Source organism: Criblamydia sequanensis CRIB-18, from assembly GCF_000750955.1.
GTDB classification, from domain to species: domain Bacteria; phylum Chlamydiota; class Chlamydiia; order Chlamydiales; family Criblamydiaceae; genus Criblamydia; species Criblamydia sequanensis.
The window spans coordinates 1-57,671 of sequence record NZ_CCEJ010000004.1; the positions used below are offsets into that span (position 1 = coordinate 1).

Genomic DNA, 57,671 nt, shown 5'->3' on the forward strand with positions numbered 1-57,671 from the left:
CTTTTGATCACTGTCAAACATCTATCTGAAGCTCAGGGCTTTCAGTGTTTTTTCGCTTTTCAGTTTACTTGTTTTTTTCAACCGTCGTTCGAAAGAAGTTATTAATCTACATGAGACACTCGTTTTTTCGCAAGAGCCTTTTTCCCTTTTTTTATTTTTTTTCTAACAGCTTGATTACATGGCAATTACGCACTGGGGCGTCTCTTCTGACAGAATCGCTTTGAGTTCGCTAAAAGCGGGATTTGAAACATTTGCCCTTTGAAATTCCTTATGTTATAACCGGAATTGAAGACCGGTTTGGAATTTTAAGAACCTTTATCTTCTCCGATTTGATTTTTGATAACTGATAAAGAGCTTTTCCCGGCATGGATTCTTTCAAGTCTCATTCCTAAGATGAAAGAATAGACTCAAGCATCCAAAGGTCTTAAGATATTTAAGAGATATAACGAAATCTCTTTAGAAAGACTGGGGCTAAAACCCTCAGTCTATAAAAAGATCGTTTTGGATAAGCTTGGGTTTTAATAGACTTCTTCCGAAACTCGCTTTGATTGGAAGAATGGGCTGGTTTTATGTAAATTTAGGATAAAAGATGCCAAACCAACTATTTTAACAATTGAATGGAGTTTCGAAAGAAGTCTAATGAACACCCCGAGATGAATCTTTTTACTTTGGCGAGATCTTTGCTTTGATTTATGATTCTCAACTCAATGATTCGCTTAAAATACAAAAGATCTGACGGAAATTGAAAGATTTATAACTTAAACTTAGGAGACACTATGAAGAATCACCTATTAACCTTAATTTTTGGCTTTGGCGCCTTGATGAATACCCATTTGAATGCTGAAGACACAATTCTTGACAAAACAACAGGAAAAGCTTTTCCAGCTTCCGTTTCATTTACGAATGAAGGCACTAACTATAACTTGGAAGCGACCGGCGTTTCAACGAGAACGAAATTTTTTGTAAAAGTTTATAGTGTGGCTCACTATTTGCAAAATTTAGGCGATGTAAATAGTAAAAATATCTTCAATCAAATTTTTAACGACGATAAAGCCAAGCAATTGACTTTGATCTGGGTTCGAGATGTAGATTCAAGAACTATAAAAGATGGCTACATGGATACCTTTAAGAAGGTATTTAGCCATGAGCAGCAAAAAGAGCTTAGCGGGCAAATCGATCAATTCCTTGGTTTTTTTAATGAAAACGCCAAAATTAACGATAAACAGGTGATACGCTGGATTCCCGGCGGCATCATTGAAGTCGAAATCAACGGTGTAAAAAAAGGTCAAGTCAAAAGCGTTGATTTTGCAAAAGCCGTTTGGGGCATTTGGCTTGGAGCAAAGAGCGTTGTTCCAAGAAATCAGTTAGTTTCCCGAGTGAAATAAGACCTTTCTATTATCTCAGGCCATCCACTATGATGGCTTGAGATAATAGAGTATTTCAACAATATGAAAACCGCAATTGTCTCAAATCCTATAATGCTCGGCCATTTTACGGGCCGAGATCACCCTGAGTCTCCTCATAGATTATCTGCCATCCTTACAGCCCTTGAAAGTCAAAATCTTTTGACTGAAAAGAACTTTTTCATAGGAGAGCCAGCCCCTAGGGATTCCCTATTGTACTGCCACAATAAAACCTACGTAGATTTGGCCGAGAAAGAGTCTTCGGAAGCCCCTTTATATGATCCTGTTTTATTATCAACTGGAGACGTAGCGCTGACTTTAAATTCTTTTCAGGCGGCTTTAACGGCGGTCGGGTGCTCTCTTTTAGCGGCCGATCTTGTTCTTTCAAAAAAATTCCCTACCTCCTTTGCGGTCGTTAGACCTCCCGGCCATCATGCGACAGCTACAAAGGGAATGGGCTTTTGTCTTTTTAATAATGCCGGCATTACGGCTAGGCATCTGCAAAAAAAACACGGACTTAAACGAATTTTAATTCTTGATTGGGATGTGCATCACGGAAACGGCACTCAAGATATTTTTTATGAAGACGGGGATATTTTTTACTTTAGCACTCACCAAGAAGATATATACCCTTTCACAGGTTTTTCTGATGAAAAAGGAAAAAACAAAGGTTATTTAGCCAATCTTAATTTCCCTATTTCCCCTGATTTGAACACCAATGAGACGTTCCTTTATGCTTATCAAGATCTTTTAGTGAACGAGATGCGACGTTTTAAACCGGAGTGCATCCTTATTTCCTGCGGGTTTGACGCTCATATTCTTGATCCTTTAGGAGGTCTTAGAATCCGGACAGAAACGTATGAAAAAGCAAGCCGCGCGATTCTAGAAATAGCAAGAGAGCATGCGGAGGGTAGAGTGATTTCTATCTTGGAAGGCGGCTATAATCCTAAGGCTATAGCCGAATGCTCTCTTGCTCATGTAAAAGCTTTATCGAATTAACTGCTCAGTTTTTTCCTAGCCCAAATTTTCATTTTCGGGATGATGTGCTTTCTTTCAAATTCATAAAACTTTCTTTCCATATCTACTTGCAGCCTTGCTTTTGGCGAGCTTTGTAAAAGAGCTAAAGCCTCTTCTGATGGCTCCCAATTCGGAAGATAGCACCCTTCAAAGCCTTCTTTAAACTGATAGGAGGTCTTTTCTACAAACTCGGCTATGCCCTCATCAAACTCAGCGGTTCCTTTATCAAAGTGAAAAGGAGTAGATGGCTTATAAATTTGCTCCCCTCTCGCAAATCCATGCCTAAGATGGCCTCGCTCCATATTTTTAAACTTACCATAAGTTAAATTGGCTAAGTCTCTATATCGTGTATAAACTTCGACGCGTTCACTATGAGGTGAAGTTCCAATAACCCCGGGATCATCGGTATTAAGTGTGAAACCAATCCCTTTTTGGGCAAGTTTTAGTATCGGATGATTATCCTTTTTCCCAAACATTTTATCATTACTTCGCAAGCAGATCTCAACGCCAATTTTATCCCTTATCTCTTCAACGGTTTCCTCCCAATTATCTTCATATTCCAGGCAAAGGAGATGGCCTAAGCGATTGGGTTTAGCTAATGATATGCAATCTTTAATAGCGTTATACATATATTCGGAGGCTGTTACGTTTGCTGTAAGTTCGCCTGCATGAAGGCTTAAAGGAACTATGTCTTTATAAACAGACCGGTTTCTTAGAAAATCCAAAGCCATAAATTGTTTATCCCTATAGCGAAGGGCATTACTTGAATCCTCAGGTCCGGAAACAACCACTCCTACAACTCGGGAGAGTCCTTTTTCAAACTCAAGTTTGATCAATTGAAATGCTACTAAAACATCCGCTAAAAACAGGAGAAGATGCTGGGCTCGATTGATATCAACGTTAATATATCGGCTTCTTGTCGGCTCTAAATGATACTTATAAACACTTTTACTATCATTTTTTTGCGGTTGTAAAAGAGGGTCTATAGAATTAAGATATTCTTCATAAAAAAGCACGGATCTTTTGACAGCAGGCTCTAAAAGAGTGATCCATTTTTCCATAAATTTTGTGAGTTTTATTGGATCTGAAAAAATAGCATCTAAAGTTTCGTCATATTCAAGGTCTAAACTTTCGTCATCTGAGGAACAAGATGAAGACTTGGGGTCATCAAAAGTTTTTATGCTGTCTAAATCCGAACTCACTTCTTCTTCTTCTGCTATGTCTTCTTCTGAGGAGGAAGTATTGCATTGGGATTTCATTTTTGGAAATTGATCTAACAACTTTTCTTTTTCATTTTCTTCAAAAATCGCTTCAAACCCTTTGCTCGTCTCTACGTAGAATAGTTTCTCAATTCTTGCGTATCTTGAAAGGACTTCATAGAATGATTGAGCTGGTATATAGTTAGCGATTCTCTCAAAAACCCCGAACGTTTTAAAAAATTTGCTATGGCATTTCTTCTCTTCAGCGCGAATGGTCACTTTAGCTTTAAACTCTCCTTCAAGAGAGCTATCTTCAGTCAGCATTGAAGCCGGGAAAAACTTCTTTTTCTCTAATTTCTTAAGCTTTTTTTTGACTTCTTCCAGCTGACTTCTATCGTTTTGGCTAAAGCTTGTTTCATTCGTATGGCTATAGTCTTTCGATCCTCTTTTTCTATCGGTGAGCTCTTTTCGTTGGGCCTTTAACTCTTTTAGTTTCGCGTCAAAAGCTTCTTTTTCTTTTGTAGAAATACATTTGAAAGTGTCTTTTTCAAACCAAAGATTCGCATCTTGAGCCCACTTGATCCAAGTTTCGACATTCGGTAAACCGGTCAAATGCAAATGAGTTTCACCCTTGGGCATATGCCGAAAAACTTGTGATAGTTCAAAAGCATCATTGCCTAATTCCTGGAAATAATAATTGATATCTTCAACTGTTGTCTCTCCAGTTTCCAACCTTGTAAGAATACCCTTTAAAAGCTCTTTCTCCAAATCTAACGTGTTGAGACCCAAGCTTACAAGGGTTGTGTCCGTTGGTCCTTGAAAGAGTCTATGATCCCAGCAATTAGGAACAAACTGAAAAGGTAAAGGTGTTGGCGCAAAAGGTGAAGATGTTTGCGCAGAAAAATCAGAAACTTTTCGAAATTGCAAAGGTTGCTTTTGCGCTTCCTCCGGATTATCAAGATAATCCATTATCGCAACAAATTGACCGGAAAGAATATCAGACGTTGGAGAATTGCTTTTTCCATTTATCTCTCGTCCCGCTCTTGACGGCACAGGAACCGGCAGAGTTACTGCTCTTCCATTAAGAGAAGCGGTTGGAACCCCTTCAAATTGATTAAAGAAGGAAGGTATCTGCCTTGGGGATCCATCCCCAGAACTAACTGTAGAGTCATTCATAACAACCTAATTTGTTCATTAGCAAAAAAAATTTTTTTTGACTTTCCGAATAAAACAAACAAACAAAAAATTTTTAATTAATTATTACATTCTTTTTTAAATAAGAAAAAGCTAATAATCAATTTGAGTGTTTTAAAAAGTAGCATGTGCCGGTATTAATAAAAATAATAAATATTTTTGTTAAAGAGCGTATTTTTTTTTATTCTAATTTTTTTCTAAATATGCCGAAAAATATATCTGAATCAATATTTAATTAAAATTAAATTATAGAAATCTTCTTACACACGGTTATAATTTTGATAATTTCTAATTTATATTATTCAATTTAAAATTTTATTGTTAAAAAGGTAGATGCGTCACCATGTCTTGAGAAGTCTTTAAAACACTAACTTCTTATAAAGCTACTATACAAAATTCTAAAGGATAACTGGAAAGAATTTTATGATACACTTGTCCGTACGAGACAATACTCTTCATCAGAATAGGCTTTTTGAGTAATCATGTCACAACAATTTGCTAAATCTTGATATAAACCTGTTAACACTGAATAACTTTAAGTTAAAAAAGAGTTCTTGAAGTCATAACCGAGGGAACAAAATTCCCTCGGTTAAGTTTAGATTGCAAAGAAAAGGTTTTGCTTTCCAAGTTGGGTTAGCGCGCCATCCATGCTGCTAAGCCTGCTAAGAGCAGTAAAGCAACAATGTTTGTTATCTTTATCATCGGGTTGATAGCAGGCCCCGCAGTATCTTTATAGGGATCGCCGACAGTATCGCCCGTCACAGCTGCTTTATGAGCCTCTGAGCCTTTACCGCCGTAGTTCCCTTCTTCAATCAGTTTTTTTGCATTGTCCCATGCACCACCGCCCGAAGTCATGGAAAGGCCGACAAAAAGACCTGTAACCACAACACCAAGCAACATAGCGCCAAGAGTTGCAAAGGCTTCAGACTGTCCTGCATAGGCGCTTACAACAAAATAAACGGCAATGGGAGCTAAAACCGGCAATAAGGAAGGTATTACCATTTCTTTAATGGCTGAACGTGTGAGAAGATCGACCGCGCGACTGTAATCAGGTTTTGCGGTTCCTTCCATAAGTCCTTTAATTTCACGAAATTGCCTTCTAACCTCTACCACAACAGATCCTGCGGCTCTGCCAACTGCTTTCAGGCAGAGAGCGCCGAATAAATAAGGCAAGAGAGCTCCAATGAAAAGTCCTACTACAACGTAAGGGTCTTGGAGTTCAAAGTTCGGAACAATATCCGGAAAATAATGTTTCAAGTCCTCAAGAAAAGCTGCAAAAAGCACTATCGCCGCAAGTCCGGCAGATCCTATGGCGTATCCTTTAGTCACAGCTTTTGTTGTATTTCCAACAGCATCTAAAGCATCTGTTGTCACTCTAATCTCTTTTGGCAAGCCTGACATTTCAGCAATTCCGCCGGCATTGTCTGTTACAGGGCCATAAGCGTCAAGCGCGACAATCATACCGGCAAGAGCAAGCATGGTAGTTGCGGCTACTGCAATGCCATATAAGTTTCCATTATTATATGAAAATAAAATGGCTGCGCAAACAACAATGACTGGGAGAGCTGTAGCTTCCATAGAAACTGCAAGTCCTTGGATAATGTTAGTGCCATGGCCTGTTGTTGAAGCCTCGGCAATGCTCTTAACCGGACGATACTTGCCAAGTGTATAGTACTCCGTGATTTTCATTAAGAGGCCAGTTACTGCAAGACCTGCAAGGGCACAATAAAACAAGTTCAAACCTGTGTAGGCTTTTCCTTCCATGACATACTGGGTGTCAAAACCAATTAGATAATGAGTAACAGCTGCGATTCCAATACCTGAAAAAATAGCCGTTGCGAGCGAGCCTTGGTAAAGGGCTGCCATAATATCTTTTGACTTGCCAAGCTTTACAAAAAAAGTTCCTAAGATGGAAGCTAAAATACATACTGCTCCAATTGCGAGGGGATAAAATAGCATCGTATCCAAGAGATAAGAGAGCCCTCCTGTGAATAAAACGCCTGCAAGAAGCATGGTTCCGACAATTGTTACCACATAAGTCTCAAATAAGTCTGCCGCCATTCCAGCGCAGTCGCCTACGTTGTCACCAACGTTATCCGCAATCACCGCAGCATTACGCGGGTCATCTTCCGGAATTCCGGCCTCAACTTTTCCAACAAGGTCCGCACCGACATCCGCACCTTTTGTAAATATGCCCCCGCCAAGACGAGCAAAAATTGAAATAAGCGACGCTCCAAAACCGAGAGCTACAAGAGGCTCTAAAAGAGCTCTTCCGGTATATCCCATTTCCCTTAAAGTGAAATAATAAAGACTTACACCCAAAAGACCAAGACCGACCACTAGCATCCCGGTGACAGCCCCAGACTTAAAAGCGACATCGAGAGCTTTTTCTAAGCCATGTTTTGCAGCTTCAGCAGTTCTAACATTAGCGCGGACGGATATATTCATCCCCACATATCCTGCAAGCCCTGACAAAAAAGCGCCAATTGCAAACCCAATTCCAACAGCCCAGCCCAAGATCCAAACTAGTACTGCAAAAATAATAAGTCCTACAATAGTAATGATCTGATACTGCCGGTTAAGGTAAGCGCGAGCTCCTTCTTGGATGGCAGTGGCAATAGCTTGCATTTGCTCATTGCCGGCGCTAAGCGACAGGATGCTTCGGATCATATAAATACCGTATGCGAGCGCAAGAAGCCCACATCCTGCCACAAAAGCATATGACAAGTACATAAATTCCTCTTTTTTTTAATTGAACTATCGATTTTTGTTAGAACCCGATTTAAATTTCGAAATTCACATTTCGAAAAATAAAAATGGGGTTCAAATTTTTATGAACACTTCACAAAATACATTTTTAAGCTAAAATCACTTTCTAAATTGATAAATCGACTTTCCTAACGTTTGAAAAAGCATCGCTCTCAAACAAATCTTTTACAAATTAAGTGATAAAAAGCCCGAGACTAAATCCTAGAGCATGCCATAAATCTTGATAATCTTAAAAGTAAAACTTTCTCTTCCGAGAAAGTCTTAATCAATAAGAAAAGCTTTAAGGGTTTCTCTGGTAATAAAGGGGGGAATTTCTTCATTAAAATATTTTGAATAAGGCTCTAGTTTTTCTTTTACTTCGTCTAAAGCTTTAGCGATAGCCGGGTTTAAAAAAAGCAAATCAAAAAATAATTTATTGTTTTGAGTCTCATTTTTATATTTATGGGCGGCTACTGTTTCAACATCTTTTTTTATTTGAAAGGGGTAAGCTTTTTTGATGTTTTGAATATTTTGAAACTTCTTAAGCCATTCTTGCACTTTTACAAGCTCTAACTGTTGTTTTTCAATTTGTTCACTAACATGCTTGAGATCTTTTTTGAAAGCTATACTGCTTGACGAATAGGGATTGATTAAATCAAAATTCTTTTTACAAGCTTGAAGAAAGCTTTCTCTTTTTAATTTTAATTGCTGAAGCTTCCTAGGACACCAATTCGGTTCCAAGACACGTGCGGCCTGACTTGCAACTTTTAAGAATAAAGATAGCTCGGCGTCCGGACTTGATTTTTTTTTAGGTTGAGTTTCCACAATCGAAATGATTTCATCTAAAGCATCCTCTGAAACCTCTAGCGATGGCTCAAAGGTTTCGGCTTGCTCTTTTAATACTTCTTTAACGGCCTCTTTTTCAAGGGGCTTTACTTCAATCACCTCAAAGCGGCCTAAAAAGGCAGTATCCCCCAAATTTTCAGATTTCTTTGCGTTTTTTTCAGCATCCTCTACCAGCCCTGGCTCTCCGCCCCTGGTTTCCACTTTTGTAAGATACTCTTTAAATTCATCTCCTGCTATATACTTTTTGAACTCTTTGTCGGTCGTCGCTGCTATGCAAAGAAAGTCTTCCTTATCGAAGATTAGCTTTAAAAAATTGGACAGGTTAGAGTCATTTTTAAAGGCTGCATGAATCTCATCAAAGAAAAAGATAACCTTATTTAGATCGCCGGCCCTGTTTAAAAGGTATTTAGTCTGATCCGCATAACCATAGTAGGTGCTTTGAAGTAAACTTGCTGTGCTGACCTGAAATATTTTTTTTCCTTTTAAGGGGCCGTTATAATGAGGAGATTCTATTCTTTCGGTCAAACCTTGAACAAGCTTTGTCTTGCCAACGCCTGTTTCTCCGACAAGCAAAATATGCTTTTTAAGCCTTTTTTGAGAACCGGAGAGCTGATTTAGCATTCTTTCAATTTCATCGCTTCTTCCGGCAATCCGCCTTATTTTTCCCTCCCTCACATCTTTTGTAAAATTAGCTTCGCAATGAGGCAGCTGATCAGGACAAGGTCTTAAATATTTAACATAAAGGACTAAAAAAGTGACAATCGCAAGAAGGGACCCTGACGTTAATAAAACGGCTGGCCAGGTAACGGTTGGAAATATTACTTTAAAAACTAGAAAAACAAGAGTAGGCAGCATAAAAAATTTATAATAGATGTCCAGCATTGCAGACGCTTCCCAAGCCGACTGAGGGTCTTTTCCTATATCATACAGGGTAAAAGCGATTAAAAAAGTATCTATGATGTTTCGAAGAAAACTTAAAACAAATTTGAACATTTGCTCCAGTTTTGATGGTATTTTTGATTTTGTTTCCGCTTCTAAAACACACTCAAGACTTTGTAAAGCTCCGGATAGTTCTTTTGCGACCGCTTCAATATCAAAAGAGTGCCCTTTATGAGTTAAAAGCTGTTCCATTTTGTTTTTTGGAATTAACTCTAAAACCACTTCCAACCTATTGGAAGAATCTGTTTTTATAATTTCGTAAGAAAGTTCGGAAAGCAGCGCATCGAGTGCTTCCATTGAAAGATTATTTATTTCTTCTTTAACTTTTTGAAGCTCACTTCCGGTTGCCGTATTTTCTTTTACTTTGATAAGCAGCAAAAAAAGCGCCTCAATATTCAAAGTTTTTTTTTCGCTATTGGAAGAGGCTAAGCCTTGAAAGGGAAAACTCCCATCTAGAGTAAGATTTTGCATCATTGTAATTATTTTTTAGTATATGAGTAAAAAAAAGCCGTTTTAAAAAGGGTATCATTCGGTAAAAGATTTTTTGAAATTCGCACTTACTTGATAAAATGAGCCATTTAATAATCGAATGGTGATTTCGAAAAATCCAAAGCTTGAAAATATTAACAATCAAAAGTGTAATTGTAAACCAATCTTATTATCTTTAGGAAAGTTGCCTTTATGAAAATGCGTCAGGAAAAAGATAGTCTTGGAATCGTAGAAGTTCCTAAAGACAGCTATTATGGAGCCCAGACAGCTCGATCAATGAAATATTTTGATATTGGATCTGAAGTGATGCCTTTCGAATTGATTCAAAGCTTTGCCCTTTTAAAAGCTTCCGCTGCAAAAGTTAATTTTCAGTTAAAGCTCCTCTCTAAAGAAAAAGCAGATCTTATCATCCAAGCATCAAGAGAAATTATCGAGGGTAAGTTAAATGACTTTTTTCCACTTAAAGTTTGGCAAACAGGAAGCGGAACCCAAACCAACATGAATGTGAATGAAGTCATTTCCAACCGAGCCAATGAACTTGCGGGAGAAAAAAAAGGCGGTAAGTATCCTGTCCATCCAAACGATGATGTCAATCTATCACAATCTTCAAACGATACTTTTCCAACTGCCATGCATATTGCGGCTGCTACTAGAATTCATAATGAGCTTCTCCCCTCGCTTGATAAGCTCATCCTTTCTTTTAAGAAAAAGATGAAGGAATTTTCCTCCATTATAAAAATTGGCAGGACTCACTTAATGGATGCCGTTCCTTTAACTTTAGGGCAAGAATTTTCCGGATACGTCAGCCAACTTGAAATGGCAAGAGAGGCCATTTTAGAAAGCGCTAAGGGTTTTTACCCTTTAGCAATAGGGGGAACAGCTGTCGGGACAGGCCTAAATGCCCACCCCTTATTTGGAAAAAAGGTAGCCGCACTTGTTTCAAAAGAAACAAAGCTTCCTTTTAGAGCCGATAACAATAAATTTTCAGCGCTTGCCGGTCACGAAGCTTTTGTTTTCGCAAGCGGCAGCTTAAAAACACTCGCTGCCGCCCTCATAAAGGTTGCGAATGACATCCGTTGGATGGGATCCGGTCCAAGATGCGGGTTATCCGAGCTTATTCTTCCCGAAAATGAGCCCGGCTCTTCCATAATGCCCGGAAAAGTGAATCCCACCCAATGCGAGGCCATGACTATGGTCGGCATTCAAGTTTTTGGTGATGACGCCGCCATTAGCTTTGGAGCCTCGCAAGGAAATTTTGAACTCAATGTGTTTAAACCGCTCATCATTTATAATTTTCTACAGTCTGCCACCCTTCTTGGCGATGCCATGAATTGCTTCCGTAAATACCTTGTCGATGGACTTAAAGCTAACCAAAAAACGATTAGCACCCACAAGGAAAGATCCTTAATGCTTGTCACTGCCCTTCAACCCCTTATCGGTTATGATAAGTGCGCTGAAATCGCAAGGCTTGCACATGAAAAACACCTCACCTTAAAGGAAGCTGCTTTAAAATTAAAATACGTCACGGAAAAAGAGTTTGATGAGGTTGTAAAAGCCGAGAATATGCTCGGCTTATAATAGCTTCGGAAGCTCCTCACTTAACGTGTCCTCACTTTTAGTGGAGGGCGGCTCTATCTCTTTTTCCTTTTCTTCCTTAACCTTCTCGGTTTTCTTAGCTCTTAGCGGAAGTTCCTGGAATGATAGGGGTGATCTGACAAGCGGCCTTGGCCTAGTTCTACTACTAAAAACTAGTTTAGAACGGGAAGGCTTGGCGGTATTTTTTTTGCATTTCTTTTTTTCTTTTAGTTTTGGTAGCGCTTCTTGGCGTTTGTCTTCTATTGCGGTATTTTCTTCACTTGATTCCTCTTCTAGGATCGTAAGAATACTCCCCTTTTTGGATGAACCAATTTTTTCCTCTTTAATTTCAGTTAAACTTCTGCCTCTACGGGGGGTAATTGAAATTTCTACTTTGATTTCACGGAAACTTTTCGGAGTTTCTGTAGAAAGAGACGCTTCAATTTCATTAATCCTTTTTTCCACTTCATCAAGTTTCGGTCTTTTAGTACTGTGAGGGTTCATCATATCGGCAAGTAATTTAATAATTGGAATTTCACTATCTTTGTATTTTTGAAAAAAATTCTTAATATATAAGACAGGTGCTGCCGTAGAAACGAATGCCGCATTATGCCATGGAACCGAGGTTTCCAAGATCAATAAATATAATATGCAAGCCAGACCCCAATTATCAGGGGCTTTTGGATCTTTAACCCTTCTTTGGCTGTACCTTTCAAATGGCAAATAAGATCGCGAACCGCAAAAAGTTCCGGTTTCTTTTCTTTTCTCGTCAACAGTTCCGGTATACCCAAAGTCTGTTAAGCAAGGGTTATCTTCAAAATCTAAAAGAACGTTTTCTGGTTTAACATCACCATGAATATGATTTTGAGCATGCATCAATTGGACGGCTTTTAGAATTTGTAAGAATAAACGTAATTTAAATTTATCGTCCTGAAAAGGAGAAGAAGTAAGAGAGAATCGGCCCTTTTCGTGCAATGCCCTCATCCTTTTTTCCAAATCCGTCGCATACCTTTCCATAACAATAATTTGCTTTTCGGCTGTCTTGTCTATGTTTAAATAGGAAATGGCATGAAGCGTAGGGAAATTTTCTTTACCATTATAAAGTATTAGATATTTCTCAGAGTTTAATTGAGCTTGTTTAGAATTTTCTATGGCTTCTTCAAGTCTATAACCCTCTGTAGATAATTTTGAAACTCCATAAGCATATAGTTTGGTTACAGTCCCAAGCCAGCTCCATGCTAGAAGCCAATCGGTTGAAGCGCCTGAGGTGTCTAACCATTTCTCTTTATTTTTTGTATTTAGAAAATGAATGAGAAACCTTCCATTTTTTTCAACATGGAGATCAAAGCTTTGTGAATAATTGCAGAGCATATGAACAAGAAGAGGGTATTGCAAGTCAGATTCAAGCAGTTTCTTTCTATTTAATTCGATGAAATCAAGAAGCGCTTCTATTTGACTTCGTCTCATTGGAAGGGAAAGATTAAGTAATCCATCTAAGATGGCTTCTTTATTGGAAAACAAATCTTCCGGAGACAAAGGGGCTGCGTATTCAGCGCCGGCAAAAACCGCCCTTGTTGCCGGATAAATCTGGTTCATGACAAAAGTATAGCCTTTAGGGCTCTGAACTGAGTCGCTTCTTGGAGATAAGTGTAATGGGTTGCAAGGGTTAAGCTCGGTCAGGGAAAAGCTTTTTTTAGTTTGGCTTAAAGGGGGGACTATTTTTTTATTTACAGAGCCTGCATCTAAGGATTTCTTTTTTAGAGACTCCACACGACTTATATTTAACTGTGGAATCGGTTTATTATTATCGTCTTGTTCTAGAGATTCTGAATCTGATACTTGAGCCGATGGAGTTTCGTTCTTATCACATTCCTCAATAATTGTAGGGATCTTAGATCGATAAGAATGTAAAGCGTCCATTTTACCTCCTGGTATTTTTATAAGGTTACAAAACGCATCATTTGTTTGATCAAAGTCTAAAATTTTGAAATTGGCTTTTTTAATAAAAAAAACAATTAAAATCAATATAACTTTTATGAAAAAAAATTAATTATATTTTTGAGAAAAAAAGAACTATATTCTTTAAATATTGTGAAAAGAAAAATTTTTAGAAAAAAACACAAACAATTAATTTAACATCTGTAATTCTTTTTAAGAAAAGATCAGAAAACTACCAATCAAGTCAATAACCTTTAAATAGTGTATTCATAATTAAAAACAAATTAAATTGTTAATTAGGCTGACGTAATAGAATTAATAAAGCTGTTAAATATAGCTAAAACAAGAGCGAAAGCCAAAGCCCACCAAAAACCTCTGACCTCAAAACCTGGAACTATGGAACTTACGAGCAAAACCATAAGTGCCATAATCACAAAAGTAAATAAACCAAGAGTTAAAATATTAATGGGTATGGTTAAAAGAAAAATAATAGGTCTTAAAAAAGAATTGACGGCTCCAAGAACGATGGCAACTACAATTGCGGTAGTCCACCCCTCAAGCCGAACTCCGGGTAGGATATAGGCCGCTGCAAATACAGCTATTGTGTTTAAAATCAAAGTGATAAGAATGCCCATAAGACTCCTTTAATTTAAATAAGTTTAAGTTTACCTTCTTCAGATATTATAAGCTAGTCGAGGGATTATCTCCTTGGAAAAAGTTCTTTTTTCTTATTTTTAGATAAGCGGCCCTAATTTTTATTTGACCTTAGAGCGGCTTGCTCGTTAAAGTGGTTTTAGACAGGGGGAATTCATGAATCTACAACAAGTTTTCATTCTTATCTTGATTGCTCTCACAGTGCTCATGACTTGGTACTTAATAGGATCCCAAGTTAAAAAAGAATCCCGAATCCCCTTAAAAGAAAGGCTTGAGCCTCTTAATGAGAAAATTCCAGGTGGCAAGATTGCCTTAAATGAAAGGGAATGGAAAAAACACCTTTCTGAGTCGCATTTTAATGCTTTAAGGAAAGGGATTACAGAAAAAGCCTTTTCCGGAAACTTATGGGATGAAAAGCGTCCCGGAATGTATTACTGCCGTGCTTGCCACCTTCCTTTATTTACATCTAAAGATAAGCTTCACACAAATTCAGGATGGCCCGAATTTGAAAAACCTTTTAATGAAAATTATGTGGCTCTAAGAGATGACTACAAGCTTTTTATTAAACGAAAAGAGGTTGTCTGCAATAGATGTGAATCCCATCTTGGACAAGTTTGCGATGAAGGCTATTGCATTAACTCCTCTTGCTTAAAATTTGAAGAAGAAGAGGCAAAGGACTAGCTAATTTTTTCCAAAGTAAAGCTGCAGCAACGTTATGATAACCGTAAGAATTGCCAATAAAATGGCAAAAAATCTTATTTTGCGATGAAGGATCTCATAAGAATTGCTATCTTTCATAAGTACTTAGCCATTTTTTTTGCTTTATAGACATACTTTAAGACCCGCTTTCTTCCAATATAGTTCATCAATGCAAAAGTCAACAAAAGCATTAATACTATAATTACGACTATTAAATTAAAAAAACGAAATTATTTGATTTATATTAATATAAACGATATCACCGGTGTAACTTATTTTTCGATAAGGTATTTATATGTTAAAGATTCAAGCCAGCCCGGAATTGCAAACTAAAACGTTATGCTATCTAGAAGATTATAATACTCCTCAAAAAGATCCTGATAAAAATGAGACTCCTGATCCAATTGTCGAATCATGCCCTTCTAACATGCCTCTTGCAATGGAAAAATACTATCAAAATCAACAGAATGTCGGCTTGCAATTTCTCCTGTTCCCGGACCCTCAAAGAGGGTCGCAGGATGTTCTCACAAAATTAGCAAGTCAGCTATCCGCTTTGATCGAACGTTTGGAAAATGAAAACTTAGAGCTTAAGAAAAATATTCAAGAAATCCATGAAGATAAACGCCATCTAGAAAATTTGGTGACAAACGCCATCAAAGAAGTTACTTATTCCTTAGAAGGACGGTTTGAAGAAATCTATAAAAAAATGTCTGAGGATCTAAAAAATCTTATTAGAGAAAAAAACGTCTCTCATCTGACACTTGAAGATTTATTAGCCAAATTAAAAGCCCTTCAAAAAGAAGAAGATACGATTTATGAGAATTGGCATGAACTTTCTGAGACGCCCCTATCAGATTTTTCCAAAATGGAAAACCGCGATGAATGGGAAGTTGTAGACCCGAAAAACAGTTACTATTCTCTTACTCATCTTGAGATAGATAAAGACCCCAAAAAGAAATCAGAAATAGAGAAACTTATTATCGAGCTTGAAACGGTCACAAAACTTGCTGAAGCTCATAAACAAATACAATTTGTATTGCCGGCTGATAGAAGCTCTCTTCTTGAAGCTTTAAATGTTATTTTAAAAGTGATTAGTGTGACAGGCAGCGGCACGAAACTTACTTTTTGGACGATCGCTTTTCTCTATAAAGAAAGCGTAAGGATCGCAACTTTATTTGGTGTGGCGTGTGTGGTGATTCAAAGCCCTTGGACACCTTTAACTAATATGATAGCGTCTTTTGCTTTCTCTGTTTTGAAAAAAGTATTACTTAAATAACAAAAGAAGTCCGATGGCAAAAGCCATCGGATAAATCTACTTTAAAATTTCGGTGATGTAAGTCCAACAAGCTTTTCTAAAATTTTGAGACTCAACAAATTTACTTCTAAGGCTTTGATTGTCTGAAGAGATTTCAGGGTCAAGCTCATCATACTCAAGGTGGACAAAACTTAAGACAATTTTACCTTGGCTTGCTTTGAGTGAAATGATAGCAGCTTTTCCATCTTCATAACTTGCCAATACCTCTGCTGTATCAGGATAGGGTCGTTTAAAATACCCGCCGCCATTGATAAAAACAAACCCTGTTTCTTTCGTTTGCTCCCATAAAATCGGTACAATTCTACCATTTTCGACATCATGCCGGCTTTTTTCAGGAAAATAGGGTCCTTTTACTTTGCCAGTATATAGCTTTAAGTCTCTCTTCTTTTTAAAAACAGCATACTCTGTCTTAAAACAACTTTTCGAGGAGGCAAAATAAGCCCCGGCACAGATAAAAAGTCCTGATGACCCATCCTCAATAGCCTTGCGTATTTTTGAGAGCATTTCCGAATTAAAAAAGGGGTCCCATTCGCTGCAAACGCCCCCTGGAAAGACAATCAACTGGCGCTTACTTTCGTATTTATTTTCGCAAGCTTTCGAAAGCGCGTCGGCATCCAAATATTCGATTTCGGAATCAGGCAAAATTGAGCGTAATTTTGAGCTTACATTATGCAAGCTATCAAAGGAGATCCCTTTAAATCCGGGACCTCCGGCATAGGCGCGAATCGGAGTCATTACTTAAATAGGCTCTTAAATCGATAAAGTGAAGCTCCATAGGAAGCGGCTGCCAGGATTTTTAAGGTAGCCCCAAACAAAAAAGGTTGAATAGCCATTGCAAAGACATTTTTCAAACCAAAGAAGAGGGATAGGAAAAGAGAACCTGATCCTAGAATGATCATCTCACCCAGGCAAAGGCATAGAATAGTATGAATGAAACTCTCTTTTTTTGATCTTTCATAGACCCAGCCGGCAATGACAGCGCAAAGAAAAAAGCCAACTAGATACCCTGCGGTTGGTCCGACAAACCATAAAGGGTTGGAAAGCCCTCCCTTTAATACAGGAAAGCCGCAGGACGCTTCAAATAGATAAGCTAGGATTGCATTTGCAGATCTTTTCTGACCTAGAGTAATAATTAAACAGTAAATCCCGAATGTCTGCAAAGTTACAGGGACGGGATTAAAAGGGATTGGAAAAGATACTTGCGAAAGAAGGGCTAGGAAAAGGCTGCCGGAAAGAGCAATAAGTGATTCACAAGCTATTGTTTTTAAGAAGGTTGGGATGGTCAGATCAAGAGATAAATTTAGGTATCTAGTTTTCATAATGGATAAACCCTTAAAAATTTATAAAGTTAAGAATCACAAACTATAAATTTTCTCTAAAAAATTGACAATCATTTGCTTTCTCATGGAGAATAGAGATGGGAGCAAAAATTTAATTTTGTGATCAGATGGACAAATTTTTAAGAGAATTGGAAAGTCAAGATATCCACACTCGAGACCGCTGGCAATTTGAGCTAAAGTCTGATATTGAGCCAAAGTCAACTTCTTCAACCTACCATACCCTTCAAGAATTTTATATTTTTATTCCGGATGCTCTCCAAATTAACCCTAACACCTATCCGCAAGAACAGTTTTATGCCGATCAAACCAATTTTATCCGCTATAAAACACCGGTTTTTACCTTCGATGAGTTAAATAATAAGAACTACACTGCCTCTCCGTTTTATATTTTGGAAAAAATTCATAAGAATGAGGAAGTCTCAAAGCTTGAGCTTGAGCTCAAGCTTTTGGCTAATATCTATAGAAGCACTTTAAGAGAACAAGCTCTAAATTGTTATAGAGGGTTAGACAAGCCCTCTTTACTCAAAAAAAAGGCTAATGAAACACTCTTTGAGCTTTTAGGGAATGTCCATAAATTTAATCAGTGTTTTGATGAACTCAAACAAACTTTCGAAAAAGAACCCGTTTTTAAATCGCTAACGTTGACTTTTGACTATATTGAAGAGTTTATTTATGACACTACAGAGTTTTATTTAGCTGGCCTTCTTCAAAAACTGGAACAGATAAACGACCCTGAATTTATTCCCATTAGAAGCGAGCTGCAGCTTTGCATCATTAAGGCTGTTAAAAAAATCTCACATTTCTTTAATAAAGAAATTAATGAAACTAAACGTTCTCTTTCGCCGGAAGAAAAATCAGAATATATTCTCTATCGGAAGAGTTTGCTAAATAAATTTGTCTTAGATGCCCTTCTCCTTTCAACGTTTCGGTTTTCACCGCAAAGGTTTCAACACCTTATAGGAGGCTTTGCAGCCGGCATTGCCATGCTTTTCTTTTTTGTATTATTTGTTTGGCAGGGCAAGATCTTTGGGATCAATACTATGGAATTTATCTTAACTACTGTAGTTCTCTATATCCTAAAAGATAGGATCAAAGAAATTATCAAAGGCATCTCCTACAAGATGACAGTCTTTTTTTTGGCTGACTACTCAACCAAAATCAATTCTAAAGAAGGAGCTAAAATTGGAAACATCAAGGAGTCTTTTAAATATTTAAACTTACATGAGCTTCCTGACGAAATCAAAAAATTGAGAAATCAGGATTTTCATGATATTTTAAGTAATTTTCAAAGGCCGGAACGTGTGATCTTATACAGAAATTCTATAAAGATAAATTCATTTCAGGAAATTTTTTCCAAGCCGATTGGTTTAAACAATATCTTTCGCTTGAATATAAATGAGTTTATTGAAAAAGCAGGAGACCCTGAGCAAGTCTATTGGACTGTGAACGATAAAAATCAAAAATTAGAAAAAATTATTTTTCCAAAAGTCTATCACATCAATATTGTTTTAAGAAGACTTTCAAAAAAAGACAATAAACAATCTGTCGATATAAAAAAATACCGCCTAGTTGTTACCAAAGACGGTATTAAACGGATTGAGTCTTTAAACCCCTATTTGCGCGGAGATTCCTTAACTCCTTAAGCAAGAGAATAAAAAAGTGACATTCATCTTTTGGATGAGTGACTTTGGATTCCCGGACTTTCTGAGTTTGGCTTTTCTTCCAAGATTTCTACGTAAAAAAAATTAGTCCCTTCTACTTTTCCAGCTTCTTCAGAAATTCCGCTAATTTCTTACCCATTTTTTTTGCGCTTTCCTGCTTTTTTGGATCCTTAAAGGAACCATCTTCAAGAAAAGCTTCTCCAGCATTCGGTATAGCTAGCTGTTCCGGTAAAACAATCACATTGATATTTCCTAAAAGTGACCTTAAGTGGACAAGTCCCCTTAAACCTCCTAGATTGCCGGGAGAGGCGCTCATGATAACTGCCACCTTGTCTATAAAGGGTTCAAGATAAACTTTGTCGCTAGGATGCGGTCTTGAAATCCAGTCGATTGTATTTTTTAAAACGCCTGAAATAGAGCTGTTATATTCAGGAGAGGCAATAAGTAAACCCTGATGCTCTTTCATCAAATTTTTTAGGGTCAGGGCGTTTTCAGGAAGGCCATTTTTATCCTCATCTTCTTGATTATAAATCGGCAACGGGTAATCTTCTAAATCAATGACTGTAATATCCGCACCTTCTTCTTTGGCCCCAAGAGCTGCATTACGAAGTAGTTTCTTATTGAAAGAATCCTTTCTTAAACTTCCTGCAAAACATAAAATTTTCGGTTTTTTCATTTTCTTACACCTATTTTTAAGCTATTAAACAAAGTTTAAAAAGTTAACGTCAAGGGTAAAATACTATTTTTATATTTATTTTATTTCTTTAGCTTTGACGGTATATTTGAGAGAACTTTTAAGGAATAAACATGCAACCTGTAATTTTTCATATTTTATTATTAAGTTTAGTATTCTTTTTTCAAGACGTTTACCCAGAACACCCTCTTCTTGAAAGAGTAGAATCAAATATTGCTATCAGTTCTACTGAAAAAAAGGCTTGCCTTCCCTTCTTAATGAGAGACAACCATCCTATAAAACCTATTCTGGATAAATTATTCCAGGATCGTGTCGTCTTTAATTTGGAAACTTTTCTAAAGGCTGGTTTTAAAATTATCTCGGACCTTCCGCAAAAAAAAATTATCGTCGCGACCCACCCTGAACTTGGTGGGTTTGTCGTCAAAGTTTTCTTGGATTCTGTTCCTGTAAATAAAAATGGAGACCCTAATTGGAAATGGCTTTATAGACGCGCTTTTCTAGCTTCTCAAATCCGTAAGTTCATAAAAAAAAATAACATTAATCGATTTAGGGGGGTTCATAAATGGCTTTACCCCCTGCCTAATAACCAAAAAGAAGGCATCGATAATCATTGGGTACTGGTTGCTGAAAAAATGCCCTTGCGCTCCCCTCTTGATTGTTTGGAATTTTGGAAGACAAAGGTAAAAGTACAAGACTTAAAAGAACTTTACAAAATTATGAAGCATTGCGGCGGTCAAAGTTATAGGCCGGATAATATTCCGATAACTATCGATGGCAGATTTGTTTTTATCGATACTGAGTATCCTCACTTACCCCCTATATACAAAGAAATACTTCCCTATATTTCTGATGAAATGGGTTCATTTTGGAAACTACATGTTCTTTCGCATGAGCTAAGTCAAAGCTCATCAATAGATAGTCTTGCTCGAAAAAGGAAAAAAATCTAAAACTCAATTCATCTAAAGACTCAAAGAAGGATATCTATGGGAAAGGGATTACTTTATTTTCTAGCGGGAGTTTTTGGAGCTCTTGTAACAGATGTATTTATACTGATTTTTGGCACTCTTCCTGTAAAAAGCATTTTGGGAGTTGAGTTCGCACCTGAAATCGATTTAATTGCGCTCTCAGTAGATCTTTTCTCAGGCGGGCTATTCGGACTCTTATTTTTCCTCCCCTTTCTAAATTCAAACCCTATTGTAAAAGGAGCCTGTATTAGCGTTATCCCCTTTCTTTTTCACTTATTTATTAAAAACAGGCTCCTGGGAGACTTTTCAGCTTTTACCCCGGACACCAACCTCACGGTTATAGGATTGATGTTTGCCTTTGACCTGTTTTGGGGATTAATGAGTGGTAGCTTCTTAGCTTTTGTAGAAGACTCGAAGAAGCTGCCTTTAAAATAAAAGTTCAGCTCAAGAATTATTTTTTAAATAGTAAGAAAGCGAATCGAGGGTTTTCATATCATAAATATACTGCTTTTCTTCGACGGAGCATTTTCCGCAGGAAAGGGACTCTTTTGACACGAAAAAACCGTCAATTGAGAAAGCAACTAAGATGCAGACTAATAAACTTAAAGAAAATAGGACGCGAAGCTTTGCAAAATTAAACATTTCAAACCTCCTTTCACTAGATCGCTCGGCAGGAGTTTTGAGACCATAAGGGGCGGATGTTCTGAGAAAACAACAAAATTTATGCTTTTTTGAATCTAAATTAATTATATCCAAAAACATGCGTCATCATTTCAAAAAAAATGATTAAAACGCTCTTTTTTCCTATATTGTCAATCGGCCAATTTTTCGCGAGAAAAAATTAATATCTCAACTTCCCTTTATCTATTAAAATTATATTAAAACATAGAGCCTTAATGATTTAAGATGATCGTAATGTTTTAAGAATTTCTTGAAAGGCTTACTCTCCAATTAAATAAAAGTACACTTGTTGCTTGTGATACGTTTAGAGAATCTATTTTCCCAAACATTTTTATATACAATTTTTTATCGGCTTGTTCGCTTAATAAAGTTCTAACCCCTTCTCCTTCCGAACCAAGAATAAGCAAAGTTTTCTTATTAAATGTAAAAGTATCCAAGGGGACTGCCTCTTTTGAAATTTCAGCAGTTATTACCTCAAAGCCCTCCTCTTTAAATTTTTTTACAGCCTCAACAAGATTTGAAACTTTTAATAAAGGCATTAAAAGAGAGGCCCCAACGCTTGCCTTGCTAACCGCAGCTGTCAAGTCAACCCCCCTATTTTTGGAATAAATCACCCCCGAAACTCCAAAACACTCTGAAGCTCTTAGAATGGCTCCAAAATTATGCGGGTCGTAGATGGAATCTAGAGCCACATACAACTGGCTTTCGTCAGCATTTTTAGTCGTTTTTTCAATAAATTCCAGAGGGTCATGATAGAAAAAAGGTTTAACCTTGGCCGCATACCCTTGATGAGAGTCTGATTGCAGCTGTTCTGTTAAATAATCTTTTGAAACCCAATTAATGTGAATCCCTTCTTTTTCAGCAGCGCGAACAATCGGGTCGTCCCTTTGATGCGATTTTGCTATAAAAATTTCTTTAATAGAGCGGGAGCTATACTTTAAAGCTTCTTCAATAGAGTGTTTTCCCATAACCCAATCAGAGGACGAGGATTGTTTTTTTTCACTTTGCGGTTTTTTTTTAAAGAAGCGAGTCATAGTATCCAAGAGTAAAGTTGTAAATTACATCTAATAGAATAAAGAAATCTAGCTTACATAACACTAAAATTATCAAGCAAAAGACTTGATAGCAAACGAGCGGTGGGATAGTTTTTTATGTTAAAAGTTGGCCTCCACGAAATATTTGAACAGATGAGTTACTGTCCCGGAGAGACGGAAGTTACGCTAAAAGAAAATAAAGAAGGCGGTTTTTCAATCGCCCTTCATAGAAAGCCAAGATCTTTATCCCCAACTTACATCCCTTTTCACTCATGCAAATTAATCAATCTAAACCCTGTCGGAGATGAAAATAGGACGACCCTTGAAATTTTTAAAAGGATGGTTCTGTCTTTAAGCGGGGACTCTAGCGTTTTGAATGACCTCAAAATCTTCAATAAACTTGAAAAGAAGATCCAATTTGAAAAACCTTTAAAAGCAAGGTTCATAAGAAAATGCTATCAGACAATTATAGGGTTAAAACTGGCTAGCTATAAAAAAGTCGCTGCTTTTTGCAAAGAAACAGATATCCTTATTTTTAAGGATAAGTCTTTTGAAGCGGCTTCTCAAGGCCTATTATCCAAAGAAAAAGAAGTTCATAAAGAGGCCTGGGTAGCCTTAAAGAAAGAATTAGTTTTAGAATGGGGAAAAGAACGTGTAAAAAGAGTCACTCAAAAATATAAAATTTCCTTTAAGGAAAATATTAAAAAAGAAACTCCATTAAGAAGAAAACATATAAAACTCCTTTTAATCGGGCTTTCAGACTATCAAAGAAGCGATCTTGAAGCTTCATTTAAACGTTTAATAAAAGTAGCGAAAAACAAGTTAGCTATTGAAAGGCTGCCCTCTCTTGAATTAAAAAAATTACAAGCTAAATATCCGAACTTTAAAGACCCAGACCTTCAAAAAAAAATCAGGGAGCTCTTTTTATCAAACCTTGCTGATTCTTTTTTAGATTTGCCCTTGGAGCTTCAATCTTTCATCCAAGAGCTTGCTTTTTTAAGCTCTGATGAACTCGAATCTTCTTTTCTTGGAACAAGAAAAGAAGGGATTGTAAATGGCTCTCAATCCAATTTAAGGGCTCAATTAATATATAATCCCTCCTCTCTTGACGAAGAGCGGCTTTATCTTTATCAAACAATTTGGGATGCTCCTTTTCGAATTTCTGAAGAAAGATTCGAATTATTTTTTTTAGAATTAATGACAAAATGCCTATCAAAAAAAGAACTTTTTGAAGGCTGTTTTATCCCTTATCCTGATAAAGAGGCTTCTCTTTTTTATTATGTAGACATGAGACTTGCAAACGGAAAGTCAAAATTGGGATACTACCTTCGGTCTGTTTTTGAAGAGCTGAAGGACCTTTTTGTTTTCAGAGGGACCTCTCTTGACCCCTCAATGACCGGAGCTTTAGGAAGTTTACTCTCCGATCTCTACCCTCTTAAACCTCCCGGTTCTCTTTGGCAAAAAGCAAGCAGGCATGAGGAAAACCGGATTTTTTCTTCTTCGAATAAAACTATTTTAGTTTCAGGGCATAGCTTAGGAGGATGTCTCTCTATGTTTGCTTCCCTAGAATTCTTTTTAACCCAAAATAGTCGTTCCCTAAATCGAAAATTTAAAATCAGAACCTTTGATACCCCGAAAATTGATGAAGAATCCACGGAAAAATTTGCAAGTTGGTGTCAAACAAATCAGATATCGATTAAGCACTATATTAATCGTAAAGATTTGTTTCCGAAATTTGGCGGCAACTCCCTTCTTGGAAAAAATGCGCGTGGGATTAAAGGTTTAGTGGTCCTCCTATCGCCAAGAGAGTCGAAAAGCCCTTTAGCGCTTAAGTCGACCCATACCCATCTTTTTTTTAAAAATAATAACTTCGAGTCTGAAACTATGGCTATAGAAGAATATTTAAAGGAAAGCTCCCATCTTGAAAAAGTTCGTGTTTTTGGAGGCTTCTTTCTTTTTCCTATGATTTTTGCTTTTTTTATTCTTAAACGATTTTTCTGGGGTTGGAGCGGATCTCCGGCAATCTGCAAATTGTTATTTTTAAAATCAATCCAATACTTAGCTAAAGTTCAGGAAAAGTAGCTTTTTCCCTTCTTAGAATTCTTGCTTCGGATTGTAAGAACAAGGTATGCTTTCAGCCTGAAAGTTTTAATTATTAAATCAACCAAAACCTTAGTTTTAGTTTAAAATTAAAATATGTTCTTTCATATTTATAATTCCTTAATAATCTTATTATACACTTAGTTTGCTTATTATATTTTATATTAAGATTTTTCACTTTTGAAAGAGATTGTTCATGGTCACAAATATAAATCCTATCCCTTCCTTTGTTTTACCTATTCCCCTATCTAACGATCTTAAAACACCTCCCCTTAATGTGGCTCTCCCTAAAGCTCCGCAAGAACCCTCATTTTTCAAAAAATTAGGTCGCTTGGTTGTAGACATTGTTTTCCTTTGCACGCTGATTCCTTTTGTTATACGTCTTATCGTTAGGCGAATCAGCATGGAAAATCATAACAAATTACTTTATGAACTCCAGGAATTAAAATGGAGAGGCCTTATTCCGTCCGACTACGGAAATGCATTAATGATTTTACATGCCGACAGCAACGAATTAAAAAGAATTACAGAAGAGCTTCTCTCATCTTTACCTGAAAGCAAAACAAAAGGCCTAAATCAGCCGGAGCTTCTTGAATTAATTCAAAAGTCACCCCATCTCGGCTTTAAAAAATTAAAAGAACATCTTCAAATTGCAAGTTTTTACGAATTACAACATGTGACTCTTCTACAGGATTCCCCTATTTTAAAAGGACAAGCGTCCAGAATTCAGAAGATTTTCTCTGATTTTAGTGAAGGGGTGCTAACTCCCGAAAACAAGAAAAAAGAACTCTATCAATCTATTTTAAAAGAACGCTCCATCACTTTGATCTCAAACTGGATTGAGAAGAAAAGAGTTAATGGAGAAATCTCAAGCTTGGAAGCAAAAAGCCTAAGGAAGGGTTTAAGTGATCCTCAAAATTTCTTATCACGAATGAAAGAATTGGCGGCTCAAAAAGTAGATGAAAATGGCGAAAAAATCGGTAAGTACTTTTGGAAAGAGCTTTTAGAAACCTTAGATCAAATAGATGGCAAGAAAAGCACTGAAGAGATTGGGAAGCTATTAAATTCCATTTATTTTTATGAAGACACACTCAGTTTTTTAACTCGAGTTCAAGAGTCCGTTTTAAGGACGGGTCAAATAACAGAAAACGATAAAAGGGAATTATTTGCCCTAGAAGCTAGATTTATAGATGCAGCCGTAATTGACCTCGCCTACAACCCCAAGCTAGAGTATAGCTTTAGACAGGTTTTAGGCCAAATCCGAGGCAGACTAAGAAATATCAGCGACACTCTCAACTCAGAAGAAATTGATCATGAAGTGGTTTCAAAACAAGATGAAAAAGATCATGAACACTCTCTTTGCGGCTGTCACTTCTCTTTTGCCGATAGAAAAATTAAGCAGATCGATCTGCCAAAACAAGATATCATTCAAAGGCAAATAGTCGATATCTCAAGAAGCAGGCTTAACCTTTTAGCGAATATAAAAAAGCAGCAAGATGAAAAAGCAGAACTTAAACTCGAACGCGGCCGTGTCACTGATTTAACTCGCCTAGGTGAAATAGAATTAAAGATAGCGGCTTTAAAAGCTAAAGTTTCAGAGCTTAAAGCCAAAGCTAAGGACTTGGAAGACTCAGAGAAGGGACAAAAAGAGATTATCCAAGGTGTGGCAAAGCCTGCGATTTTAGGCTTTACCTGCAGTTTTGGCGCAGGCCATAATATGGCATGCCAAGGGGTCGCTAAACTTCTTGGAAATAGAAACATTCATTTTGGATGCGCTGATTTGACAACAGATGTCTTACTCCCGGCTTCTTTTATTCAAAATCTTGGAAAAAAGTTCGGTCAGGATTGGAGAATGACAGACGCCTTAAATTACATTGCCAGAAAGCAATTGTTCATCTTGCCGCGCATATTCAAATGGTTTGAAAGCTTCTTAGGTTCAATTTTTTCAATTTTTAAAAGCAATAGGGCAGAAGCCCCTGTCGATTCCTACGAGAAAGAGCTTTTAAGAAAGCGTATTTTACTGGAAAATCCGGATCAAATTTTTGCTTTTTACCATATGGATTTAAAAGCGGTTCTGGAAGTGGCGGAAGAAATGGGGCTGCCCGTAACTTATATCGCGACCGACCTTAACACTAAGATGGAAGAGCTTTTTGGCGATATTCCGCCTTCACATCCGAATTTTACAGTGGTGACAGCTTCTAATTTGCCAATTTCTTTAAAAACAGCAAGTCCAATCCATAAATCCAAAGTCAAAGTATCTTCCGGGGCTGCAAGACCTCTTATTTATAAGAAAACGGAAGAGGCAGAGATTGAAAAAATGAGGAAAGAGAGAAACCTTGGTAAAGATGACCCTGTGGTTATGTTTATGGCGGGCGGCAATGGAGGCCATTTTCCTTTCCCTGAGGCATTATGCTTTAGCAAAACTTGGGATAAACGAATCCACCTATCTTTGATTCTCGGAGCCTCAACAGAATTTGGAACGAGGTTTGATAGGCTCGTGAAAGAAGGTATCCTCAAAAAGGAAGGGGCTTATTATAAGGGCTCAAATCCTCTTGTAACCATTGAGCTTGTTAAAGATCCGGCTGCCGGAACCCTCGCTTGCCCCTACTTTGTTGGCGAAGGCGAGCTTAGCAAAATGTATGATCTTTGCGATGTTGTTTTCTCAAAGCCGGGCGGATCCACAATTGTTGAAACACAAATTAAAAATAAAGTTCTCCTCATCGACCATAGACAACCTCTATTACCATGGGAGAATGACAACTTAGATGAAATGTTAAAATCAGGAAGAGGGCTTGAGCTCAAAAAAGAGACCGATTTTGAAAGCGAATTAAAGGCGTCTCTTACAAGAGTTCAGGAAAGAAAACTTGTCCGTGAGGAGCAAGCTCCCCCCCTTGCCGAGGTGTTAGAAGATTTAATAAAAAATAAAAACAGGTAAATATGAATATTAGCCTTCATAATCAATATCAGCCAAACCTTAATGGCCTCAATTTTGATCAAGAAAAGATAACAGATGGGCCCGCACGAGAAAAAGATTGGCAAACAGTTGAAAGGTCTGTCCAGTATCTTAAAGACATTGATACAGTTATGGGCTCCCAGGATTTTGATCCGGATAACAATTTTATCGCTCAGAATGAAGAGGCTTATGACCTAACTTATAAAGCGCAGCAAACCATCCGAAAATTACGCCAATCTAAAGATTTAACACCTGCTTTAAAAGCTGCAGCTGAGCGTATTGAAAGAGTGGTTCTATCCTTAAGATTAGGTCTTGGTATAAGCGCTGATGATTTAGAAGCCTTTCCAGGCTATGAAGCTTTCATAAAAGCCAACCATTGGCATTATAAAGCGACTCGTTATAATCAAGTCTTTACGATGACAGATGAGGGCCATCCAAGTGTTCTTTTTAATGACAGGATGATTCCTTTTAGAAAGCTTTTAAAGAAAAAACATACAGAAGGGACTTTTAAAGGTCTTCCTGTTGTAAATCCAAGAACCATGAGATTAAATGGGGCTAGCATTATTCAAAAAGGCGTTATCTTAAAACCGCAAAAAAATGCGACACACCTTTTTTCCCATGAAACGGTAGATCCTTCCGAGTATGACAATGAATACGTTTTTCAAATCAACACTTCGTTAAAAGATTTAGAGGAAGCTAAGCAAGTTAAAGGAGAAGAGGGGCAAGTAAAACCTCGTTTTACAGGCGACCATTGCTGGATAGAACTTAAAAAACCAAACGGTAAAGTTTACTCCTGGGGTGTTGTTAGACCCGCCATAACGCCATTTCAAGGGGTCTTGCAGGGCAGCAAAATGATGCTTAATGGAGCCGCTGTCGTCCCGGATGAATACACTTCTTTAGAGAAAAAAGAAAATAATGTGCTTTCAACTGAATTTAAAATATCAAAAGAGCAGCACAAGGCCATAAAAGGTCAAATTAATAAAATGAATAAGGAAGGCATTCCTTTCTGCGCCATAACAGGTCTTACCTGCCAAGGACATGCGGTACACTTTGCTTCAAAGCTTGGAATAAAAGCCGAGGGCGAAATGACAGTGGCAACTTTTGTTGGCAAAAACTTGTTTAGTAAATCGATTATCCGTTTTTATCAAAAATTTGTTCCGGGCTTTATAAGAGCTGCTTTTACCTACATCGCCGACTTCTTCTTAGGAGTTGTTTTAAGGCTTTTTGGACAGATTCATGCTAAAGAATCTAAAGTCTCTCAACTTTTTGGCACTGAGTATGACGGTTTCCTCCCAAGCTTTTGGAATATCTTCCAGCCGGTCGTGGTTCAACACCCGGTAAGCATGAGAGAGTGGCAAAGAAAAGTCGAAGCTTATCGAGCAAGCGAAGATGGTCAAAAAGCAGGCCGTTTCGCTCTTCCCCCTCAATTTCAACTGCCGGCAACGATCTAATTCAATCAATCGCCAAGGGTCTTTCCTTGGCGATTTTCGTCCTTTTACAAGCACACCTTTCTAAATCCAGCCATTCCTTGGGCTCTAAGGATTGCTCGAAAGTTAGGCAAGACCTCTTTTCCTCGAATAGAGGGAACTTTATCGCCCGGCAGGATAGACTTGAATTTTTAGGAAATAAGTCATCCGGGACCTTTAATTTAGAGGACGAAAAACGAAAAACTTCAAGGCTTTAAAAGTTTTATCTCCACAACAAACATTACCTGCTTCTTGTTAGACTTTTTATTTTAATATTAAGTTTACTTAAATTTATTAATTAAATATAATATTAGTACTTAATCATATATTAATAATAACAACCAGGAAAAAGTAATGTCCAGTGATACGAAACAAGGAGAATTTTCCACCCTCCGAGCTATTTTTTTTCCCATTTATAGACATGAAATAAAGAAATTCTTGCCAATGGCACTTATGATGCTCTTTATTTTATTTAACTATACCATCCTTCGAAACGTAAAAGACTCACTTGTTGTGAACGCTAAAGGTTCAGACGAGGGGATCATTTCCTTCTTAAAATTATACGGCACAACTCCCTCTGCGATTATCTTCATGCTTATTTATTCAAAGATGGCGAACATTTTTAGCAGGGAAAAAATATTTTATCTCTGTATCACACCCTTTCTTGTCTTTTTTGGACTTTTTGCCTTTGTCATCTACCCTAACATTGAATCCTTACACCCCTATCCGGAAACTGTTTTTAATCTCCAATCTAACTTCCCTTACCTAAAGTGGTTCATCTCTATGTGGGGAAACTGGAGTTATTGTCTTTTTTACATTCTCTCTGAACTTTGGGGAAGCGTGATGGTTTCTCTTCTTTTCTGGCAGTTTGCCAATGAAATCATCAGATCCGAAGAAGCAAAAAGGTTTTATCCTCTTTTCGGCTTTATTGGAAACATCGGCCTTGTTATGGCAGGTTTTACAGTCAGCTACTTCTGCAACACTTCTATCTTAAATACAACAGATGGAACAGACCCTTGGCAGACAAGCCTTTACGCTTTAATGTCTATGATCATCCTCTCCGGGGCTGCCATCATGGGACTTTATCTCTATACAAGCCGAAAAATCGTTCCAACTTTAGAGCCGAAAGAAGCCAAAGTAAAAAAATCAAAGCCTAAACTGTCCATGTTAGAAAGCTTTAAGTATATTTTTACATCTCCTCACCTTCTTTGCATCGCGGTTCTCGTTTTATGCTACGGCGTAACGATTAACTTCATCGACGTTCTTTGGAAAGGACAGGTAAAAATTTACGCTCAAGGAGATAACAACCTTTTCGCAGCTTACATGGGTGAATTTTCAACAACGACAGGGATTATCTCTCTTGTCTTGATGATTGTTGGCGGTAACATTTTACGCCGTTTTAGCTGGAAGGTTTCAGCATGCGTCGTACCGGTTGTCATGATCTTGACAAGCATTGTTTTCTTCTCAGCGATTATTTATGGAAATGGCATGCCGATTTCTCAGCCGATGTTTACAGCTTTCGGAGTATCGTTTACAGCGGTCGCTCTTGCTACGCAAATCGGTTTTTGGCAAGGGGCTGTTTCTAAAGCATCGAAATATTCTTTATTTGACTCAACAAAAGAGATGGCCTACATCCCGCTCGACAACGAATTAAAAACTAAAGGAAAAGCGGCAGTGGATGTAGCCGGCGGTCGTATTGGTAAATCAGGCGGAGCTTTAACCTTCTCTATCCTGCAAACCATCTTCCCGGCAGCCACAACGCCCTCTCTTGCACCTTATCTTGCTGTCGTCGCTTTTGCAATGTTTATTGCTTGGTTCTTCGCCATCGGCAAACTAAGCACAAGCCTTGAAAAGAAAGAAGAGGATTCAAAAGAAGAATCTTTAAAACAAGTCACAGCTTAATCTCTCTTTTAATAAGCGGAAAACATTCTAGTTTTCCGCTTATTTTTTTCTATTTTATTTTTCCCAAAATCAGTTGACTTCCTAGATCTCTTGTTTTAAAAATAAGCTTATGTTTATAACAGTAAGCTTTCAAATTTTTTAAGAGATGGGTCCTTTGAAAAAAAAATACATTCTCACAGCTTTACTCTTACTTTCTTTTACAAATACCTCTCTTCATGCTGATTTTGAGGATTCCATCGTCAGCCAAGAGGAAATTGAAACCCCGGAACATCAAGGCCCCTTCAGGGGAGAGTTTGCTTTCGATGCCGTGGGATCCGCTAACATCGATAAACCCGGGTTTACAGGTCAAGAAGTTGATTTTTCATGCTTCGCCGGACGTGTCGGCTCAGTCATCTGCTATAGCAAACTCAAACGCGAAGCTTTTATGCTGGCTATCGGTGGGGCGAGAGCTAAAATTGACTGGGAAGAAAACCCCTACTTCAGCCAAACCGTATTTCCAACAGCTACATTGGCTTTAAGATTTTTTAGCAATAGGCTTGAGGATTGGATTTGGCAAGCTCAATTTGCGATGAATATCGACACCGAGCATTGGGATTTTAACCATTATCTTAATTTTGATATTTTGCTTTGGGGAAGACACGACTGGCGCCCAAATATTGGCCTTCATGCAGGTTTTATTGTGCAAACAGGAATGCAAATCGATCGCATTTACCCAATTATCGGCTTTGATTGGAAAATTAATGACTTATGGAAATTAAATCTAGTTTTTCCGGTAAACCTTAGCATCGAACGCACTCTTAACGATTGTTGGAAAGCAGCTCTTGCTGTTCGATTTTTTGATGTGAGGGAGCGCGCCGATGAAGATGAGCCTTTGCCTATGGCTCTTGTCTGCTATAGAAATACAGGCCTTGAATTAGCCTTCAAATACGATTGGGCAAATATTATTGAAGCTAACATACACGCAGGCTATACCGTTGGCGGGGAGCTTCGCATATCGAATCGCCATAATGATCATCCCAAACATTTTGATCTAGGATCAGCCGGCTACATAGGCAGCGAGCTTGTCGTTAAATACTAAAATACTTCAAAGGATAGGATGAATTGGCAAAAGCGCTGGTTTAATGAAGATTATCTTCTTCTTTATTCGTCACGAAATGCCGAAGAAGCCTTAGCCCAAGTCGATTTTATATCAAAAGTTTTAAGCTTAAGTCCCTGTGAAAGACTTATTGATATCGGCTGCGGCAGCGGCAGACACGATTTCCTATTGGCTAAAATGGGATTAATTGTCGTCGGTGTCGATCAATCTAAAACCTTAATAAATGAAGCGAAAAAACGCCTTGATCAAGAAAACCTTCCAAACCTTTCCTTTTTTGAAAGCTCAATTGAATCTTTCAAATCTAACGAGCCCTTTGATGTTGCCTTAAGCCTTTTTACCTCGTTTGGGTATTTTCAAGAAAACTCTGAAAACATAAATATTCTAAAAGCCATCCGTAGTCAGCTAAGGATAGGCTCGCGCTTTTTTTTCGATTATTTGAATCCATGTTTTGTTAAAAAGCATTTAATTAGCGAGGAAGTAAAGGTCATTGCAGGAAAAACAGCCCATATCAAAAGATGGGTCGATCACGATACCGTCATCAAGGAGATCCGCATTTCCAATAAATGCTACCGGGAAGAAGTTAAACTCTATGGCAAGAATCAGCTTTTAAATTTTCTTCAAAATACGGGCTTTGAGATTCAAAAAACCTATGGCTCTTATGAAGGAGAAAAATTAACAGAATCAAGTGAAAGGCAAATATTTTTTTCTATCGCTCGATAAAAGGGTTGCCATGGAAATCTAATTTGTTTAATAAGCATGTCCTTAAACCACCCCTGATTGGATAAAGCACATGAAAAACCGAATCTATGCTGCCCTATATTTTGTTCTATTTTTCCAGCAGTGCTTGTTTTCAACAAGTGATGCTTCCAATGAAGACAGCCTTCACAAATACAGTCAAAATATTTATTCCCAAAGAGGGGAAGATGGGATCTTGCAAGAGATTTTATCACGTTTAAATATAGAAAACGGATTTTTTGTCGAGTTTGGAGCATGGGATGGAATGTGGCTGTCAAATTCAAGAAACTTAGTTGAAAAGGGATGGTCGGGGGTTTATATTGAAGCTGATAAAAGAGGGTATGAAGCTCTTATTTCCAACTACAGAAATGAAAACAATGTCCTTTGTTTAAATGAATTTGTAGCCTATGAGGGGCAAGTACAAGGAAAAACAATCGATGCCATAGCAGATGAGTATTTTCCTCATCAAGAAATTGATTTTATGTCGATTGATATAGATGGAGCCGATCATCTAATCCTGGAGTGTCTAAAACGTAAGCCAAAAATTCTCTGCGTCGAAGGCGGTTTTTCCTGGAATCCCAACTTTACAAGGAGAGTACCCGACGCAATCGCTTTTCAGAATCTTCAACAGCCTTTAGCTGTCATGATTGACATCGGGAAAAAACAAGGCTATGAACCTGTTTGCTTTACCCAAAATACCTTTTTTATCCGCAGCGATTTGTATGAGCCTTTTAAAGAAATAAAAAATGATCCCCTGACCTTATGGCAAGAAGGCTTTAAAAATCTTCCTGCTGAAACCAGAAACTGGCTTATTAACTTCAGAAAAAATCATAGTATTATCCGCTCCGTCGAAGGCAAAGAATATTTAAATTTGCCTCTTGCTTCTATCTCCAAAACTTGGGACGAAGAAAAGTTGCAAGCGCGATAAGAATTCCTATGACAAGAAGATCTCCCGCCCAGTTTAGATGCATAAAAGCTGAAGACAATATAAAAGCAATTAACCCGCATAAAGGGAAGGTCAAAAGCCAAGCATAAATAATTCTTGTCACAACATTCCATCTCACTTCGTTGACACGCCTTGCCATCCCTGTTCCAATAATGGCTGTGCTAATAGTGTGAGTTGTGCTTAAAGGTATTCCAAAGGTCGACGCAAAAAGAATGGTAAGAGAGGCGGCAGATTCTGCTGCAAATCCTTGATAAGTTTCTAAATGAATGATTTTAATGCCTAGCGTTTTTATGATTCTCATCCCTCCAATTGAGGTCGAAATTCCCATTACCAGCGCACATAGAAGAATGACCCAAAAAGGAATTTTAAATTCGGGAAGCAAGTTTCCAAGAAAGAGCGTTAAGCTAAAGACGCCTATGAATTTTTGACCATCGTTTGATCCATGGCTAAAAGCCATAAATGCAGCTGACAAAACTTGCAAGTGTTTAAAAGCTTTTTTTGTTTTAGCAGGATTCGCATCATGAAATTTAAAGATGATAGCTTTTGTGATCAAATAGCCAATCAGGGTGCCTAAGAAAGTGGAAAAAAAAAGACCGATGGCCACTTTAACCCAACCCTCAAAAAGAAGAACGTCTAATCCGCCAATCGCAAGAGAGGCGCCGGCAAGACCTGCAACAAGGGCATGCGATTCACTTGTCGGCAAGCCAAAACGCCAGGCGAAAAGACTCCATAAGATAAGAGCCAAAAGACTTGCGCCTAAGCTCACTAAATTTATGGCTTCAGGCTTTACAATTCCGGATCCTATAGTCTCGGCAACTTTTGTACCATAAAAGGCCCCCAAAATATTAAAGATGGTCGCCATTAAAATAGCGGCTCTTGGGGTTAAGGTCCTTGTAGAAATAACTGTTGCGATGGCATTAGGAGCGTCCGTCCAACCATTGACTACTTCAGCGCCAAGGACAAGCGCTAAAACAATAAAAAGTAGAACCGATTCATCCATCTTTTATGAATATTTTAGGATTATTTGTTCAACCACATTAGCAAAGTCGACTCCCCGATCGGTGACGATTTCAAGCCTTCTATAGATATCGCTCCAAGCTAAGTAATCGGCAAGAGAAATTTGATCATGTTTCAACTTTATAAATAAATTCTGAAGAGCATCTCTTGCAATCGTATCGGCATCATGCTCTATCCTATAGAGGTTTCTGCAATATTTTAAAGTTTCTTCTGCATTTTCAGAGGGTGTTTCTATCCCTTTTGCCGATAGCTGAACAAACTTTCCAAGCTCAAGAATAAGGCTGCAAAGCTGATTGGCGTAGAGGGTCATTTCATTAAGTTTATAGATGATTGCGTAGCTTTCTGCGGTATGGTTAATGGCATTGATGATTTCATCGGTAGCCTTTGAAAAATTAAAAATATCCTCTCTATCGATTGGCAAGATAAAACCGCTCAAGCTAATTTCTTTAATGATGCTATGACAGATATCATCAGCAATGTGCTCTTCTCTCTTAATTGCCTGCACTAAGAAATCAAGGTCTACAGGTTTAGTAAAAATTTTATTTAAATAATCAGCCCCTTTAGACACGGATTCCGCGTGGTCTCGAAAATGTTTAAAAAAAGAAGCATCTTTTTTTTTCCAAAACATGAGAAGAAGTTCCTATTGAAAGATAATTTTTTACCCTATCAAAAAAAGATCTTCTCGGCAATTCAAACAAACTCACCTTAAATTTAGTTAAGTTAATTAACTAATTATTAATTTATAATTAACTAATTAATTGTTTTTTAATTAAAAATATGGTAATATATTATTTTTAATAAAATAAGGTTTATTAAGATGCAAGTTTCATCCGGTCCATCCCTTATAGAAAATACAGATCGATTCGAAGGGTTAAATTCTCAGGTAGTCGATGATTTTGAAATTAAATCCCCTAAAATTAATGAGAAAAAAGAAAAAACTCTCTTGGAGAGAATCGGCTCGGCTCCAAAAAGCCATGGACTCTCTCTCAAAAACTTTTAAAGAGGGTTACGATGCGACCCTAAAATTTATTCAAGATCATCCAAAATTAGTAAGCGTAACAAAAAAAATCATCTCTATTGCAGCGCTTTCCTTCTTTTTTGTTTATCATCCGATCTATGCCCCGATTGTGGTTATCGCTCTTGGAATCTTGTTTTCAGAAGAATTTGAACCTGCGGCTAAAAAATATCACGCTGGAAAAATAGATGACTATTTTAATAATTTGGATGAGCGGGATAAGGCATTAATTGCCGCGGCCGCAGCAGCCGGCGTTGATTTTCGAAACGTTTAAAATCAACCCTTGAAATAATCTTTTAGGAGCGGTTCAAGAGCCGGATACTTGAATTGAAAATTCGCCTGAGTGAGCTCTTCTGGCAAGGCGTAAATGCTTGATAAGAGCATCTCATCTGCCATCTCCCCTAAAACAAATCTAGCCAAAAAAGCCGGCATTGGCAGAAAAGCCGCCCGATGCAAGGCTTTTGCTAAAAGATTGGTAAATTCCTTATTGGTGACAGGCTGCGGGGAAACGCAGTTTATGGGTCCATAAACTTCGTTTGTCAGACAGAATTGAATAATCCTTAAAACATCTTCTAAGGCAATCCAACTCATGGCTTGCGAACCGTCTCCAATAGGCCCCCCAAGCCCTAATTTAAACGGGAGGGACATCGTCTTTAAAGCGCCCCCTTGGGGAGATAAAATAACCCCAAAACGAAGCTTAACGACTCTTACACCCTTATCTTCGATGGGATCAAGCGATTTTTCCCATTCTTGGCAAACTAGGGATAAAAAACCGGTTCCCGGACCTGATTCTTCCGTTAATTTTTCCCCTTTTCGATTGGTGCCATAAAATCCGACTGCAGACGCATTTAAGAAAACTTTAGGGGGATGGTTAAGCTCGCTTGCAACTTTTGCAAGAAGCTCAGTGGTTTGAACTCGACTCTCTAGAATCTTTTTTTTCTTTTCTTCACTCCATCTTCCACTAATGTTTTCCCCGGCAAGGTTAATCCACGCTTCAAATCCTTCAACACTTTTCGGATTCAAGATTTGATGGCTTGGATCCCAATAGATGCTATTTGAGGGTGCGTCTTTAGACCTAGTTAAAGCAGTGACTTGATGCCCTTCTTTCTTAAGATAATCGCTTAAGTTCGATCCTACAAAACCTGACGATCCGGCTAAAAGTATTTTCATAATGCCCCATTTTATTGAACTAAATCACAAGCCTCTTCAGGCATCCAATTCTTATCCTTACCTTTCCATTTTACGTTGCAGCCAATGGGATTGGTTAAAGGGGTAGAAATTTTTTTGCCGGAGATTTTTTCCTCTAAGGCTTTCTCTAAATCAAATTCTGTCGCTTTGGATGTATCCTTTGGATTATCTACAGCTCTTCCGCAATAAATCAATTTACGATTTTCATCAAATACAAAAAAGTGCGGGGTTCTAAGCGCGCCGTATTTTAAAGCTACGGCTTGATCTTCATCATAGAGATAAACCCAAGGAAATTTTTTCTCGTTTACCCGATTTTTCATTGCTTCAAAAGAATCCTCCGGAATCGTTTCGGAGCTATTGGAATTGATAGCAATAAAACGCACACCTTTATTCAAAAACTGTTCTGCTATATTTCTTGTCAGTTCATCTGAATTGATTACATAAGGACAATGGTTGCAAGTAAAAAAAATTACAAGGATCTTGGCATCGTCAAAATCTTTTAGGGAATAGCGTTTTCCATCAGTAGCCATTAAGTCAAAATCGACGGCTTTTTCTCCGAGGGGAAGTGTAAAGGGCATGTATTTTCCTTTTATAACCAGATCATAAACTTTGGTTCATAGTAGGAATAGAGAATTAAAAAAGTCAATAGAGAGAAAATAAAAAAGGCTTTAGCTTAAGCTAAAGCCCTTAAGAAAAAAATAGAATTAATGTTTTTCAAGTTTTGATTTAAGAAGCTGATTGACAAGTTCAGGGGGTGCTTTTCCCTTGCATTTTTTCATCACCTGACCGATTAAAAAACCGAATGCCTTATCTTTACCGGCTTTGATGTCTAAAATGGACTGTTCGTTTTCCTTGAGGACTTCATCAATAAATTTCTCAATCTCTTCAACATTCTCGGATGGCTGAAGATCATGCTCTTTGACAATTTGAAGAGGGGTTTTATGAGGGAATTTAACCATCTCATCGGCGACGGTTTTTGCAATCTTTCCGGTGATGGCTTTATCCTCGATGAGATTCACAAGTTCAGCCACATTTTCGGGTGGAATCTTACTTTCATAAACAAAATGATCTTGATCCTTAAACCTTCCGGAAAATTCAACTGTCAACCAATTAGCAAGGGATCTTGCGGCTTTTGTTTTTTTAAGAGACGCTTCAAAATAATCCGCAAATTTCTTTTCACTTGTCAAGACAAAAGCCGTATGCTCTGAAAGCGCAAGTTCCCTCTCATATCGTCTTTTTCTTTCTAAAGGCAGTTCCGGAAGATTTCTTTTAATTTCTTCAATATAGGCATCCGTTAAAATGATCGGCACAAGATCAGGCTCCGGGAAGTAGCGGTAATCATCCGCTTCTTCTTTTTTTCTCATTAGGATCGTTGTTTTTTTCTCTGGATCAAAGCGATAGGTGGCTTGAGGGATTCTGAATTCAGGGTCTTCAGCTGATTCATAGGCCTTGATTTGCTTTTTAATCTCCGCTTCAATAGCCATTTCCATAAAAGAAAAAGAATTGAGGTTTTTAATTTCGGCTTTATTTCTAAACTTTTCTTCGCCAAATGGCCGAACCGAAATATTGACATCAAACCTTAAGGAGCCCTCTTCCATATTACAGTCCGAGGCGTCAAGATACTCTAGTATCGATTTGACAGCCATAGCATAGGCGACAGCCTCCTTAGAGGATCTAATGCAAGGCTCCGAGACAATTTCAATTAAGGGAACGCCCGCCCTATTGTAGTCAACGCCGCCGAAAGTTGAAAAATGCTTGAGCATCCCGGCGTCATCTTCTAGATGCACGCGGTTTACAGAAAAAGATTTTTCTTGTGCCTCTACCTCTGCGATCACCGTCCCGCCTATAACAATAGGCTCATCAAATTGCGTGATTTGAAAGTTTCTCGGACTATCGGGATAAAAATAAGATTTTCGGTCGAATTTACTAAATTTTGCAATCTTGGCATTAATAGCAAGCCCGAATTGGACAGCTTTTTTTACCGCTTCCTTATTTAAAACCGGCAAAGCTCCCGGCTGTCCTGTGCAGACGACCGTAATATTGGTATTAGGTTCATCCCCAAAATGGTTCGGAGCCGAACTAAAAAGTTTGGACTTGGTATTTAGCTCGGCGTGTATTTCAAGACCGATAATGGTTTCCCATTTGGAATTTGCCATGAGTTAAAGCTCCTTACTTATATAAATCGGGAATGGCTTGATGATATGGGGTTGCCCTTTGAAAAGCGTCTGCTGCTTGAAGGAGCAGGCCATCTTGCTTTTGGGCAGCCATAAGCTGCAATCCAAGAGGTCTGCCGTCTTGAGTAAATCCACTCGGAATGCTTATTGCAGGCAATCCGGCGAGATTGCATGGAATCGTGTAAAGGTCTTCAAGATACATTTGAATGGGGTCTTTGATTTCTCCCGATTTGAAGGCTGCAAAAGGAGATACAGGCATCGCAATAATTGAGCAAGAAGAGAACGCTCTTCTAAATTCTTCGATAATAAGCGTTCTTACCTTTTGGGCTTTTTTGTAGTAAGCATTTTGATATCCGGCTGAAAGAACAAAGGTGCCGAGTAGGATTCTTTTTTTAACTTCTTTCCCGAACCCTTCTTCTTTTGAAAAATCATAAACTTCACGAAGAGTTTTAGCGCGAGGAGATCTTAACCCATATCTTATGCCATCAAAGCGAGCCAAATTAGTTGAAGCTTCAGCTGTCGCTAAAATATAATAAACCGCAATCGAATAATCGATCAAATCAAGTCTAATATCAACAAGAGCGGCGCCTAAATTCTTATAAACCTCAAGAGCACCTAAGAAGGCCTTTTTTGGTTCTTCAGAAAGCTTTTCAATAAGATGCCAAGGCACGCCGATTTTCAAATCCTTCGGAAAAGTTCCAAGCTTGCTTACGATTTCTTCGCTTCCAAGAGGAATGCTCGTCGAGTCTTTTTCGCAATGTTTTCCGATGACTTCCATCATTAACGCAATATCTTTTACCTCTTTGGCGAAAGGTCCGATTTGATCAAGGGAAGAGCCGTAAGCTACAAGGCCATACCTTGAAACACGCCCATAAGTGGGCTTAAAGCCTGTCACCCCGCAAAATGCCGCCGGAAGCCTGATAGAGCCGCCCGTGTCGCTTCCAAAGGCTATCGGACAAAGCCTTGCGGAAACAGCAGCTCCCGATCCCCCGGAGGAGCCTCCGGGAACACAAGATAGGTTCCATGGGTTTCTTGTTTTCTTTAAGGCTGAGTTTTCAGTTGAGGACCCCATGGCAAATTCATCTAAATTCGTCTTTCCAATTAGTATTCCATCCTCTTCTTCAACAAGACTTGTTACTGTGGCATTGAAAGGGGCTTTATAATTAGTAAGGAATTTGGAGGCGCATGTAGTGATGACATCTTTAATGTGGATATTGTCTTTAAAAGCGATCGGAATCCCTGCTAATTTTCCAAGCTTTAATCCTTTTTTTCGCTTCTCATCGAGCTTTCTTGCTTGATCTAAAGCCTTTTCATCCAAAACAGTCAGAAAAGCCCCGATCTCTTGGTCGAACGTTTCTATACGTTTTAAAAAGTGAGAGGTTACTTGCTCCGCGGACAAATCGCCGTTTAAGAATTTTTTGCGGATCTCAAAAGCCGATAAAGTGTGCATGCTACTCTAGATCCTCGATTTCAATATTCTTATTCATCACGGATGGGATTTTTATTAAACCGCCTGTGGAAGATGGGGCTAAATTTAAAAACTCATGCCTTGGTAATGTTTCTCCGACTTCATCTTCTCTCATCACATTGTAAATTTCTGAAAGAACATGGTTGCAAGGGGCGACATTATCGGTATCGATTTCCGCCAATGTGTCAAAATAGCCTAAAATGCTTTCCAGATCTTTTAAAAGGGTTTTTCTTTCTTCTTCGCTGCATTCTATGCGGGAAAGCTCTGAAAGTTTTTTTATTAATTCATCGTTTAAATGAGCCATAAGGATTCACTCCAAAAGAGAAAAATCATAAAGGATCGCCCCAAATGTTGCAATGACGTCTTCCTACAGGGAAGAGTCAACCCCTACATTTCTTTACAATATCTTTATATTTTTACGATAATTAGCATGATTTTCTTAATAATATTTTAACAATCTTTTGATAGAATAATAACTTCTAATATCTAGAAACAACTTAAAAATAATAATAATTAATACTGGAGAAACTAGATGAGCAGCCCAAGTCAAGCAACCGATTCGACAGAACCTTCATTCAACCTATTCAATACCATTTCCGAAACCGCAAAAACCGGCTTAGATCAAGTAAAGAAAAAATTCGAAACTTTTAAATCCGACAATCCCAAGCTTTACGCTACTATTAAAAAAATTATTCCTTTTGCCATTTTAGCCTTAGCTTTATTCATAAGCCCTTTGGCAACTGCCATTGGATTTGGAGTTGGATTTGTTTTTTCTAAGCAACTCTCCCCTATTATTAAAGACGTTGAAAAAGGGGTCGTTGAGGCTTTTAAATCAGCAAATATTTATGGAAAGGCCTTAATTGGAGCCGGTATTCTTGGTTCTCTCTTTCTAATCCCTTCTGCAATTACCGGCTTAATCGTTGGTACAGAAGTTGGCGCAAGATCAAGAACTTATGTAAATTTCTAATTTAAAAAATTATATCAAGCTACCTACCTGCCCAAAGAGGGCTGATATTCTGAAAAGAAGTCGGTCTTTTTTGGGTTTTTTATTTGGATTTCTTTCGAAGTTTCAAAAGAAGACTTCTTTTGAAACTTGGTAAGAAGACTATTGATCTCTCAAGAGCAACTTTTTAGCTTGCTCGGCTTGTTCCCTTAGCTCTTTATATTCATCTAAATCACCGGCATACTCTAAAGCCAGGTCGACCGCTAAAAGAGCGCTTTCCCGATCGTGGATGGAGAAGAGGCATTTGGCAAGATAAAAAAAAGGGATCGGGTTTTCATGACTTAAGGAAGCAGCCATTTCATAAGCGTCAATGGCTGACTCATATTCGTGGCACATTTGGGTAGACATCCCAAGCCCTAGCCAGTAGTCATGGTTATAGGGGTTTAAGGTCACAAGGAATAAAAAGGCGTTGGTCGCTTCCGCGTATCTTTTACCCGCAAAAAGTCTATAGGCCGCAGACTTAAACCGAGACATCATTTCAGGTGAAATTTCTAAAATTTCTTGGGCGGATTTGCCTTTCGCCATTTCTAGCTTCAATTTTTCAAGATTACGAAGCTTATTTTTGGCTTTTGTAGATAATTTAAAATCTGTCGACTTCTTCTTAGCCATTCTCAATTCCGATTCGTAGAGCAAAGAATTCTTTTTCCCCATGATATGGGACAATAGGATAAAGGGAAGTGGATGTAAAGAGTATTTTTTGATGAATTTATCTTAAAATATTTTTTTACTAACAATAAAAAGAAAACTTCTTTTTTAATTTATTAATAGTTCATTGAAAAACTTCATTCAGAGCAGTTCAAATAGGGTTTTATTTTATAAAATAGGCTCCCAAATTTTTGCAAAGAACAATATCTTACCTATCCAATCCAACAACTATTAATGAGACTTAAATTGTTTATAAATTAGTTTATTTGTCTTAATATGATTAATTTAATATAATCGAACTCCTTTAATTTGGAGGCTTTATGCAAGCTGCAACTACATCCGCTTTAATTCCACCTGTTGTCAATATTGATATAGAGGCGCAAAAGCCACTAAATCCTGAGGGACCGGAAGCGCCTGAAGCGCCAAAAACTTTCTCGGAAAAAATTAAATCACTCGCTCTCAAAGTTTGGTCCTTCGCCAAGTGGTTTTTTAACGCCGTGCTAAATGTCGTTCTCTTTATTACAAACCCAACTTTCTATGTGGTGGGTTTTGTGGCAGGAATTATCTTAATTGAAAAAATGAAAGAGGCTGTGCAGCGAATCACTGCCGTATTTGAAAAGCAAAAACTTTCTTTCCTTATTATCTTAGGAATCGGCGCCTTCTTCTCTCTACCTATCGCGCTTGCTTCCACCTCATTTTTCTTTGGCTCTATTACAGGTATTAACTTGGCAGAAGAAACTCCTCCTCCAGTGTGAGGGATCCTTTATCTTGGGTGAAATGCGTAGAAAGCTTCCTGAAGCTTTGAGTGGCTCATGTGCATGTATCGATCGGTTGATCCGATGTTTTGATGGCCCATCATTTCCTGAATGACACGAATCTCAGCGCCATTATCTATGAGATGGGTGGCGAAGGAATGCCTTAAAGAGTGGGGAGAAATATTTTTGGAGATGCCGGCTAATTTGACATACTGCTTGATCATTTTCCATACCATGATCCGATTGATGCGAGTACCTCTTGAGGTAACAAAAAGGGCTTTTTCCTCTTCGCTGTCATAAAGGCTTCTAAAACAATTTAAATAACGGTCAATAGCTAAAAGCGCCCTGCTTCCTAGTGGCGTAAGCCTTTCCTTCCTACCTTTCCCTTTAACTTTTAAAAAAGTATCCGAGACATCATAAAGATTTAAAGAGACAAGTTCTGAGACTCGTATGCCTGTCCCGTAGAGAACTTCCATGATCGCAAGGCTTCGACACCCCTCTTCTGTTTCGATAATGGGTTTTTTAAAGACAAGTTCGATTTCTTCGATGGAAAGAATGTTTGGGATAGTTTGCCAAAGCTTAGGATTATCTAAGTAATAGGCGGGATTCCGCTCAATAAAATTTTCTCTTTTAAGGAACCGAAAATAAACTTTAAGAGCAATTAAAGCTCGTGCTATGGAAGAGGATTCAAAATTTTTTGTTTTTAACTCAGCTAAATGAGCGATTATTGTTTCTTCATCCACTTTTTGGATGTCTTCAAGGCCTCTATTTTTTAAGTAGGCATAAAATCTCGTTAGATCTCGTAAATACGCCTGAGTGGTATTTTGAGACAGCCCTTTTTCAGAGGAAATATAGCTGATAAACTCATCTATTAACCGATCCATTTTAAGAAACAGCCGCACTCTCTTTGCATTCTTCATTTTTTAATGTTTGCATTCTATGAGAAATAGCAAGAGCAAGTTCCCTCTTAATTTCTTCAATAGGAATAAGCTGCACTTGAAATAAGGGAACTTCGATGAGCTCTCCGGTTTGAGCGTCTTCATAATAGGAGAGACCCTTTTCCCTATTTTTTTCACCGCGGGGAAAAAGCCTTTTTTTTCTTGCTAGGAACAAGGATAAAATGAAGGTTTTCTGCTTGGAGTCAGGGGCTTCTTTTAACCGTTCCTCATGAAATAATTCGTAAGCCAATTCTTCTTGCTGAATAGATTTAGACGACGGTTTTTTTATTTTTACGCAAGCAACTTTAGCTTTCCAATGAATCAGCGTCTCTTCTTTTTCCTTGTATTCACTTTTAACGACGCATTGAATGCAAAGATCATCCCTTAAGAAAATTCCCTCTTCATTTTGATAAAGCCATGAGGCCACTTGATGACCGGGTTTGAAAAGTTCCTGACATTGAATACACCCTTGAGCTCTTTTTGGAATTTCAGGTCGAATTGTATTTAACAAAATGAACACCTTCAAGTTAGAAAAAAACGACTATCCGGCAAAGCCCCAAATTTCTTGAAACTTGGAGTTTTACTCGCAAGTCCTTTACAATAATTCAACGGAAACTTGTTTTGAATAAGTATTTTTGAAAGCTTAAAAGTTTTAATCAAAGAAACAAAATAGACTTGTCCCTATATTAAAAAAATAAATTAGCCGAAAAGTTGCGGCTTAAACATTTTCTTCCTTTAGCAAGAAATGATTGACTAACCTTTGATTTTTTAGAAAAATTTCTTAACCTTTACTTTTTATAAAAGTTATCAATTATGTAATTCGCTCAAGGCCAATCGCTGTAAATGAATATCATCTTTCATCTAAAGCGATTTTTCTTGGATTACGGGTTTAAACAATTTTGGGTTTTGCACCGCCACTTGTTCTATAAGTTAATGCAATCTGAACATCCGTCTCCTCTATGCACATAAGCTTAAAGAGTTTATTTTTTTCTTCTATAACCACTTTACCTATTTGGTCTAATTCATGCGGTGCAAGTGTTTCCATTTTTTTGTGAATCTCTTCGTCAATCCTAACTACATCACTATAGCCTAATTTAAAATGTTCAATCTTTATAAATCGTTCAATCCACTTGGCAAGTTCTTGGGTTTTTATTTCTCCAACAGATTCATCACTTGCTTTTGCCTTAATAAAACGTTCCCCATATTGAGTTAGGACATCTATGGGATCTCTACGATTATCAATCTTTTGATTTCGGGTTAATATATTTTGAGCAAGACGGTCGATTGCAGCGTATTTAAGAAGTTGCTCAATCTTGGTTCCTTTATAATCCCAGATATTGGGACTTTCTTGTACTATTTTTAAGCCTGGAGCAGAAACTTCTGGACGTTCTCCAATCATTCCAACAAAATCAATGATGACATTTCTTCCGGTCGTTGAGGCCTTGACAGACTCTTCTAGCATTGTAATAAAGATTTCCTGCCAGTTTTGTTGAGCCTTTGTTTCCTCCGGCTCACCAAATTTAGTCCATCTTTCATCTAAGCATGCTTTAATAAGAAAACGAGCCTTTTCAAACTCCTCTAGATTATCTGGCGTTAGTTCGGGTTTATCCCCCATAATAATGCCTAATATTCTCTCAGGAGAACAATGTTCTTCTGTTAAAAATTTTTTGACTAGATCTAATTGCGGCTTGAGAGTTTTTTCTATATGTTTAATCTCTGTGACGCTAAGGAAATGATCTGCCTCGAAATGTAACCAACCACTAGAAATCAATTCGCTTGAATATTTTGATTTCCCGGTTGAAGAAGGACCAGCTAAATAAACGACTTGACCTATTGCGGTAATACTAGGAATAAGAGCACTATTCATTACAAATCCAAAATTTTAAAATTAAAAATTTGTTCTTAGTTATAAATCATATTAATTTTAAATAAAAACTCACATTTATACTTTATGATTTTGTGTCGGATTTGAAATAAAATGTTGGGGTTTTTCATTGTAGTGGCAGCAAATTGTTTAGTACATTCAACTTACATCATATAAGCTGGCACAGCCAAAACTTCTTATGAAATAAAATTATTTGTTGATTAGGTTATACTTTTAGTTAATTACCCATTTTATCTAATTCGTCCCGAAGATAAGAAATCAGCTTTTCGGACGTTGCTTCCTCGTCGCAAATAAACGGGATATCACTAAAATACTGATCGGCTAAGCTTGCTTTATAACGGGATCTTGCAATGATTTTAAGATTGGGGTTTGTGTTTTGCGCTACTTGGATAATAGATCGAGTGGCTGAAAATTCGGGCGTTGCAACTACGAGAAGTCTGGCATTTTCAAGTTGTGCTTTTTCCAGAATATGAAATTGAGTGGCATCTCCGTAAATAGCTTCCAGTTTTCTGTTCTTAAGAGCTGCAATAGCGTCTATATTCTGATCGACCACTGTAACGTGGTAACCTCTTTTTAAAATTTCATGAACAGCTGCTTGTCCTATTGGCCCAAACCCGATAACAATAGCTCGAGGAAGGAAGGATCTGTTGTTATCTGCGTCATCGCTTAGATGTTGAATCGATAATTCCTGAGGCACATTGCTATAGCGTTTATCTCTTGCGCCGGTGATGTTAAACAATTTGAATAAAATTGGATTAAGGGAAATGGTAACAAACGCGCATCCAATTATAATGTCATACGCATTGTCAGGGAGAATGCCTAAATAGTTCCCTTCTTCAGCTAAAATAAATGAGTATTCTCCGATCTGGGCTATGGCAAGTCCGACCGCCATGGCAACTGAGGATGGATATTTTGCTATTTTAACGATTAGAAATGCGATGATTGGGCGCATCACCAGTATTATGACTAAAATCCCTAAAAATAAAGGCAAATTATTCATAATCGTGACCGGATTAAAAAGCATGCCGACGGAAAGGAAGAATACCGCTGCGAATGTATCCCGTAAAGGGAGCGCATTTGCCGCCGCCTGATAACTCATATCTGTTTTACCAACAATTACACCGGCGATAAAAGCGCCTAAAGCTAAAGAGACACCGAATGAATAGGAACTTACAATCGCGATCATAAAGGTCGTGGATAAAATGGCCATCGTGAATAGTTCGTGGGAGCGAGCTCGAGCCACTACCTTTAAAATATTTTCGACAACTTTTTCCCCAAATAAGTGTATGATGAATCCCAGGGCAGTTATCTTTACCAACACCAAAAGAATTTCATAAACAACATTCAGTTTTGAATCTGATGCGCCAACACTTGCTGTGACAATGGCCGGTAAAAGAAGCAGCCCAAAAACCGAGATTAAATCTTCTACAATGGTCCAGCCGACAATAAGATGGCCTTGTTTGGTTTGAAATAATCCCCGATCGGATAAAACACGGACTATCACAACCGTACTGGATACACTGATGGCTATCCCTATGACTAATCCGGCAAGCAGCGATTCGCCCAAAAAATGGGTGTAAAGAATGCCGACTAAAATAGAAATAGCTGAAAGTATCAAGGCTCCCGGGATAGCGATTTTTTTTACCTCGAGCAAGTCCTTCCAGTTGAAATTCAAACCGACAACAAACATGAGAAGTGTGACGCCGATATTCGCTAACTGTTCGGTTATGTAAGGATCAGCTGCGAAGCCAGGCGAGTTGGGGCCGATCAGAAAGCCTGCGATTAAATAACCAATGATTGGAGATTGTTTAAACCTTTGGGCGATGTAGCCGCAAAGACAAGCTAAACCAAGTCCAATTGCCAAAAGCCAAATAACCTTAAGCTCTTCTCCCATAACATCCTTATTATTCAATAATTCAAAAAATTTCCATTATTCATTTAAATTAAAATAAGCAAAGGACAATCTCTAACTCCAGGTAAAACCTCCCACACGCTCGCCCTTCCCCTAAAATTATCGGATAGAATCCCGATTTCTTTAGTAAAAATGGGTTAAACTGGGCATCTAAGAGGGATAATGAACTCATGAACTTTTGACAGGAAAAGAACAAATTAGGCATATATTGTACTTTGAATAAAGAAGGTTTGTGCCATAAGTCAAGCTTTCGCAACATGCTTCGAATGCAAAAGTTTTAGCTGGAGACTTAAGTTAATGACGAAAATAGATTGGATCGACCAGCTGCTTGATTTAACCATTCTTTTTTCTTTTGATCATTCCGGATTCAAAAGGCACTGTCCTAATCCGCTAGAGAAGATCGATTTATCTGGGAAACATGGTATTGTGACAGGAGCTAGCAGCGGCATTGGTTTAGCTGTTTCAAAAGCCCTTCTTCAGCAAGGAATGCAATGTCAATTAATCGGACGGGATCTGGCTAAATTAGAAAATGGATTTAAATCGGATCCCTTTGTTTCTCAAGCAGAATTTTATTCTCTTGATATGAGCGATTTAAAAAAAGTTTATAATTTTGCTTTAGAGGATGTAAAAAGCCCTATCGATCTTCTTATTCACAATGCAGGGAGTATGCCCCTCAATCTCAAAATCACGAAAGGCGGGGTTGAAGAGATGTTCGCCGCCCAAGTTCTTGCCCCATTTATTTTAACGAAAACACTAGCTGATGTAGGGAAACTTCAAAACGGTTGCCGCATCATATTTGTCTCATCGGGCGGCATGTATTTACAAAAGCTTGACCTTTCAGATCTTCTCTTTGAAAAGCGTCCTTATAATAAATACAACGGCTATGCAAACGCAAAACGAGCTCAGGTTATTCTTTCCGAGCTATTTTCACAAAAATATCCTCAATACTTATTTAGCTCCATGCACCCCGGCTGGGTAGACACTCCGGGAGTTCGACATTCGATGCCGTCCTTTAAAAAGCTTTTAAACAAGCGATTACGATCTATTGAAGAAGGGGCCGATACCATTTTATGGCTTGCAACGTCTGATAATTATTCAAATGGAAAATTCTGGTTTGACCGTAAACTTGCTAAAACCACCCTCTTCAATTTTAATCAATCAAGTAAACAGGAGAAAGAACTGCTTTGGACAACCTGCCAATCGATTTTGGATACAATAAAAGGACCCTCTCATGAACCTGTCATTGATAAATAGCCTTTGCTACACAATTGGTTGGTTTTGGTGCGTCCTTTTAGGAATTCACGAGCATTCCGCTCTAGCGGTCATTGGAGCTCTTTTTTTAATATTCGTTCAGCTCTATCTTGCAAAAGTTAAAGATGTCTCTTTATACATTCAAGACTTGCTTTTAGTCCTATTTTCCATTCCCTTAGGCGCTCTATTGGAAATATTTTTTATTCAAACAAACCTTATCCATTACTCCAACACCACCGGCATGCTGCCCCCCATTTGGATTGTTTTTCTGTACCCGCTCTTTTCTCTTCTGATCAATCATTCGTTAAAATTCATCAAGAAAAATACCTTAATACCTTTTCTGCTTGGCTTTTTGGGCGGTCCCCTAAGTTATGTTGCTGGACAGTCCTTAGGCGCATTAACTTTCCCCTCCCCGCTTATTCCAACGTTAATTATTATTGGGGTCTCTTGGGGCTTATTTCTTTGCCTTCTTGTGAAAATCGCGAATATAGTCGAAAAAGCCGCCTTAGAAACTGTAGCAGAGCTTGATTCAAAAAATCGCATGAAGTTATTATACGATGGCGACTGCCCGATTTGTAAAAAGGAAATTTGCCTTCTTCAAAAAAAGGATACGCAAGGTAAAGTCAATTTTGTCGATATTTCTTCAAAAGAGTTTTCACCCTCCGAGAATAATAATATTGATTATAACACCGCAATGGCTCAAATGCATGCCATTGATGGTAAAGGGAATCTCTTGGTCGGTATACCTGCCTTCGCGGCAGTGTATGCACACTGCCAGTTGTTGATCCTCTCAACTTTACTGCGTATCCCTTTTATAAAAATAGTCCTTCAACCTCTTTACAGGCTATTTGCAAAGAAGCGTCTTTGGATTACAGGAAGAGAAAATACCCACACCAAAAAGTAGCTGAGAGCCAGATGAAGCAAAAAAATTCGTGGATTTCGTTAGTTTTTTTTATTCTAATTTGCTTAGTAATAGGGCTTTTTGGAAGTTTCTGGACAAAAGAAGCCGTTTCGACATGGTACCCAACACTTACGAAACCTTCATGGACGCCTCCTGACTGGGTATTCGGACCTGTCTGGTCTTCTCTTTATATTATGATAGCGGTCTCCGGCTGGTTAATTTACCGATCTGATCCTTCTCATAAAAGAACGGTCGCACTAACGCTTTATGCCGGTCAGCTCGCACTTAATTTTATTTGGTCTTTCCTCTTTTTTTCTTTGCGCAACCCTTTTTTAGGATTGATCGATATCCTTTTTCTTTGCTTATTGATCCTCCTAACCATTATTAAGGCTTGGCCTGTGAGTCGTTTGGCAAGCTTCTTTTTGATTCCTTATTTAGCTTGGGTTCTTTATGCTACGACGCTTAACCTTGGAATCTGGCTTCTCAATGACTGATATTACCCTGATATTTCCTGACCAACTATTCCTAAAGCACCCTGGAATAGCCTCTAAGAGAAAAATTTACCTTGTTGAAGAGTTCCTTTTTTATAAGGTCCAGCCATTTCATAAGCAAAGATTGGTTCTTCTTCGGCTTGCGATGCAAAAATATGCTGATATGCTTCGAGGAAACCATTCTGATGTGATTTATGTCCCTTCCAATGAACTATCCTACCGTGGAAGTGTATTTGAACTTCTTGGTAAAAAACGCATCAAAAATATTCATTTGTGTGAATTTGCCGATGAATGGCTCACCAAAGATTTAATGATAGGCGCTGAAAAATATGGTTGGAACCTTCATTTTTACCCTTCCCCCGGTTTTATTTGCTCAAACCAAGAATTAAAGACGCATTTTGGGAATAAAAAACACTTTTCTATGGCTCAGTTTTATGCCTATCAGAGGAAGAGTCAGAATATTTTAATGGAAGATGAACGTCCTGTTGGGGGGAAATATAGCTTTGATGCCGACAATCGAAAAAAAATCCCCAAAAACCTTTCTATACCCCCTACTTTTATTCCAAAAGAAAACGCAAACACTGAAAAAATAATCGCGGAAGTGGATAGCGAATTTACTGACGCCATCGGAGAAGCGGACCCTTTTTTGTATCCAACCACCCATCAAGAGGCTAGAAAAGCGCTCGATTTGTTTTTAAAGGATAAGCTGGTATTATTCGGCGCCTACCAGGATGCCATACAGAAGGAAGAATCGTTCCTATTTCATAGCGTCTTGTCACCGCTTCTTAATATTGGCCTTTTAACTCCTCATGAAGTCATTCAAGCCGCCCTTCATCATTCTAAAAAACATTCTGTTCCCTTAAATTCTCTTGAGGGTTTTTTACGGCAAATTATGGGTTGGAGAGAGTTTGTAAGGGCATCCTATCTATTAAAAGGGTCTTATCAACGATCGATCAACTATTTTCAGCATCATACGAAGATCCCTAAAAAATTTTGGGAAGGCAAAACAGGGATCTTGCCGATAGATACAACTGTTAAAAGAGCTTTACAAACCGGTTATTGCAATCATATCGAGCGTTTGATGGTTCTTGGCAATTTTCTATTGCTAACAGAAGCTGCGCCTGATGAAATTTATAAATGGTTCATGGGTTTTTTTGTAGATGCCTATGATTGGGTCATGGTCCCAAATGTCTATGGAATGAGTCAATATGCTGATGGGGGCGTTATTATTACAAAGCCCTATATCTCCTCTTCAAATTATATTTTAAAGATGAGCAACTACCCAAAGGGCGATTGGACAGAGATCTGGGACGGTCTTTTTTGGCGTTTTGTCGATAAACACCGCTCCTTATTTTCCGCTAATATTCGCACACGAAATTTAATCCAGCTTCTTACCAAAAACAAAGAAAGCATCTTTCAAAAAGTTCAAAAAGCAGAATCCTGGCTTGCAACTTACAACAAACCAACCAAATCGTAAAATCCCCTGCAATCGACCATTTTTTAAAAAGAGCGAGGCGTGCTTTGTACGCTCTCAAGCCCCTTAAGCGATACCTCTAAAAATTTTTTGCACTCAGCATCCTTTTTGTAGCAGGGTTGGTATTTTGTTTAATGCCCATTCTTTATCAGTTACAACAATAGGGTTACTGATGAAATCAGGGTTCAAAATTTTTCTATTAGTCTGCGTTGGGTGCTGCAGCTTTTTTTAACTCAATCCATCCTTTTGTTAATACAGAGGTAGATTTGAAATCTATTGTCGCATGTAAAGATTGCGGAAAATAACACCGTTAAATGAAGAAAAGGGCAATCTCAGCACCCTGAGCTTAGATTGCCTCCTCAAAAGATACCGAGAAGAAGATTGCATCCCGTCATTCGGACCTCTCCGGTTTATTCAAGCCTATTGAATTAGAGAAAAACGATCTTTTGAGAATAAAACTAGCCGATAATCGCCCTAATTGGATAGCGAATTTACTAAGGCTCTCCTTAGAATAGAAGAGTAAGATCTCTTAAAATCAAAATAATTTGTTTGACTTTTTCTGATTATTTTTATTCAACGGCTAGATACAAGGGCTTTTGGCTTTTCGATTTCGAGGCATTTTCTATTTCTTTTATCAAATTCATAATTTTTTTTAACTCAGATGTTTCTTCGGCAGAGACTTGAATATCATAGCTTTGATCCACAGCCGAGCTGACCATTTGGTAAGTTATATCATTAACTGAATGGGCAGGTTGGTAACCAAGAGTGTTGTCTCCAAAAGAAGCTTCGGAGAGAATCCGATTTTTAAGCAAAATTTCCAATACTTTATTGAGATGGAAAAGAGAGATTCCTAATTTACGAGCAAGCTGTGGTTGTGTGGAGGGTTTATCCCCTTTTATAAAATTTTCTAAACAATAATATACAATCAATAAGGCAGCCGTTTTTGTGGAAAGAGACTGCATTTTTCGACTTTGAATAAATAATCCGTTTTCAATTTCAACTCCCATCTCAACACCAAATAGAACGATTAACCAACTTACTTGCAGCCACATTAGAAATAAGGGAAAGGCTGCAAAACTGCCATAAATTGCACTATAGCTAGTTAAGTAAAATTGTAATTTTATATATAGCCATTGCCATATTTGAAAGGCCGAACCGGCAACAATTCCCGATATTGCTGCGACATGAAAGTATATTTTTCTATTTGGCATGAAAGAATATATGAAAGTAAAAAGCGCCCACATTAAAAAAAAGGGGAAAAAATTCATTATGAAATAGAGGAAGGGGCTGATCACTTCAACCAAAGAGTTAGTTTTGGCCTTTTCTGCTATTTGCGTCGTAACATAAATATTAAGACTGCTTGAGGTAACCAAGAATAGGGGGGCTACCATAAATACAGTTAAATAATCCCTTATCTTTGTTAAATAGGATCTTCCTTCTTTGACTTTCCAAATCTCATTGAAAATGTTTTCTACGCAATTTAAAAGATTTATAACTGTATAAAGAAGAAAAATAATTCCTGCTCCTGCGATGACATTTCCTTTTACAGATTCGAGCCATGAATGAGCAAATTCAATAAGTTTTTGCGAAATAATAGGCTGCTGAAAAAATTCCTGAGAAATTTCCGCCTCAAGTTTTTTTCCGAATCCTAAGCCTTTGGCAATACCAAAGAGAACAGCAAGAACCGGCACGACGGAAAGAAGGGAATAGAAACTAAGAGCTGAGGCTTTGTCATAGCAATCATCTTCAAAAAAACTCTTAAATATATCATAGAAAAATTTCCAGCCTTTTTTGATTCCTTGAAAAAAAGCTATAATTTTTGATTTGACAAAAGAAAGAAATTTTAGTTTTTTCTGTTTGTGTTCCTTAGACATAAAAGTCTACCCACCCTCGCAAAGATAGGTCAAATAAATTCATAATCACATTATTAAATGTATTTAAAATTAATGTAAAAGCGGCAGATTTCTTTGCTTTAAAAAGATATTAATAGCTGAAAAACATGTGATTTTAAATCAATTTCTCCCCTACCATGAGTCCTTATCAATTATTCTGAAATGATTTCACTGTAAACATTACTTTTGTTTATATTATCCATAATGATTTTTACAATCAGCATGATGGGAACGGCAAGGAAAGGTCCTATTATACCCCAAACCCAGCCCATCAGATAAATTCCTAGAATGACAGCCACTTTATTTAAAGAAAATCTTTTTCCAATCACATAAGGCGTAAGAATATTTCCTTCCACATTCATGATGATTAAAACGAGAGAAACGCATAAAATAATTTGCCAAGTTTGTTCTAAGGAAGCAATTGCTATTAAAGTAATTAGCGCCATGGAAACAATTGAACCCAAAAATGGAATGAATTCTAAAATACCTACCAATACTCCTAAGAGAATTGCATTAGGAATTTTAAAAATAGATAAAACTGCGCCTATTAAAATTCCAACAACTATATTAATCAATGTTTTGGTAATGAGATAATTTGCCATATCTTGTTCTAACTTTTGAATAATTCGATTGATTTTCTCATCCCTTTCAAGGGTAGGCAAGGATTTCAACATTTTTTTCAAAAATAGTCCTTCTGAAATCAACAAAAAATAAAGGAGGATCGCAATCATCACAAAGCCTGCAAAAAATTGCCAGGTACTGCTAAAAAGGGAAATGATCCAGTCCTGTTGTATTTTTTCCTCCAAAGTTATAGTTAAATCTTTAAAAATCACCAAAATAGAATGGGGTATTTTAAAATATCGTAAGAAGGAATCCAGCTTGCTTTGAAAAATGTCTGTTGAATTTGTTAAATCAAAAACCAAATTTTTTAAGTTAACAAACAAATAATATAGCCCTATCCCAAATACAGTAAAAAAAATTAATATTACTAATGCGGATCCAAGAAATTTTGGGATAAAAAACTGTGTCTTCAAGAAATTCACTATTCGAAATAAAAGAAAATACAATAAAAATGCCAAAAAAATAGGCAAAACTAATTCTTTGGCAAAGTAAAGAATAAAAAAAAATGCTAAAAAAACAAAAATTTTATTGGATTGTATTTGACTCATTTTAAAAATCCGTTAATTAAAATACATACAGCCGATCCAATAATAATGGTAGGCTATATATTTTGGCTTTTTTGTCGAAGTTTTCTTACGAAATCCATCCTTGATGAGCTGCAATAGCAATTTGTCGACCCATCCTCAAAAAAACTATGCCTATCAGAGACTTTCTTAAGCCAATCAATCTTCGATATAAAAAGACTCTAAAAAACTTGAGCTTTATTTAATTTGATCGATAATTTTCTCAATATCTAAAGTCAAATTAGTCTTTCTTTTTTTGATTAAGCAGATTTCTTCCGGGTTCAGGAACTTTCGATTTTGATCCTTGTTCTTTAATGTTTTCAGCTTCAGAATTCAGCTCTCCCTCACTTTTAGTAGCTATTTTATCAGCTTCCTCAGGCTTTTCTAGTTGCATAGCTCCTTCCGGTTTTTCCGAGCCCATCCAAACAGTGATTCCTTGTGGAAAAATAAGTTCGCGAGCCTCGTCTGGCATATCAATGCGATTTGATTGAAAAGCTTTTTTGACTAATCGGATAACTGAGGATCTTACTTTAAGCCAGCTATGCTTCTTACCATCCAACCAAAAATAAATTTTTAAATTAATGGTTGATTTACCAAAACTATCAACTAAAACCCATGGTTCAGGATCTTTTAAAACCGCAGGATGATTTTGCAGGACTTTTAATGCAATATCTTGGGCTTCAGAAATAACACAATCATAACCGATTCCTACGATAAAATCTTCTCTGCGATTAGGATTGCTGGTAAAGTTTCTTATATTGCTTTTGTATACAGTTGCGTTGGGGATTTGAATGTAGTTGCCCTCGAGAGAAATAAGAATCGTGGTTCTTATTGTTAAACTTTGAACATAGCCTGTAATCCCTTCAATTTCGATTAAATCCCCTTTATTAAAGGGGTTGTTGATACTTAAAAAAATACTGGCCAAGAGATTTTCTGTGATATCCTTAAAGGCAATACCTAAAATTATGCCCAGTAGGCCGGTACCTCCTAAAACTGTCAAAGCAATCGTTGTCAAACCCATCAAATGAAAGACGCTATAGAGTCCCATGAGAAAAATACCCGTACCAATCGACCAGGTAATGATTTTGACTAATAATGGATTTTCTATTTTTTTACTTAATATGAACCTGGAAAGGCGGTAGGTTGTTTTGGCAAAAAGCCAGGCTGCTAAAAGAATAACCAGACCAAAAAGAATTGCGGGGATGATTTTTAGAAAACCTCGCCATTGTTCTCGTAAACCTTTGATAACGGGTTGAAAGTCCCAAATAGATGGTTTTAACACATCTATTTGATTAACTACTGCTACAGTATCTTGTGTGTTGCCGGCTAATTTCTCCGCCCATTCCTTATACTCGTCTTTTTGTGCTTGACCTGATAAGAATACGACTCCTTCTCTAACATGTACTTTAGGGTCTATAAACCATCCTGTGGATTCTAAGATATTTTTTAATCTGTATGAGATTTCATCATCTAAAGCATCCGGCTTTACATTTACTTTTTCTGGAGCTGTAATTTCTATTTTGTTTGGGCCTTCTTCCTTTGCCAATAAAGAAAAAGGGGTAGCCAAGCATAAAAAAAAATAGAAGAGAAAGATAAATTTTTTTTGGATAGATGCTATTTTCATGACCCTGAAGTATTAATTAATGCAGGTGATAGTTTAAATAACTCATAATCCAGATAGAAAAGAAAATTACAATAAAAATAACAGAAACAGTAGTGCAAAAAAAAATATGTTCCTAAGATTTTTTCTCCTAAACATCAAAAAGAAAATAAACTGGAGTAAGGATTGAATGAGGGCAATAGTAAAAATGGCTGTGATGGCTTCTTTGTTGGTAAAATTGAAAAATCATAGTAAAAGTCGGTGGACTAGACCAAATTTATTTTTTCTTTTTAAAATTTTTATATGTTAAATAAAAGTCATTATTTATCCCAATTAAGCCGGTCTCTTATGGCAAAAATGAAGGATATGTGTTTTTTTAATCGATAAAACCTAAGATATCAGTGATAGATATTAGGGTACACGGCTTGCTCCCTAACTATATATTCTAATGATCATTAGCGACTAATACAAGAATTGTAATAATAACCTAAACTATTAAAATTAATCTTGTTTAGGAGAAGTGAAACAAAAAATGTGGAAAATTGGCAAATGGTCCTTCAATCTTCATTCTCCAATTTTTTTAATTATTGTTTCTCTCTGTTTTTATTTGGCGATATGGTTTTTAGCCACTATGGGGACCCCATTATGTGATTGCTGGCCACTGAAAATTTGGGCGACTTCCCTAGGTGTTGCAGGTTACTTCATTTTTTCTTTTTCACTATTACTATCTTCACGCTGGAAAAAGCTGGAGGATTGGTTTGGAGGTTTGGACCAGATCTACCATCTTCATAAAAGACTTGGGATTTGGGGTTTCTGCTTAATTCTTCTTCATCCTTGGGTGGAAGCATTAAAATGGCTTCCAGATCGTATCGAAAAATTTATTTTTTTTATACTGCCTATCCATGGAAGACTATCGGTAAATCTCGGCTCCTACGCATATTGGCTTATGTTGTTAATCCTAGGAGTTACTTTGTTAAAGCTTCTTCCCTACAACAAATGGAAAATTCTGCACAAGCTTATGAGTGTAGTTTTTCTTTTAGCATCACTTCATATCGTTCTGTCAGACAAGAGGGTTGGATCAGAATTCGCCCAGTTGATGCTATACCTCCCCATGGGTATTGGGTTTTTAGGAATTTTTTATAAACAGATCTACATCCCTTTTTTTGCAAAACATTCATCATTTGTAGTCACTAATGTTAAAAATATAAATGACAATATTGTTGAAGTAACTTTAAGTCCTAAAAAAGAGCCCTTAAAATTTATTTCCGGGCAATATGGTTTTTTTACTT

At 37.5% G+C, this 57,671-nt stretch carries 49 protein-coding genes (1 of these 49 running past the window's edge); 24 read left to right on the forward strand and 25 right to left on the reverse strand.

Translation table 11 applies throughout. From position 1 onward, the window contains the following. Nucleotides 1–776 precede the first annotated feature (776 nt). Nucleotides 777–1,385 (forward strand): chalcone isomerase family protein, encoded by a 609-nt coding sequence (locus CSEC_RS04795; RefSeq protein WP_041017319.1) that lies wholly within the window; start codon nucleotides 777–779, stop codon nucleotides 1,383–1,385. 63 nt (nucleotides 1,386–1,448) lie between these two features. Beyond that, a complete protein-coding gene (locus CSEC_RS04800; RefSeq protein WP_041017320.1) occupies nucleotides 1,449–2,402 on the forward strand; it encodes a histone deacetylase family protein in 954 nt (317 codons plus the stop codon). On the opposite strand, the gene CSEC_RS04805 is transcribed toward CSEC_RS04800, so the two are convergent. From CSEC_RS04805 to CSEC_RS04815, 3 genes are all read right to left on the reverse strand, one after another. Beyond that, nucleotides 2,399–4,795 (reverse strand): amidohydrolase family protein, encoded by a 2,397-nt coding sequence (locus CSEC_RS04805; protein WP_041017321.1) that lies wholly within the window; start codon nucleotides 4,793–4,795, stop codon nucleotides 2,399–2,401. The two genes, CSEC_RS04800 and CSEC_RS04805, sit on opposite strands and share 4 nt — an antisense overlap. Nucleotides 4,796–5,446: 651 nt before the next feature. Then, a complete protein-coding gene (locus CSEC_RS04810; protein ID WP_041017322.1) occupies nucleotides 5,447–7,546 on the reverse strand; it encodes a sodium-translocating pyrophosphatase in 2,100 nt (699 codons plus the stop codon). Between the two features lie 297 nt (nucleotides 7,547–7,843). Continuing rightward, nucleotides 7,844–9,820 carry an AAA family ATPase gene (locus tag CSEC_RS04815; RefSeq protein WP_041017323.1) on the reverse strand — a complete coding sequence of 659 codons (1,977 nt, stop codon included), beginning with the start codon at nucleotides 9,818–9,820 and terminating at the stop codon, nucleotides 7,844–7,846. A gap of 213 nt (nucleotides 9,821–10,033) precedes the next feature. On the opposite strand from CSEC_RS04815, the gene fumC reads away from it, so the two are divergent. Further along, a complete protein-coding gene (gene fumC / locus CSEC_RS04820; protein ID WP_041017515.1) occupies nucleotides 10,034–11,413 on the forward strand; it encodes a class II fumarate hydratase in 1,380 nt (459 codons plus the stop codon). Here fumC and CSEC_RS04825 read toward each other — a convergent pair. Further along, nucleotides 11,408–13,330: a protein kinase domain-containing protein gene (locus CSEC_RS04825; protein WP_154017630.1), complete on the reverse strand. Its 1,923-nt coding sequence runs from the start codon at nucleotides 13,328–13,330 to the stop codon at nucleotides 11,408–11,410. The two genes, fumC and CSEC_RS04825, sit on opposite strands and share 6 nt — an antisense overlap. 314 nt (nucleotides 13,331–13,644) lie before the next feature. After that, entirely contained in the window at nucleotides 13,645–13,983 is a 339-nt protein-coding gene (locus CSEC_RS04830; protein ID WP_041017325.1) for a phage holin family protein, read from the reverse strand. Nucleotides 13,984–14,158: 175 nt separating this feature from the next. On the opposite strand from CSEC_RS04830, the gene msrB reads away from it, so the two are divergent. Next, nucleotides 14,159–14,683: a peptide-methionine (R)-S-oxide reductase gene (msrB, locus tag CSEC_RS04835; protein ID WP_053331789.1), complete on the forward strand. Its 525-nt coding sequence runs from the start codon at nucleotides 14,159–14,161 to the stop codon at nucleotides 14,681–14,683. 313 nt (nucleotides 14,684–14,996) lie between these two features. Beyond that, complete coding sequence (locus tag CSEC_RS04840) at nucleotides 14,997–15,977, forward strand: hypothetical protein (protein ID WP_041017327.1); 981 nt, start codon at nucleotides 14,997–14,999, stop codon at nucleotides 15,975–15,977. Between the two features lie 36 nt (nucleotides 15,978–16,013). On the opposite strand, the gene CSEC_RS04845 is transcribed toward CSEC_RS04840, so the two are convergent. Beyond that, complete coding sequence (locus tag CSEC_RS04845; protein WP_041017328.1) at nucleotides 16,014–16,751, reverse strand: BPL-N domain-containing protein; 738 nt, start codon at nucleotides 16,749–16,751, stop codon at nucleotides 16,014–16,016. Beyond that, on the reverse strand, nucleotides 16,751–17,335 hold the full coding sequence (locus tag CSEC_RS04850; protein ID WP_041017329.1) for a biotin transporter BioY: 585 nt from the start codon (nucleotides 17,333–17,335) through the stop codon (nucleotides 16,751–16,753). Before CSEC_RS04850 ends, CSEC_RS04845 begins: the two co-directional genes overlap by 1 nt. Nucleotides 17,336–17,463: 128 nt before the next feature. Here CSEC_RS04850 and CSEC_RS04855 point away from each other — a divergent pair, with 128 nt between their 5' ends. Further along, nucleotides 17,464–18,999: a hypothetical protein gene (locus CSEC_RS04855; RefSeq protein WP_041017331.1), complete on the forward strand. Its 1,536-nt coding sequence runs from the start codon at nucleotides 17,464–17,466 to the stop codon at nucleotides 18,997–18,999. 112 nt (nucleotides 19,000–19,111) lie between these two features. Here the strand turns inward: CSEC_RS04855 and CSEC_RS04860 are convergent, their stop codons facing one another. After that, entirely contained in the window at nucleotides 19,112–19,693 is a 582-nt protein-coding gene (locus tag CSEC_RS04860) for an NADPH-dependent FMN reductase (protein WP_041017332.1), read from the reverse strand. Between the two features lie 131 nt (nucleotides 19,694–19,824). Here CSEC_RS04860 and CSEC_RS04865 point away from each other — a divergent pair, with 131 nt between their 5' ends. Then, complete coding sequence (locus tag CSEC_RS04865; protein WP_041017333.1) at nucleotides 19,825–20,658, forward strand: SANT/Myb-like DNA-binding domain-containing protein; 834 nt, start codon at nucleotides 19,825–19,827, stop codon at nucleotides 20,656–20,658. Between the two features lie 36 nt (nucleotides 20,659–20,694). Further along, nucleotides 20,695–21,111: a hypothetical protein gene (locus CSEC_RS12630; protein WP_053331790.1), complete on the forward strand. Its 417-nt coding sequence runs from the start codon at nucleotides 20,695–20,697 to the stop codon at nucleotides 21,109–21,111. Between the two features lie 9 nt (nucleotides 21,112–21,120). On the opposite strand, the gene CSEC_RS13110 is transcribed toward CSEC_RS12630, so the two are convergent. Next, complete coding sequence (locus CSEC_RS13110; protein WP_154017631.1) at nucleotides 21,121–21,318, reverse strand: hypothetical protein; 198 nt, start codon at nucleotides 21,316–21,318, stop codon at nucleotides 21,121–21,123. A gap of 278 nt (nucleotides 21,319–21,596) precedes the next feature. After that, nucleotides 21,597–22,391 carry a 23S rRNA (guanosine(2251)-2'-O)-methyltransferase RlmB gene (rlmB, locus tag CSEC_RS04880; RefSeq protein ID WP_053331791.1) on the reverse strand — a complete coding sequence of 265 codons (795 nt, stop codon included), beginning with the start codon at nucleotides 22,389–22,391 and terminating at the stop codon, nucleotides 21,597–21,599. Nucleotides 22,392–22,508: 117 nt separating this feature from the next. Between rlmB and CSEC_RS04885 the strand changes: the two genes are divergently transcribed. The 7 genes from CSEC_RS04885 (at nucleotide 22,509) to CSEC_RS04920 (ending at nucleotide 33,571) form a co-directional block, all read left to right on the forward strand. Beyond that, nucleotides 22,509–24,473, forward strand: coding sequence for a lipase family protein (locus tag CSEC_RS04885; protein WP_041017336.1), 1,965 nt, complete (start codon nucleotides 22,509–22,511; stop codon nucleotides 24,471–24,473). Between the two features lie 214 nt (nucleotides 24,474–24,687). Beyond that, complete coding sequence (locus CSEC_RS04890; protein WP_041017337.1) at nucleotides 24,688–27,426, forward strand: glycosyltransferase family protein; 2,739 nt, start codon at nucleotides 24,688–24,690, stop codon at nucleotides 27,424–27,426. Between the two features lie 2 nt (nucleotides 27,427–27,428). Further along, complete coding sequence (locus CSEC_RS04895; protein ID WP_041017338.1) at nucleotides 27,429–28,895, forward strand: hypothetical protein; 1,467 nt, start codon at nucleotides 27,429–27,431, stop codon at nucleotides 28,893–28,895. Between the two features lie 369 nt (nucleotides 28,896–29,264). Next, entirely contained in the window at nucleotides 29,265–30,812 is a 1,548-nt protein-coding gene (locus tag CSEC_RS04905; RefSeq protein ID WP_041017341.1) for an Npt1/Npt2 family nucleotide transporter, read from the forward strand. Between the two features lie 154 nt (nucleotides 30,813–30,966). After that, nucleotides 30,967–31,890: a DUF6268 family outer membrane beta-barrel protein gene (locus CSEC_RS04910; protein WP_154017632.1), complete on the forward strand. Its 924-nt coding sequence runs from the start codon at nucleotides 30,967–30,969 to the stop codon at nucleotides 31,888–31,890. 18 nt (nucleotides 31,891–31,908) lie between these two features. Then, nucleotides 31,909–32,628, forward strand: coding sequence for a class I SAM-dependent methyltransferase (locus CSEC_RS04915; RefSeq protein ID WP_041017343.1), 720 nt, complete (start codon nucleotides 31,909–31,911; stop codon nucleotides 32,626–32,628). Nucleotides 32,629–32,698: 70 nt separating this feature from the next. Next, nucleotides 32,699–33,571: a class I SAM-dependent methyltransferase gene (locus CSEC_RS04920; RefSeq protein WP_041017344.1), complete on the forward strand. Its 873-nt coding sequence runs from the start codon at nucleotides 32,699–32,701 to the stop codon at nucleotides 33,569–33,571. Here CSEC_RS04920 and CSEC_RS04925 read toward each other — a convergent pair. Together CSEC_RS04925 and CSEC_RS04930 are read right to left on the reverse strand one after the other, a co-directional pair. Continuing rightward, on the reverse strand, nucleotides 33,528–34,589 hold the full coding sequence (locus CSEC_RS04925) for an inorganic phosphate transporter (RefSeq protein ID WP_079977980.1): 1,062 nt from the start codon (nucleotides 34,587–34,589) through the stop codon (nucleotides 33,528–33,530). The genes CSEC_RS04920 and CSEC_RS04925 overlap by 44 nt on opposite strands. Before the next feature lie 3 nt (nucleotides 34,590–34,592). Beyond that, nucleotides 34,593–35,234 (reverse strand): DUF47 domain-containing protein, encoded by a 642-nt coding sequence (locus tag CSEC_RS04930; protein ID WP_041017345.1) that lies wholly within the window; start codon nucleotides 35,232–35,234, stop codon nucleotides 34,593–34,595. A 189-nt stretch (nucleotides 35,235–35,423) separates the two neighbouring features. Here CSEC_RS04930 and CSEC_RS04935 point away from each other — a divergent pair, with 189 nt between their 5' ends. Together CSEC_RS04935 and CSEC_RS04940 are read left to right on the forward strand one after the other, a co-directional pair. Next, nucleotides 35,424–35,606 (forward strand): hypothetical protein, encoded by a 183-nt coding sequence (locus CSEC_RS04935; protein WP_041017346.1) that lies wholly within the window; start codon nucleotides 35,424–35,426, stop codon nucleotides 35,604–35,606. Next, the gene (locus CSEC_RS04940; protein WP_041017347.1) at nucleotides 35,581–35,895 is read left to right on the forward strand and encodes a hypothetical protein; all 315 of its coding nucleotides are present in this window, start codon (nucleotides 35,581–35,583) and stop codon (nucleotides 35,893–35,895) included. Before CSEC_RS04935 ends, CSEC_RS04940 begins: the two co-directional genes overlap by 26 nt. Before the next feature lie 2 nt (nucleotides 35,896–35,897). On the opposite strand, the gene CSEC_RS04945 is transcribed toward CSEC_RS04940, so the two are convergent. From CSEC_RS04945 to gatC, 5 genes are all read right to left on the reverse strand, one after another. Further along, nucleotides 35,898–36,791, reverse strand: a complete 894-nt coding sequence (locus CSEC_RS04945; protein WP_041017348.1) for a TIGR01777 family oxidoreductase — start codon at nucleotides 36,789–36,791, stop codon at nucleotides 35,898–35,900. 11 nt (nucleotides 36,792–36,802) lie between these two features. Next, entirely contained in the window at nucleotides 36,803–37,387 is a 585-nt protein-coding gene (locus CSEC_RS04950; RefSeq protein WP_041017349.1) for a thioredoxin family protein, read from the reverse strand. A 126-nt stretch (nucleotides 37,388–37,513) separates the two neighbouring features. Beyond that, nucleotides 37,514–38,965, reverse strand: a complete 1,452-nt coding sequence (gene gatB, locus CSEC_RS04955; RefSeq protein WP_041017350.1) for an Asp-tRNA(Asn)/Glu-tRNA(Gln) amidotransferase subunit GatB — start codon at nucleotides 38,963–38,965, stop codon at nucleotides 37,514–37,516. A 13-nt stretch (nucleotides 38,966–38,978) separates the two neighbouring features. Next, nucleotides 38,979–40,433 carry an Asp-tRNA(Asn)/Glu-tRNA(Gln) amidotransferase subunit GatA gene (gene gatA / locus CSEC_RS04960; RefSeq protein WP_041017351.1) on the reverse strand — a complete coding sequence of 485 codons (1,455 nt, stop codon included), beginning with the start codon at nucleotides 40,431–40,433 and terminating at the stop codon, nucleotides 38,979–38,981. Between the two features lies 1 nt (nucleotide 40,434). Further along, complete coding sequence (gene gatC / locus CSEC_RS04965; RefSeq protein ID WP_041017352.1) at nucleotides 40,435–40,755, reverse strand: Asp-tRNA(Asn)/Glu-tRNA(Gln) amidotransferase subunit GatC; 321 nt, start codon at nucleotides 40,753–40,755, stop codon at nucleotides 40,435–40,437. Between the two features lie 228 nt (nucleotides 40,756–40,983). Between gatC and CSEC_RS04970 the strand changes: the two genes are divergently transcribed. Continuing rightward, nucleotides 40,984–41,418 carry a hypothetical protein gene (locus tag CSEC_RS04970; RefSeq protein ID WP_041017353.1) on the forward strand — a complete coding sequence of 145 codons (435 nt, stop codon included), beginning with the start codon at nucleotides 40,984–40,986 and terminating at the stop codon, nucleotides 41,416–41,418. Nucleotides 41,419–41,556: 138 nt separating this feature from the next. Here the strand turns inward: CSEC_RS04970 and CSEC_RS04975 are convergent, their stop codons facing one another. Next, nucleotides 41,557–42,063, reverse strand: a complete 507-nt coding sequence (locus CSEC_RS04975) for a SycD/LcrH family type III secretion system chaperone (protein WP_041017354.1) — start codon at nucleotides 42,061–42,063, stop codon at nucleotides 41,557–41,559. Between the two features lie 356 nt (nucleotides 42,064–42,419). Here CSEC_RS04975 and CSEC_RS04980 point away from each other — a divergent pair, with 356 nt between their 5' ends. After that, nucleotides 42,420–42,854, forward strand: coding sequence for a hypothetical protein (locus tag CSEC_RS04980; RefSeq protein WP_041017355.1), 435 nt, complete (start codon nucleotides 42,420–42,422; stop codon nucleotides 42,852–42,854). A gap of 8 nt (nucleotides 42,855–42,862) precedes the next feature. Here CSEC_RS04980 and CSEC_RS04985 read toward each other — a convergent pair whose 3' ends face one another. The 4 genes from CSEC_RS04985 to CSEC_RS05000 form a co-directional block, all read right to left on the reverse strand. Next, nucleotides 42,863–43,738: a site-specific tyrosine recombinase gene (locus CSEC_RS04985; RefSeq protein ID WP_041017356.1), complete on the reverse strand. Its 876-nt coding sequence runs from the start codon at nucleotides 43,736–43,738 to the stop codon at nucleotides 42,863–42,865. Between the two features lies 1 nt (nucleotide 43,739). Then, on the reverse strand, nucleotides 43,740–44,303 hold the full coding sequence (locus tag CSEC_RS04990; RefSeq protein WP_041017357.1) for a hypothetical protein: 564 nt from the start codon (nucleotides 44,301–44,303) through the stop codon (nucleotides 43,740–43,742). A 378-nt stretch (nucleotides 44,304–44,681) separates the two neighbouring features. Beyond that, a complete protein-coding gene (locus CSEC_RS04995) occupies nucleotides 44,682–45,659 on the reverse strand; it encodes a hypothetical protein (protein ID WP_041017358.1) in 978 nt (325 codons plus the stop codon). A gap of 235 nt (nucleotides 45,660–45,894) precedes the next feature. After that, on the reverse strand, nucleotides 45,895–47,571 hold the full coding sequence (locus tag CSEC_RS05000) for a cation:proton antiporter (protein WP_041017359.1): 1,677 nt from the start codon (nucleotides 47,569–47,571) through the stop codon (nucleotides 45,895–45,897). A 315-nt stretch (nucleotides 47,572–47,886) separates the two neighbouring features. On the opposite strand from CSEC_RS05000, the gene CSEC_RS05005 reads away from it, so the two are divergent. The 4 genes from CSEC_RS05005 to CSEC_RS05020 are packed head-to-tail and all read left to right on the forward strand — an operon-like array spanning nucleotide 47,887 to nucleotide 51,709. Further along, nucleotides 47,887–48,843 (forward strand): SDR family NAD(P)-dependent oxidoreductase, encoded by a 957-nt coding sequence (locus CSEC_RS05005; protein ID WP_041017360.1) that lies wholly within the window; start codon nucleotides 47,887–47,889, stop codon nucleotides 48,841–48,843. Further along, nucleotides 48,821–49,744 (forward strand): DUF2878 family protein, encoded by a 924-nt coding sequence (locus CSEC_RS12635; RefSeq protein WP_053331792.1) that lies wholly within the window; start codon nucleotides 48,821–48,823, stop codon nucleotides 49,742–49,744. The genes CSEC_RS05005 and CSEC_RS12635 overlap by 23 nt, the downstream gene beginning before the upstream one ends. Nucleotides 49,745–49,755: 11 nt before the next feature. Beyond that, a complete protein-coding gene (locus tag CSEC_RS05015) occupies nucleotides 49,756–50,235 on the forward strand; it encodes a TspO/MBR family protein (protein WP_041017361.1) in 480 nt (159 codons plus the stop codon). Further along, nucleotides 50,228–51,709, forward strand: a complete 1,482-nt coding sequence (locus CSEC_RS05020) for a cryptochrome/photolyase family protein (RefSeq protein WP_041017362.1) — start codon at nucleotides 50,228–50,230, stop codon at nucleotides 51,707–51,709. The genes CSEC_RS05015 and CSEC_RS05020 overlap by 8 nt, the downstream gene beginning before the upstream one ends. Before the next feature lie 566 nt (nucleotides 51,710–52,275). On the opposite strand, the gene CSEC_RS05025 is transcribed toward CSEC_RS05020, so the two are convergent. From CSEC_RS05025 to CSEC_RS05035, 3 genes are all read right to left on the reverse strand, one after another. Next, on the reverse strand, nucleotides 52,276–53,580 hold the full coding sequence (locus CSEC_RS05025; protein ID WP_041017363.1) for a YihY/virulence factor BrkB family protein: 1,305 nt from the start codon (nucleotides 53,578–53,580) through the stop codon (nucleotides 52,276–52,278). 170 nt (nucleotides 53,581–53,750) lie between these two features. After that, nucleotides 53,751–54,767, reverse strand: coding sequence for an AI-2E family transporter (locus tag CSEC_RS05030; RefSeq protein ID WP_041017364.1), 1,017 nt, complete (start codon nucleotides 54,765–54,767; stop codon nucleotides 53,751–53,753). Between the two features lie 256 nt (nucleotides 54,768–55,023). Next, nucleotides 55,024–56,328 carry a mechanosensitive ion channel domain-containing protein gene (locus CSEC_RS05035; protein ID WP_161780964.1) on the reverse strand — a complete coding sequence of 435 codons (1,305 nt, stop codon included), beginning with the start codon at nucleotides 56,326–56,328 and terminating at the stop codon, nucleotides 55,024–55,026. Between the two features lie 685 nt (nucleotides 56,329–57,013). On the opposite strand from CSEC_RS05035, the gene CSEC_RS05040 reads away from it, so the two are divergent. Next, nucleotides 57,014–57,671 carry the 5' portion of a ferredoxin reductase family protein gene (locus CSEC_RS05040; protein WP_161780965.1) on the forward strand. The gene runs 563 nt beyond the window's last position, so the window shows 658 of its 1,221 coding nt (coding positions 1–658); its start codon is at nucleotides 57,014–57,016; its stop codon lies beyond the right edge, outside the window.

What these genes read in the sequence shown, in the direction of transcription:
- CSEC_RS04795 (WP_041017319.1), top strand. Translation starts at nt 777, where the DNA reads ATGAAGAATCACCTATTAACCTTAATTTTTGGCTTTGGCGCCTTGATG.
- CSEC_RS04800 (WP_041017320.1), top strand. Translation starts at nt 1,449, where the DNA reads ATGAAAACCGCAATTGTCTCAAATCCTATAATGCTCGGCCATTTTACG.
- CSEC_RS04805 (WP_041017321.1), bottom strand. Translation starts at nt 4,795, where the DNA reads ATGAATGACTCTACAGTTAGTTCTGGGGATGGATCCCCAAGGCAGATA.
- CSEC_RS04810 (WP_041017322.1), bottom strand. Translation starts at nt 7,546, where the DNA reads ATGTACTTGTCATATGCTTTTGTGGCAGGATGTGGGCTTCTTGCGCTC.
- CSEC_RS04815 (WP_041017323.1), bottom strand. Translation starts at nt 9,820, where the DNA reads ATGATGCAAAATCTTACTCTAGATGGGAGTTTTCCCTTTCAAGGCTTA.
- fumC (WP_041017515.1), top strand. Translation starts at nt 10,034, where the DNA reads ATGCGTCAGGAAAAAGATAGTCTTGGAATCGTAGAAGTTCCTAAAGAC.
- CSEC_RS04825 (WP_154017630.1), bottom strand. Translation starts at nt 13,330, where the DNA reads ATGGACGCTTTACATTCTTATCGATCTAAGATCCCTACAATTATTGAG.
- CSEC_RS04830 (WP_041017325.1), bottom strand. Translation starts at nt 13,983, where the DNA reads ATGGGCATTCTTATCACTTTGATTTTAAACACAATAGCTGTATTTGCA.
- msrB (WP_053331789.1), top strand. Translation starts at nt 14,159, where the DNA reads ATGAATCTACAACAAGTTTTCATTCTTATCTTGATTGCTCTCACAGTG.
- CSEC_RS04840 (WP_041017327.1), top strand. Translation starts at nt 14,997, where the DNA reads ATGTTAAAGATTCAAGCCAGCCCGGAATTGCAAACTAAAACGTTATGC.
- CSEC_RS04845 (WP_041017328.1), bottom strand. Translation starts at nt 16,751, where the DNA reads ATGACTCCGATTCGCGCCTATGCCGGAGGTCCCGGATTTAAAGGGATC.
- CSEC_RS04850 (WP_041017329.1), bottom strand. Translation starts at nt 17,335, where the DNA reads ATGAAAACTAGATACCTAAATTTATCTCTTGATCTGACCATCCCAACC.
- CSEC_RS04855 (WP_041017331.1), top strand. Translation starts at nt 17,464, where the DNA reads ATGGACAAATTTTTAAGAGAATTGGAAAGTCAAGATATCCACACTCGA.
- CSEC_RS04860 (WP_041017332.1), bottom strand. Translation starts at nt 19,693, where the DNA reads ATGAAAAAACCGAAAATTTTATGTTTTGCAGGAAGTTTAAGAAAGGAT.
- CSEC_RS04865 (WP_041017333.1), top strand. Translation starts at nt 19,825, where the DNA reads ATGCAACCTGTAATTTTTCATATTTTATTATTAAGTTTAGTATTCTTT.
- CSEC_RS12630 (WP_053331790.1), top strand. Translation starts at nt 20,695, where the DNA reads ATGGGAAAGGGATTACTTTATTTTCTAGCGGGAGTTTTTGGAGCTCTT.
- CSEC_RS13110 (WP_154017631.1), bottom strand. Translation starts at nt 21,318, where the DNA reads ATGTTTAATTTTGCAAAGCTTCGCGTCCTATTTTCTTTAAGTTTATTA.
- rlmB (WP_053331791.1), bottom strand. Translation starts at nt 22,391, where the DNA reads ATGACTCGCTTCTTTAAAAAAAAACCGCAAAGTGAAAAAAAACAATCC.
- CSEC_RS04885 (WP_041017336.1), top strand. Translation starts at nt 22,509, where the DNA reads ATGTTAAAAGTTGGCCTCCACGAAATATTTGAACAGATGAGTTACTGT.
- CSEC_RS04890 (WP_041017337.1), top strand. Translation starts at nt 24,688, where the DNA reads ATGGTCACAAATATAAATCCTATCCCTTCCTTTGTTTTACCTATTCCC.
- CSEC_RS04895 (WP_041017338.1), top strand. Translation starts at nt 27,429, where the DNA reads ATGAATATTAGCCTTCATAATCAATATCAGCCAAACCTTAATGGCCTC.
- CSEC_RS04905 (WP_041017341.1), top strand. Translation starts at nt 29,265, where the DNA reads ATGTCCAGTGATACGAAACAAGGAGAATTTTCCACCCTCCGAGCTATT.
- CSEC_RS04915 (WP_041017343.1), top strand. Translation starts at nt 31,909, where the DNA reads ATGAATTGGCAAAAGCGCTGGTTTAATGAAGATTATCTTCTTCTTTAT.
- CSEC_RS04920 (WP_041017344.1), top strand. Translation starts at nt 32,699, where the DNA reads ATGAAAAACCGAATCTATGCTGCCCTATATTTTGTTCTATTTTTCCAG.
- CSEC_RS04925 (WP_079977980.1), bottom strand. Translation starts at nt 34,589, where the DNA reads ATGGATGAATCGGTTCTACTTTTTATTGTTTTAGCGCTTGTCCTTGGC.
- CSEC_RS04930 (WP_041017345.1), bottom strand. Translation starts at nt 35,234, where the DNA reads ATGTTTTGGAAAAAAAAAGATGCTTCTTTTTTTAAACATTTTCGAGAC.
- CSEC_RS04935 (WP_041017346.1), top strand. Translation starts at nt 35,424, where the DNA reads ATGCAAGTTTCATCCGGTCCATCCCTTATAGAAAATACAGATCGATTC.
- CSEC_RS04940 (WP_041017347.1), top strand. Translation starts at nt 35,581, where the DNA reads ATGGACTCTCTCTCAAAAACTTTTAAAGAGGGTTACGATGCGACCCTA.
- CSEC_RS04945 (WP_041017348.1), bottom strand. Translation starts at nt 36,791, where the DNA reads ATGAAAATACTTTTAGCCGGATCGTCAGGTTTTGTAGGATCGAACTTA.
- CSEC_RS04950 (WP_041017349.1), bottom strand. Translation starts at nt 37,387, where the DNA reads ATGCCCTTTACACTTCCCCTCGGAGAAAAAGCCGTCGATTTTGACTTA.
- gatB (WP_041017350.1), bottom strand. Translation starts at nt 38,965, where the DNA reads ATGGCAAATTCCAAATGGGAAACCATTATCGGTCTTGAAATACACGCC.
- gatA (WP_041017351.1), bottom strand. Translation starts at nt 40,433, where the DNA reads ATGCACACTTTATCGGCTTTTGAGATCCGCAAAAAATTCTTAAACGGC.
- gatC (WP_041017352.1), bottom strand. Translation starts at nt 40,755, where the DNA reads ATGGCTCATTTAAACGATGAATTAATAAAAAAACTTTCAGAGCTTTCC.
- CSEC_RS04970 (WP_041017353.1), top strand. Translation starts at nt 40,984, where the DNA reads ATGAGCAGCCCAAGTCAAGCAACCGATTCGACAGAACCTTCATTCAAC.
- CSEC_RS04975 (WP_041017354.1), bottom strand. Translation starts at nt 42,063, where the DNA reads ATGGCTAAGAAGAAGTCGACAGATTTTAAATTATCTACAAAAGCCAAA.
- CSEC_RS04980 (WP_041017355.1), top strand. Translation starts at nt 42,420, where the DNA reads ATGCAAGCTGCAACTACATCCGCTTTAATTCCACCTGTTGTCAATATT.
- CSEC_RS04985 (WP_041017356.1), bottom strand. Translation starts at nt 43,738, where the DNA reads ATGGATCGGTTAATAGATGAGTTTATCAGCTATATTTCCTCTGAAAAA.
- CSEC_RS04995 (WP_041017358.1), bottom strand. Translation starts at nt 45,659, where the DNA reads ATGAATAGTGCTCTTATTCCTAGTATTACCGCAATAGGTCAAGTCGTT.
- CSEC_RS05000 (WP_041017359.1), bottom strand. Translation starts at nt 47,571, where the DNA reads ATGGGAGAAGAGCTTAAGGTTATTTGGCTTTTGGCAATTGGACTTGGT.
- CSEC_RS05005 (WP_041017360.1), top strand. Translation starts at nt 47,887, where the DNA reads ATGACGAAAATAGATTGGATCGACCAGCTGCTTGATTTAACCATTCTT.
- CSEC_RS12635 (WP_053331792.1), top strand. Translation starts at nt 48,821, where the DNA reads ATGAACCTGTCATTGATAAATAGCCTTTGCTACACAATTGGTTGGTTT.
- CSEC_RS05015 (WP_041017361.1), top strand. Translation starts at nt 49,756, where the DNA reads ATGAAGCAAAAAAATTCGTGGATTTCGTTAGTTTTTTTTATTCTAATT.
- CSEC_RS05020 (WP_041017362.1), top strand. Translation starts at nt 50,228, where the DNA reads ATGACTGATATTACCCTGATATTTCCTGACCAACTATTCCTAAAGCAC.
- CSEC_RS05025 (WP_041017363.1), bottom strand. Translation starts at nt 53,580, where the DNA reads ATGTCTAAGGAACACAAACAGAAAAAACTAAAATTTCTTTCTTTTGTC.
- CSEC_RS05030 (WP_041017364.1), bottom strand. Translation starts at nt 54,767, where the DNA reads ATGAGTCAAATACAATCCAATAAAATTTTTGTTTTTTTAGCATTTTTT.